The following is a 57,671-nucleotide window of genomic DNA, read 5'->3' as shown; positions in this document are numbered from 1 at the left end:
GCTGGTCCGCCAGCCAGGTGGGGATGCCCCCCAGGAGGTGGAACAGGCGGCGGGCCTCGGCGCGTAGGCGGGCCGCCTCCGGTTCGGGTTCCGCCTCGGCCAGGGCCGCCAGGGCGGGGGCCGTGCCGATGAGGAAGCCCAGCTCCTCCCTGATGCGCAGGGACTCCGCGAAGCCCTTGCGGGCCTCCGCCACCTCACCGTCGCGCAGGGCCAGCGCCGCGAGGTGGCGCCAGGTGAAGGAGAGCAGCAGGGTGTCCCCGTGGGCCAACGCCCCCTCGTGCGCGCGCCGGTAGGCCGGACGGGCCGCCTGCGGGGCGTCCGCCAGGTGTTCGGCGACCAGCCCCCGGCGGAAGTCCAGGAGCGGGCGGGCCCGGGAGCCCGGGGACAGCAGGGCCGCGGCCCGGCCCAGGGCCGAGCGGGCCTCGTCGGCGCGGTCGCGGACTCCGAGCACGGTCGCCGCGTACGCCAGTTGGCCCCGCTCGCACGCGGCCGCGCCCCGTTCGTCGTCGTCGTGGGCCACCGCCTCCGCGACCCGCAGGGCGTCCTCGGCGTCGGCCCAGCCCTGCCCGGTGAACAGGCAGCGTTCGACCAGTAGCGCGGTCCGCTGAACTGCGGCTCCCGCGTCGTGTGCGTGCGGCGTCAGCAGGGCCGCCGCGTCGGTCCAACAGCCGCGCGAGCGCAGCCGCCATATCGCCCGCTGGAGGGGGTCGTCTCCCCCCGTAGATCCGGCACCGGACATGGCGGTATCCGCCACATTGCCCTCCCCAAAGCAACCAAGCAGCACGTCTTTGAGCCCTGGGGCGAAATGAGAGCACGGATCGGCGGCTCCGGCCAAGGGGTCGGGTGAACTCTTTCACAAAGTCCGGACGGCGCGTCAGCCGCCCCCGGCCGGCCCCTTGGCGTGATTCCTCAGCTCATGCGCAGTGCCAGGAAGAAATCGAGCTTGTCCTCCAGCCGGGACAGGTCCCGCGCCGTCAACTGCTCGATTCGCCCGACCCGGTACCGCAGGGTGTTGACGTGCAGGTGCAGCCGTGTCGCGCACCGGGTCCAGGAGCCGTCGCAGTCCAGGAACGCCTCCAGGGTGGGGATCAGCTCGGCGCGGTGGCGGCGGTCGTAGTCCCGCAGCGGGTCCAGCAGCCGGGCGGTGAAGGCGCGGCGCACGTCGTCGGGGACGAAGGGCAGCAGCAGGACGTGCGAGGCGAGCTCGTGGTGGCCCGCGGCGCAGACCCGGCCCGGGCGGGCCGCGGCGACCCGGCGGGCGTGCCGGGCCTCCTCCAGCGCCCCGCGCAGCCCCTCCGCGGAGTGCACGGCCGCGCTGACGCCGAGGGTGAGCCGGCCGTCGTCGGCCAGACCGGCCGCCAGGGGGTCCCGTACGGCCGTCAGCAGCGCGTCGGCGTGCAGGGCCGAGTCGGGGCCCTTGTCCTCCCCGCCCTCGCCGGAGAGGGCGGGCAGCGGTACGAGGGCGATCGCCTCGTCACCCGCATGGGCTACCGCGATCCGGTCGGAGGGCTCCGGGCCCGATACGGACGGGTCGACCAGGATCTCCTCCAGCAGGGACTGGGCCACCGGGCCGCCGGGGATGTCCCCGCCGTCCCAGTCCACCCGGGCCACCACGACCTGCCAGTGCGGGGCGGCGCCCAGCCCGGGCAGCAGCACCGGGGCGGCCACCCGCAGGCGGGCGGCGATCTCGGCGGGCGGGGCGCCGGTCTGGACCAGCTCCAGCACCTCCTGGGCCAGGCGGCGTCGCACCGTACGGGCCGCGTCGCGCCGGTCCCGCTCGACGGCGATCAGCTGGGTGACGCCCTGGAGCAGGTCGAGCCGCTCCGCCGGCCAGTCGCCCGCGTCGGCCTCGACGGCCAGCAGCCAGTCGGACAGCACGCTCTCGCGCACGTCCCGGGAGGCGGGGCCGGGGCCGCCGCGGCCGTGTCCCCTGATCGGGAAGAGGGAGTAGGTAATACCCTGGATGGAGATCCGGTGCGGTCCCCTGCGGCCCGTCCGGACCGCCGCGAGGTGCTCGCTCGCCAGTGCCGCGCAGATGCCCGGCGCCAGCGGCTCGCCCGCGCCGGCGATCTGCCGGCCCGTGGGCGAGAGCACCCAGGCCCGGAGATCGAGGTCGGTGGTGAGCAGATCCAGCACCACATCGGGACCCCCACCGGCCGGACCCGAGGTCATGAGGCGGCGGTGGCGGTCCACGACGGCCGCGAGATCACCCGCCCGCTCGCCGGAGACCTGCCGCACCACGTACTCCGTAATCGTGGCGAATGCAACGTCTTCGTTCACAGCGAACAGAGGCAGCCGATTGCGCAGACAGGCCGATACCAGATCGTCGGGGATGTCCCCCAACTCCGCCTCGCCCGCCGCCAGGCCCGCGACGCCCGCGCTCGCGAGGATTCGTACGAACGGCTCGGAGTCGGCTGAATTTCTTCGCCATGCCAGGCCGGTGAGGACGAGTTCGCCCCCGGAGAGGTATCGGCTGGGATCCCTCAGGTCGGTCGTCATGACCCCGCGGACCGTCCGGTCGAGTTCTTCCTCGCCGCCCAGCAGCCGCAGCCCCAGCGCCTCGGTTTCCAGCAGTGCGCGCAGCCGCATGATGTCGCCGCCGATCTGTCTCGATGTTGCCGTTGGAAATCGGGCAGGTCGTCGCATCCTGCCTTTCATACGAATCTACAAGACGAGGGAGGCCGTCAGCCAACTCCTTCATGGTTTCGGTGACTGCACCCGGGGGACGCGCGGCTTGTGTACTGGCTCCACACCGCGTTAACAGCACGTGAACGACCAGTCGAGGGTCCTTAGGCCTCCTGGCTTGAAGTGAACGACACGATGAAGAAGAAGAGAGCCGCACATGGACTTCCTTCGCCCCGCCAGCTGGGAGGAGGCGCTCGCCGCTAAGGCCGAGTTCCCCTCAGCTGTGCCGATTGCGGGTGGCACCGACGTGATGGTCGAGATCAACTTCGACCACCGTCGGCCCGAGTACCTCCTGGACCTGAACCGCATCGGTCTGCTGCGGGAGTGGGAGGTCGGCGAGGATGTTGTCCGGCTCGGCGCTTCCGTCCCGTACACGCAGATCATGGAAAACCTCCGCACGGAGCTCCCGGGTCTCGCGCTCGCCTCGCACACGGTCGCGTCCCCGCAGATCCGCAACCGCGGCGGTGTCGGCGGCAACCTCGGTTGCGCCTCGCCGGCCGGCGACTCGCACCCCGCGCTGCTCGCGGCGGGCGCCGAGGTCGAGGTGGAGTCCGTACGCGGCTCGCGCCTGATCCCGATCGACGAGTTCTACACCGGCGTCAAGCGCAACGCGCTGGCCGCCGACGAGCTCATCAAGACCGTCCACGTCAAGAAGGCGGACGGCCCCCAGCAGTACTCCAAGGTCGGCTCCCGCAACGCGATGGTCATCGCGGTCTGCGCCTTCGGCCTGGCACTGCACCCGCAGACCCGTACGGTCCGCACCGGAATCGGATCGGCCGCGCCGACCCCGATCCGTGCCAAGGCCGCGGAGGAGTTCCTGAACGCCGCGCTCGAAGAGGGCGGCTTCTGGGAGTCCGGCAAGGTCATCACCCCGTCGATCGCCAAGCAGTTCGGTGACCTCGCCTCCGGCGCGGCCAACCCGATCGACGACGTCCGCGGCACGGCGAAGTACCGCCGTCACGCGGTCGGCATCATGGCTCGCCGCCAGCTCGTCTGGACCTGGGAGCAGTACCGCGGCAACACCGGCCGCTCGCTTGAAGGGGCTGCGTAATCATGCGCGTCAATTTCACTGTCAACGGACGTCAGCAGGAAGCCGACGACGTCTGGGAGGGCGAGTCCCTCCTCTACGTCCTGCGCGAGCGCCTGGGCCTGCCCGGTTCGAAGAACGCCTGTGAGCAGGGCGAGTGCGGTTCCTGCACCGTCCGTCTCGACGGCGTGCCGGTCTGCTCCTGTCTGGTCGCGGCCGGTCAGGTCGAGGGCCGCGACGTCGTGACCGTCGAGGGCCTGGCGGACTTCGCCAAGCAGCGCGAGGAGCACGGCCACGGCGGTGCCTGCGGCACCGGCGGCGGCTGCGGCGGCAAGGGCGGCGTCTCCCTGGACGCGGCGAAGCAGTGGCAGGCCAAGCCCGCCGACTCGCAGACCGGTGAGGGCGCCCCGCTCTCCAACATCCAGCAGGCGTTCATCGACGCCGGCGCCGTGCAGTGCGGTTTCTGCACCCCGGGCCTCCTGGTCCAGGCCGACGCGCTGCTGGAGGAGAACTCCTCCCCGTCCGACCAGGACATCCGTGAGGCCCTGTCCGGCAACCTCTGCCGCTGCACGGGCTACGAGAAGATCCTCGACGCGGTCCGCCTCGCGGCCGCCCGTCAGTCTGAGGCGGTCTGACCATGGCCCAGAACACCCGCACCGTGCCCGCAGGCGCTCCGACGAACGTCAGCCAGAAGCACACCAAGGGCGGCATCGGCGAGTCCACGCTGCGCCCTGACGGCACCCTCAAGGTGACCGGCGAGTTCGCGTACTCCTCGGACATGTGGCACGAGGACATGCTGTGGGGCCAGACCCTGCGCAGCACCGTCGCCCACGCCGAGATCGTCTCGATCGACATCTCCGAGGCGCTCGCGCTGCCCGGCGTGTACTCGATCCTGACGTACGACGACCTGCCGGCCGAGATGAAGAACTACGGCCTGGAGATCCAGGACACCCCGGTTCTCGCCAACGGCCGGGTACGCCACCACGGTGAGCCGGTCGCCCTCGTGGCCGCCGACCACCCGGAGACCGCCCGCCGCGCGGCCGCCAAGATCAAGATCGACTACCGTGAGCTGCCGCTCGTCACGGACGAGGCCTCCGCCCTGGCCCCCGACGCGCCGCTGATCCACGAGAACCGCGACGACCACCACATCGGTCACGTCCCGCACCCGAACATCGTGCACCGCCAGCCGATCATCCGCGGCAACGTGGAAGAGGCCCGCAAGCGCGCCGACGTCATCGTCGAGGGCGAGTACACCTTCGGCATGCAGGACCAGGCCTTCCTGGGTCCGGAGTCCGGCCTGGCCGTGCCGTCCGAGGACGGCGGTGTCGAGCTGTACGTGGCCACCCAGTGGCTGCACTCGGACCTCCAGCAGATCGCCCCGGTCCTGGGCCTCCCGCCGGAGAAGGTCCGCATGACGCTCTCGGGCGTCGGCGGTGCCTTCGGTGGCCGCGAGGACATCTCGATGCAGATCCACGCCTGCCTGCTGGCCCTGGCCACGAACAAGCCGGTCAAGATCGTCTACAACCGGTTCGAGTCCTTCTTCGGCCACGTGCACCGCCACCCGGCGAAGCTCTACTACGAGCACGGCGCCACCAAGGACGGCAAGCTCACGCACATGAAGTGCAAGATCGTCCTGGACGGCGGCGCGTACGCGTCGGCTTCCCCGGCGGTCGTGGGCAACGCCTCCTCCCTCTCGGTGGGTCCCTACGTCCTGGAGGACGTGGACATCGAGGCGATCGCGCTCTACACGAACAACCCGCCCTGCGGCGCGATGCGCGGCTTCGGCGCCGTCCAGGCCTGCTTCGCGTACGAGGCCCAGATGGACAAGCTCGCGGCGAAGCTGGGCATGGACCCGGTCGAGTTCCGCCAGCTGAACGCCATGGAGATGGGCACGGTCATGCCCACCGGCCAGGTCGTGGACGCCCCGGCGCCCGTCGCCGAGCTGCTGCGCCGGGTCAAGGCCCGCCCGCTGCCGCCGGAGCGCCAGTGGGAGTCGGCCGGCGAGGGCGCGGACGTCCGCGCGCTGCCCGGCGGCCTCTCCAACACCACCCACGGTGAAGGCGTCGTCCGCGGCGTCGGCTACGCGGTCGGCATCAAGAACGTCGGCTTCTCCGAGGGCTTCGACGACTACTCGACCGCCCGCGTGCGCCTGGAGGTCATCAACGGCGAGGCCGTCGCGATGGTCCACACGGCCATGGCGGAGGTCGGCCAGGGCGGCATCACCGTCCACGCGCAGATCGCCCGTACCGAGCTGGGCGTCACGCAGGTGACCATCCACCCGGCCGACACCCAGGTCGGCTCCGCCGGTTCCACGTCCGCCTCGCGGCAGACGTACATGACCGGTGGCGCGGTGAAGAACACCTGTGAGGCCGTCCGCGAGGCCCTGCTGGAGATCGGCCGTCGCAAGAACGGCTCGTACCACCCGGCCTGGGCCACCGCCGAGCTGCTGCTCGAAGGCGGAAAGGTCGTCACCGACGGCGGCGAGGTCCTCGGGGACATCGCCGAGATCCTCGAGGACGAGGCCATCGACCTCGAACTCGAGTACCGCCACCACCCGACCGTTCCCTTCGACCTGGTCACCGGTCAGGGCAACGGCCACGTCCAGTACACCTTCGCCGCGCACCGCGCGGTCGTCGAGGTGGACACCGAGCTCGGCCTGGTCAAGGTCGTCGAGCTGGCGACCGCCCAGGACGTCGGCAAGGCCCTGAACATGCTCTCCGTGGTCGGCCAGATCCAGGGTGGTACCACCCAGGGCCTGGGCGTCGCGATCATGGAAGAGATCATCGTGGACCCGAAGACCGCGAAGGTGCGCAACCCCTCCTTCACGGACTACCTGATCCCGACCATCCTCGACACCCCGACCATCCCGGTCGACGTCCTGGAGCTCGCCGACCCGAAGGCCCCGTACGGCCTGCGCGGCATGGGCGAGGCCCCGACCCTCTCGTCCACCCCGGCCGTCATCGCGGCGATCCGGGCGGCGACCGGTCTGGACATCAACAAGACGCCGATCCGTCCGGAAGCCCTCACCGGCACCCTCTAGGACGGCGTGGTCCGGGGGCCGCGAGGCCCCCGGACCCCCTCAGACTCTCCGGGCGGTGCGACATGGGAACGTCACACTTCACAGGCACCGCCCGGAGCACACGAAGCACCGCACCGCTCGCGGTCCTTCACGCAGCAGTACCCCTGCGAGAACCCCCCGTAGTACCAGCGGTCACCACCGCACTACCCGCAGTACACGCAGTGCACAATTCGCGTCGCCTCGGGCCGTCACCCCGGGTCGTGCAGCCAACGCAGTTTCCCAAATCCCGCGTCTCCAATCTCCATGCGGGTGCCCCTGTGAACCTTGGGAGTTAGGCACCATGACCCAATCGTCTGTGGAGCCCAAGACCACCGCGGAAGAGGCCGGCGACGGCTCTCGCACCCCCGCCGGGCGTTCTTGGCTCGATCGGTACTTTCACATAACGCACAGAGGATCCAACGTCGGCAATGAGGTTCGTGGCGGTGTCACGACGTTCATGGCCATGGCGTACATCCTCCTGCTCAACCCGCTGATCCTCTCCGGCAAGGACGTCGCCGGAGACACCATGAGCCAGAAGGCTCTGATCACGGCCACGGCCTTCGCCGCGGCCCTGACCACGCTCCTGATGGGCTTCGTCGGCAAGGTGCCGCTCGCACTCGCCGCCGGTCTGTCCGTCTCCGGTGTGCTGTCCTCGCAGGTCGCCCCCCAGATGACCTGGCCGCAGGCCATGGGCATGTGCGTGATGTACGGCGTCGTGATCTGTCTCCTGGTCGTCACCGGCCTCCGCGAGATGATCATGAACGCGATCCCGCTCGCGCTCAAGCACGCCATCACCATGGGCATCGGCATGTTCGTCGCCCTGATCGGCCTCGTGAAGGCCGGCTTCGTGGGCAAGGGCTCCGAGTTCGGTCCCCCGGTCCAGCTCGGATCGGTCGGCGAGCTCGCCGGCTGGCCCGTCCTGATCTTCTGCGTCACCCTGCTCGCCATCTTCATGCTCCAGGCCCGCAAGGTGCCCGGCGCCATCCTGATCGGCATCGTCGGCGGCACCATCCTCGCCGCCATCCTGAACGCCGTCATGGACATCGACCCGAAGGCCTGGAAGAACGGCGCCCCGGTCCTCGACGGCTCCGCGGTCTCGATGCCCGACTTCTCGCTCTTCGGCGAGGTCGAGTTCGGCGGCTGGGGCGATGTCGGCGTCATGACGATCGGCATGATCGTCTTCACGCTGGTGCTCGCCGGCTTCTTCGACGCGATGGCCACCATCATCGGCGTCGGCACCGAGGCCAAGCTGGCCGACGAGCAGGGCCGCATGCCGGGCCTGTCCAAGGCCCTGTTCATCGACGGCGCCGGTGGCGCCATCGGTGGCATCGCGGGCGGCTCCGGCCAGACCGTCTTCGTCGAGTCCGCCACCGGCGTCGGTGAGGGAGCCCGCACAGGCCTCGCCTCCGTCGTCACCGGCCTCTTCTTCGCCGCCTGCCTCTTCTTCACCCCGATCACGCAGATCGTCCCGGGTGAGGTCGCCTCCGCGGCCCTGGTCGTCATCGGCGCGATGATGATGCAGAACGCCCGCCACGTGGACTGGGCCGACAGCGCGACCGCCATCCCGGTCTTCCTGACCGTGGCGATCATGCCCTTCACGTACTCGATCACCCCGGGTGTCGCCGCCGGTGTCCTCTCCTACGTGGCGATCAAGGTCGCCCAGGGCAAGGCCCGCGAGATCGGTGCCTTCATGTGGGTGCTGACCGGCGTCTTCCTGGTCTTCTTCGCCCTGCACCCCATCGAGGCGTGGCTCGGCGTCAAGTAAGGCCGGGCGGTGATCACCACCTGACCCTCCACGCATCAGATACTGGAATCCGAACCTCTCCGAGGAGGCCCCCATGCTGGACATCGCCGAAGAACTGAACCGGTGGGTCGAGCAGGGACGAGACTTCGCCGTCGCCACGGTCGTGGCGGTCGGCGGGAGCGCGCCCCGGCAGCCCGGGGCAGCACTCGCCGTGGACGGCGAGGGCACGGCCATCGGCTCGGTTTCCGGCGGATGCGTGGAGGGTGCGGTGTACGAGCTGTGCCAGCAGGCGCTGGAGGACGGCGAGACCGTCCAGGAGAGCTTCGGATACAGCGACGACGACGCCTTCGCCGTGGGTCTGACCTGCGGCGGGATCATCGACATCCTGGTCACCCCGGTTCCCGTGGGCTCTCCCGTGCGGGAGGTGCTCGCGGCCGCGCTGGCCGCCGCCGCCCGCGGGGAGGCGGCGGCGGTCGCCCGTATCGCGGACGGCCCGGCGGAGCTGATGGGCCGCGCCGTGGTGGTCCGCGCCGACGGCTCCTACGAGGGCGGCTTCGGCGGACATCCCGAGCTGGACCGCACCATCGCCGAGGAGGCGCGCGCCATGCTCGACGCCGGCAGGACCGGCGTCCTGGAGATCGGCGCCGACGGCCGGCTCTGCGGTGAGCCGCTCAAGGTGCTGGTGGAGTCCAGCGTCCCGCCCCCGCGGATGATCGTCTTCGGCGCCATCGACTTCGCCTCCGCCCTGGTGCGGATCGGCAAGTTCCTCGGCTACCACGTGACCCTGTGCGACGCCCGGCCCGTGTTCGCCACGAAGAAGCGTTTCCCCGAGGCGGACGAGATCGTGGTCGACTGGCCGCACCGCTACCTGGAGACCACGGACGTGGACGGCCGGACCGTCCTGTGCGTGCTCACCCACGACGCCAAGTTCGATGTCCCGCTGCTCGAAATGGCCCTCAAGCTTCCCGTCGCGTACGTCGGCGCCATGGGCTCCCGCCGCACCCACGAGGACCGCAACAAGCGGCTCCGCGAGGTCGGCGTGACCGAGCTCGAACTGGCCCGGCTGCGCTCTCCGATCGGGCTGGACCTCGGCGCCCGCTCCCCGGAGGAGACCGCGCTGTCCATCGCCGCGGAGATCGTCGCGAACCGCCGCGGCGGTACCGGCGCCGCCCTCACCGGCGCGCACATCCCGATCCACCGCGACGGCTCGAACACCGTGGTCGGGCGGATCGGCTCCGTCGCTTGAAGCGAGGCCGACCAGCCGAACCGCTGAGGCACGGCGAAGGGCGCACCCCCGTGGGGGTTGCGCCCTTCTGTTGTTCCGCCTATTTTACCCGCCGGTAACAGCGCTTCCCCTTAACGGAGTTGAGCGAATGTCCCGGACCCGTACAGGTACGTTTCTCGCCGTCTGCGCGCTGGCCGCGGCCACGCTCGCGGCCGGGCCCGCCCCCGCTGCCGCTCCGGCGTCGGCTCAAGGGGCCACCTCCGCCGCGGGTGCCGCTCCCGCTGCCGGTCTGCGCGAGGTGCTGTTCGTCGGCAACAACTGGGAGGGCACCGCCGACGTCCTCGCCTCCACCGGCGGCCTCGGCAAGGTCGGCCGGGTCGACGTGATCCCCGACAAGGAGGAGCGGCTCCGGGAGATCTACCTCAACCCCGTGAAGCTCGGCTTCTTCCTGGGCATCCGGGCCACCGCCGGCGAGGGCCACGACCAGTTCGTGGACGACATGTACACCACCCCGGACGGCTCCGCCGTCGTCGCCTCCCGGCCCAGCTTCGCCGACGTCGTCTCCATCGACCTGCGGACCGGGCGGGTCAACTGGCGCTTCCCGGTGGCCGGGTACCGCGCCGACCACATGGCGGTCTCGCCGGACGGCACCAGGGTCGCCGTCTCGGCCTCCACCGCCAACACCGTGCACGTCCTCGACATCGCCACCGGCCGGCAGGTCGGCTCCTTCGCCACCGGCGACAAGCCGCACGAGAACACCTTCACCCGCGACGGCCGCTTCCTCTGGAACAGCGCGATCGGCGACGTCACCTCCGCCCTCGACGCCCCCTGGCTGGACTGGACGAAGGGGGACCGCAAGATCACCGTGGTCGACGCGCAGACCTTCCGCACGGTCCGGGTGATCGACATGCGCGAGCGGCTGGACGCCTTCGGCCGGCCGGACCTGTCCGACGCGGTGCGCCCCGTCTCCTTCAGCCCCGACGAGTCGAAGCTCTACTTCCAGGTGTCGTTCTTCAGTGGATTCCTGGAGTACGACGTGGCCACCGACCGCATCAGCCGTCTCAAGACCCTCCCCGAGAACCCGGCCACCACCACCGACCGCACCAAGTGGGTCAACGACTCCCGCCACCACGGCATGTCCATGAGCCCGGACGGGACCAAGCTCTGCATCGCGGGCACCATGGACGACTACGCCACCGTCGTGGACCGCGCCACCCTCACCGAGGGGCCGCTGGTACCCGCCGCCAAGCCGTACTGGGCCACCGTCGACGGCGACGGCACCGGCTGCGTGATCTCCGAGAGCGGCGCCGACCAGGTGACCGCCATCGACTTCGCCACCGGCGCCAAGCGCGTGTCCGTTCCCGTCGGAGACCACCCCCAGCGGGTCCGGCTCGGACACGTCCCGGCCGGCTGGACCGGCCCTGCCGCGCACTGATCCGCACGCCGGGCCGGTACTTCGCCCGACGGGCGGACCGGCACATCCAGCCAATATGAGGTGACCGGTCCGCGATGACCGATTAGTCTCCGGATCATGGTGGACATCCGTGAGGTACCCGAGGCCGAGATCGACCGCGCTCTGGAGCTCGCGTACCTGGTCTTCCACGACCGCCCCGAGAAGGAGGGCCGGGAGCGGCACCACGAGATCCTGGCCCGCTGCGGCCGGATCGGCGCCTACGACGGCGACGCGCTGGTCGGGTTCATGGCCGCGCACGACTTCCGGCTCTCCGTGCCCGGGGCGGACCTCCCGTGCCCCGGCCTCACCTTCGTCTCCGTCGCACCCACCCACCGCCGGCGCGGGGTCCTCACCGCGCTGATGGACGAGCAGCTGCGCAAGGCCGCCGCCGCGGGCAGCCCGCTCGCCGTGCTGTGGGCCTCCGAAGCGGCCATCTACGGGCGCTTCGGCTACGGCAGCGCCACCCAGGGCGTCACGATCGAGATCGACTCCACCCGGCCGCTGGCCCTGCGCATCGAGCCGGACCGGCGTCCGCTGCGGCTGGTCGACCCGGCCGGGGCGGCCGCCCTGATCGGCCCGTACCACGAGGACGCCCGCCGGACCCGGGCCGGCCGCCCGCGCCGCAGTCCCGAGCGCTGGGCGCACGAGTGGCTCTGCGAACAGGACGAGGAGGACGAGGAACTGAGCCCGCCCCGGATCATCGTCTCGGGGGAGCCGGGCGGACCGGTCGCGGGGTACGTGCTCTACCGCACCAAGCCCGAGCAGGACAGCGGCCCGGTCCGCACCCCGGGTCTGGTCCGGGTCGACGAACTGGAGGCCGGCACCCCGGAGGTGGCCGCCGCGCTGTGGCAGTGCGTGGCCTCCCTCGACCTGACCGGCAAGGTCTCCGCCTGGGGCCGCCCGGCCGACGACCCCCTGCTGCACTTCGCCGCCGACCGGGACCAGGTGCGGGTCACCGCCCAGTTCCCGGCGCTCTGGCTGCGCCTGGTCGACGTACGGGCGGCGCTGTCCGCGCGGTCATGGGCCGCGCCGGTGGAGCTGGTGCTGGAGGTGGCCGACGTACGGCTGCCGGCGAACGCCGGGCGCCACCGGCTCAAGGCCTGCCCGGACGGAGCCACGTACGAGCCCTCCCGGGCCGAGCCGGACCTGGTGCTCGACGTACGGGAGCTGGCCGCCTGCTACCTGGGCGGGACCAGGGTGTCCGAACTGGTCGCCGCCGGGCTGGTGGAGGAGCGGTCGCCGGGCGCGGCGGCGGCCCTGGACGGGGCCCTGCGCACCGGGCTGCTGCCGCACACCGCCGACGAGTTCTGAGGCGCCCGACGAGTTCTGTGAGGGCCGGCCAGTTCTGAGGTCCGGCCAGTTCTGAGGTCCGGCCAGTTCCGCGGGGCCGGCCAGGGCGGGGGCGGGCGAGCGGTCCGCCCCCGCCACGGGGTCACCCGGGCAGTGAGATCCGCGCCGCCGACATCCCGAAGCCGTGGCTCCAGACGCCGTCACGCAGTCCGCCGGGTGCCGGATGCAGGTCCTCGTCGCGGTAACGGCGCACGCTCTGGTGCCAGTTGAGGACCGCCACCATCCAGTCCTCCAGCTCCCGCACGTACGCGTCGAGTGACGCGCGCGCCGTCTCGTCGAGGCCGTAGTCCTCGTAGAGCACCGGCAGCTGGTGGTCCCGGATGTGCTCGAACTCCTCGGTGCGCTGCTTCATCAGATCCGCGACGATCTTGAACGCCTGAGGATAGTCGATGTCGAAGAAGTTCTGGGTGACGAGGATGTGGTTGTGCACCTCCCCCTCGATCTCGATCTCCTTCTGGTACGAGAAGAGGTCGTTGGTGATGCACCCGACGTCGGTGGCGGCGCTCTGCAGGGAGCGCATCACCCCGTCCTCGTAGATCTCCGGCGGGACGCCGTCGCCCTCGTGCCCCAGCCGGGCCAGGAACATCGTCATGTAGCTGCCGAAGGTGTAGCGCCGCATCTCCGCGTAGTCGACGGGGTCGGGGATGCGGTTCACGGTCGCGTTGCCGACCTCCCAGACCCAGCTGTCCACCATGCCGACGACGGTCTCGCGGAATTCCGCGCGCACCGGGTCGCTCATGCCGACGACGGTGCGCGCCCACAGGTCCTTCAGGCTCCGCTCCATCGCGGTGACGGGCTCGGGGGCCTGCGTCGGATCGACCGGGATCATGGCGATCAGCCGGTCCGTCGCCGCTCGCGCCGCGCCGGGGGACTTGGCGGTGGCGAAGACCTTCGGGTAGTAGTCGTCCGCGTAGGTGCCCCAGGCCAGCCACTGGGCGCTCAGGCGCAGTTGCTCGACGTTCCCGTCGGGGTCGATGCCGGCCGAGCACAGGGCGAAGTCCATGCCGATGAGCTTGGCCTCGTCCCAGATGTCGGACCCCGGGTCGCCCGGCTGCGGCTCCAGCAGGCCCATCTCCCGGCACCAGCGCACCACTTCGCGGCGGGCGTCGTCCAGGTGCGGGTTCAGGGTGAGCGGGAACGGCATGTAGAAGTCGGGCAGCAGCGAGGGGCCCACCTTCTGGAACGGCACGTGCGTGAAGGAGCGTCGGCGCAGGTCCATGGAGCGGGGGGTGAGCAGCGAGCGCAGGTCGACGGCGGTGGTGCCGAGCCCGGTGGGCATGAAGGGCAGGGTCAGCGGGGTGCCCGCGGCGCGGGCCTGCTCGTTCATGTAGCGGCTGGAGGACATGTGCCATTCGTGGCCGCCGGACTGCCAGTCCTGGAGCCCCTTGGCGTAGGCGAGTACGGCCGCGACCTCGGCGGGGTTCAGGCCGTGCTGGGCGGCGAGCGCGGGGACCTCGGCGAGGGCGGTGTACTCGAACTGCTGGAGCCGGGAGGTCAGCAGGTCGTTCGAGAGGTCGGCGGCCTCCTGGGTGGTGCAGTCCAGGAAGGTCTCCAGTACGAGGATGGCGTTGGAGAGCTCGCCCTCCTGCTCGACCTCGCGCTGGTACGAGAAGATGTCGTTGCGGATGTGGACCGCGTCGGAGAAGGCGTCCCGCAGCACCTCCAGCGGGCGCGCGTGGGCGACCCGGGGCGGGACCTCGGCGGACACGTACTCGATGAGTCCGGCGGACCAGGGCGCGCCGCCGACCTTGCGGCGCATCTCGATGTATTCGAGCGGGTTGGCCACCCGGCCGATGTTGATGTTGTGCAGCTCCCACATCGACTCGTTGAGGAGGTTCTTCGTGGACTCGGAGAACCGTTCCCTCCAGGCCGTCGACATCGCGGGCACGGTCCGCAGCCACAGGTCCTTGAGCCCCGCCTCGACCGGGTTGGCGGGCTCGGGGAAACCGTCGGCGAGGTCCATCGGCATGAAGGCGGCCAGGCCGTCGAGGTACTTCTTGGCGCCCTCGCGGTCCTGGGTGCGCTTGAAGACCTCCAGGAAGTGGTCGTCGAAGAAGAAGACCCACACGTACCAGTCGGTGACCAGGTTGAGCGCCTCGGCATCGCAGTCGGGGTGGGTGTACGAGCACAGCAGGGCGTAGTCGTGCGAGTCGAGGTCGCTCTCCTCCCACACGCCGGAGCCCTCCAGCATCTCGAAGTCGCGGGCCCACTGCTTGGTGTGGGTCCTCGCGGCCTCCAGATGGGGGTTCAGTCGCGCCGGATAGGGCACGTAGAAATCCGGCAGTTGGAACGGCTGTGTCACGGCGGGGTGGGCCTTTCGGTACGAGGGTGCGGGGGGCCCGTGGCTGCGGCCCCCCGCACGAGATCAGCACTGCCCTACCCCTGTTGCCCCTGGGATAAGGGGGAGTTCACTGCTTCAGGTGACGGACGGGTCGTTCCGCGGCGCGGGGACCTGGCGGGGGATAGAAGGGGTGGCCCCGGGGCTCTCCGCGTGCTCGCGGAACTGGTCCGCCTGCATCCGGAACATCGACGCGTACCTCCCCTCCAGGGCCAGCAGCTCCTCGTGGCCGCCCTGTTCGACGAGCCGCCCCTCGTGCAGCACGTAGATGACGTCCGCGAACCGCACCCCGGACATCCGGTGCGTGACCAGCACCACCGCCCGCTGCGGTCCGGCCAGCCCGCGGATGCTGTCGAAGGCGGCGATCTCCGCCTCCGGGTCGAGGGCCGAGGTCGGCTCGTCCACGACGATCACGCGGGCGTCGCGGTAGCGGGTGCGGGCCAGGCCGAATTTCTGCCACTGCCCGCCGGAGAGCTCCGAGGCGCCCCTGAACACCCGCGCGAGCAGGGTCTCGTAGCCGTGCGGCAGCTTGTCGACGATCCGGTCGGCCCCCGCGTACCGGGCGGCGGCGGCCACGGCGGCGGCCCCGTCCACGGCCCGGTCGGGGTCCTCCTCGCCGGGCCTGCCGATGGCGATGTTGGTACGGGCGGTCACCGGCCAGCGCTCGAAGTCCTGGGTGAGCAGCGCGACCCGGTCGAAGACCTGCTCCCGGTCGGCGTCGCGCACCTCCACCCCGTCCCAGGTCAGCGAGCCCGTGTCGGGCAGGTGCAGCCCGGCCAGCAGTTTGACCAGGGTGCTCTTGCCGGAGCCGTTCTCCCCGACCAGGGCGACGACCGTGCCCGCCTCGATGGTCAGCGAGACCCCGGTCAGGGCGGGCTCCGCGCGGTCCGGGTAGCCGAAGCCGACGTCGGTGAGCCGGATCGTGTTGAGCCGCTCGGGCAGCGCCAGCCCGCCGGCCGGGATGGCCCGGCGGGCCGCCGCGGCGACGAACCGCTCCAGGTCCCGTACGTACAGGGACTCCTCGTGCAGGGTGTTGGTGGTGGCGACGAGCGCGCCCAGGCTGGCCGAGCCGGTGCGCACCGCGATCACGGCGGTGCCTGCGACGGCGAGGTCCATCCGGCCGGAGACGATGAGGGCGCCCATCGCCGCGTAGGTGATCAGGGCGGCGGCGCCGGAGAGCGCCGCCGCCAGCAGTTCGGTGGCGGCCTTGTCCCGGGCGAGGCGGGTGGCCTCGACCTCGGCGTGCTCGGCCATGTTGCGGTAGTGGCCCAGCAGGTAGCGGCCGACGCCGTGCACCCGTACCTCGGGGGCCGAGGTGCGGGAGATCAGCAGCTGGCCGATGAGCCGGGCGGCCCGCACGTGCTCCACCCAGGTCATGACCGACAGGTAGCGGCGCTGGGCCACCCGCATCGCGCCCCAGCCCCGCGGCGCGGCGATCAGCAGCAGCATGGGCAGCAGCAGCGGGTGCAGCACAGTCAGCACCCCGGCGGTGGCGACCAGGGAGATCAGCCCGCCGAGGGTGGCCACGCAGGCGCCCACGGTCCGGCGGGCCGAGGGCGGCCCCCACTGGGCGCTGTCCAGGAGCCGCCGGAACTCCCCGTCCTCGATGGCTTCGAGCTCCACCTCGACGGCGGCGTTCAGGTACTGGACCTGCGCGGCCCGTTCGACCTTGGGCTCCAGCCGCCCGGCGGCCGCCGTGGACCGCGAGGCCAGGACGGCGCCCAGTACGGCCACCAGCGCACCGACGGCCAGGGCGGGCAGGGCGTCGTGCAGCCGGTCGGCGGGGCTGCCCGCGCCGAGCAGGGTACGGAGCACCTCGCTCAGCACGAGCAGTCCGACGGCGGAGGTGACCCCCTGCCCGGCCTCGGCGGCGGCGACGGTCAGGAGGGCGGGCCGGTCGGTGTCCCAGGCGAGCCGAAGGGTGCCGCCGACCATCCGGGGCATGGAGCGCAGGGTGGTGATCAGCCGGCTCTCCAGCTGGGCGTACTCGTGGTTCGCCCAGCCCGCGTCGTAGCGCAGGGGCCCGCCGAAGAGCCGCCGTTCGCTCTCGGAGACGGCGGCCTCGGAGGGCGAGGGACGTTTGAGGAGCCTCATGCCGGGCCACCTCCGCCCGGTCGCGGGTCGAACACCACATGAACGTGCACGGATCGCAAGATTCCTCCCGAGGTGCGGTGGCTGCGAGCTGACGCCGGAAGAACGTGGCTGCTCAGAGCGGCGTCACGGGAGGAGGGGAGCGAACGACCGCACACAGTTGCGGGCGGGCGGCCGAGCCCAAGGGGCGGACGGGACAGGGCCCGTGACGCGGCGTTCGAACCACCCGGAGGTGGGGACACCCCCCTTCGAGGGATTGCGCGTCGACCCGCGCGGCGGGAGCGCAGCGGCCGGCCGGCGAGCCGGCGCCGACACGGGTGCGGGCCCCGGCCAGGTCTCCCCGGTCCAGGGCCCGCACGGCGTGGCCCGCCGCAGCGGTGGCGCATCGGCCCGCTCTGCGGCAGCCGCCGCCGCTACTCGGCTTCGGCCTCCAGATTGCCCTCCGTGTCCAGGTACACCTGGCGCAGGGCTTCGAGGATCTGGGCGTCGGGCTTCTCCCACATGCCGCGCGACTCGGCTTCGAGCAGCCGCTCGGCGATGCCGTGCAGCGCCCAGGGGTTGGCCTCCTCCAGGAAGGCGCGGTTCTCCGGGTCCAGGACGTACGTCTCGGTCAGCTTGTCGTACATCCAGTCGGCGACCACGCCCGTCGTGGCGTCGTACCCGAAGAGGTAGTCCACCGTCGCCGCGAGCTCGAAGGCGCCCTTGTAGCCGTGGCGGCGCATCGCCTCGATCCACTTCGGGTTGACCACCCGGGCGCGGAAGACCCGGGAGGTCTCCTCGACCAGCGTGCGCGTCTTGACCGTCTCCGGGCGGGTGGAGTCACCGATGTACGCCTCGGGGGCGGTGCCCCGCAGCGCGCGGACGGTGGCGACCATGCCGCCGTGGTACTGGAAGTAGTCGTCCGAGTCCGCGATGTCGTGCTCGCGCGTGTCGGTGTTCTTCGCGGCGACCGTGATCCGCTTGTACGCCGTCTCCATCTCGGTGCGCGCTGGACGGCCCTCCAGACCGCGGCCGTACGCGTACCCGCCCCACACCGTGTAGACCTCCGCGAGGTCGGCGTCCGTCCGCCAGTCGCGCGAGTCGATCAGCTGGAGGATGCCGGCGCCGTAGGTGCCCGGGCGCGAGCCGAAGATACGGGTCGTCGCGCGCCGCTCGTCACCGTGCTCGGCCAGGTCCGCCTGGGCGTGGGCCCGGACGAAGTTCTGCTCCGCGGGCTCGTCCAGCGAGGCCGCGAGCCGTACCGCGTCGTCCAGCAGGCCGATCACGTGCGGGAACGCGTCCCGGAAGAAGCCCGAGATGCGCAGGGTGACGTCGATGCGCGGGCGGCCCAGCTCCTCCAGCGGGACCGGCTCCAGACCGGTGACGCGGCGCGAGGCCTCGTCCCAGACCGGGCGGACGCCCAGCAGCGCCATGGCCTCCGCCACGTCGTCGCCGGAGGTGCGCATCGCGCTCGTGCCCCACAGCGACAGGCCCACGGACGCGGGCCACTCGCCGTTGTCGGTGCGGTAGCGGCCCAGCAGCGAGTCCGCCAGGGCCTGGCCCGTCTCCCACGCGAGGCGGGAGGGGACGGCCTTCGGGTCGACCGAGTAGAAGTTCCGGCCGGTCGGCAGCACGTTGACCAGGCCGCGCAGCGGGGAGCCGGACGGGCCCGCCGGGACGAAGGAGCCGTCCAGGGCGCTGACCACGTGGGCGATCTCGTCGGTGGTGCCGGCCAGGCGCGGCACGACCTCGCGGGCCGCGAAGTCCAGCACGGCCGCCACGTCCGCCGAGTGCCCGGCGGCGACCTCGGCCACCGCCTCCGGGGCCCAGTCCGCGTCCTCCATCGCCTGCACCAGCGCGCGGGCCGTCTCCTCCGCCTGGTCGGCGGTGGTGCGGGTGGCCGCGGACTCGTCGAGGCCGAGGGCCTCGCGCAGGCCGGGCAGGGCCGTGGTGCCGCCCCAGATCTGGCGGGCGCGCAGGATCGCGAGGACCAGGTTGACCCGGGACGCACCGGTGGGGGCGCCGCCGAGCACGTGCAGACCGTCGCGGATCTGGGCGTCCTTGACCTCGCACAGCCAGCCGTCGACGTGCAGCAGGAAGTCGTCGAAGCCCTCGTCGTCCGGGCGCTCTTCGAGCCCCAGGTCGTGGTGGAGCTTCGCGGCCTGGATGAGCGTCCAGATCTGCGCGCGGATCGCGGGCAGCTTCGCCGGGTCCATCGCGGAGATCTGCGCGTACTCGTCCAGGTGCTGCTCCAGACGGGCGATGTCGCCGTACGACTCCGCGCGGGCCATCGGCGGCACCAGGTGGTCGACCAGGGTGGCGTGCACCCGGCGCTTGGCCTGGGTGCCCTCGCCCGGGTCGTTGACGAGGAACGGGTAGATGAGGGGGAGGTCGCCGAGCGCGGCGTCCGGGGCGCAGGACGCGGACAGGCCCGCGTTCTTGCCCGGCAGCCACTCCAGGTTGCCGTGCTTGCCCAGGTGGATCATCGCGTCGGCGCCGAAGCCGCCGTCCTCGGCGCGGGCCTGGATCCAGCGGTACGCGGCCAGGTAGTGGTGCGAGGGCGGCAGGTCCGGGTCGTGGTAGATCGCGATCGGGTTCTCGCCGAAGCCGCGCGGCGGCTGGATCAGGATGAGCAGGTTCCCGCGGCGCAGCGCCGCCAGGACGATGTCGCCCTCGGGGTTGGCCGAGCGGTCGACGAACATGTTGCCCGGCGCCTCGCCCCAGTGCTCCTCGACCTGCTCGCGCAGCTCCGCGGGAAGCTGCCCGTACCACCGCTTGTAGTCGGCGGCCGGGATGCGGACGGGGTTGCGGGCGAGCTGCTCCTCGGTGAGCCAGTCCTGGTCGTGGCCGCCGGCCTCGATCAGGGCGCGGATCAGCTCGTCGCCGTCACCGGAGACCAGGCCCGGGATCTCCTCGACGGGGCCGAAGTCGTAGCCGCCCGCGATGAGGGTGCGCAGCAGTTCCACGGCGCTTGCGGGGGTGTCGAGGCCGACCGCGTTGCCGATGCGGGAGTGCTTGGTCGGGTAGGCCGACAGGACCAGCGCGATCTTCTTGTCCCGGCGCTCGATGTGCCGCAGCCGGGCGTGGCGTACGGCGATCCCCGCGACCCGCGCGGCCCGCTCGGGGTCCGCCACGTAGGCGGGCAGGCCGTCCTCGTCGAGCTCCTTGAAGGAGAACGGGACGGTGATCAGCCGGCCGTCGAACTCCGGCACCGCGACCTGGGTGGCGGCGTCGAGCGGGGACAGGCCCTCGTCGTTCTCCTCCCAGGCGCTGCGGGAGCCGGTCAGGCACAGGGCCTGGAGGATCGGCACGCCGAGCGCGGCGAGCGCCCCCGCGTCCCAGGACTCGTCGTCGCCGCCGGCCGAGGCCGTCGCGGGGCGGGTGCCGCCCGCCGCGAGGACGGTGGTGACGATGGCGTCCGCGGACTCCAGCTCGGCGATCAGCTCCGGCTCCGGCGTGCGCAGGGAGGAGACGTACAGGGGGACCGCCTGGGCCTCCTGGGCCTCGACGGCCTCGCAGAGGGCGTGCACGAAGCCGGTGTTGCCGCTCATCTGGTGGGCGCGGTAGTAGAGCACCGCGATCCGCGGGCCCTCGGTCCGCTGCGGGGTGCGCTCCAGCGGGCCCCAGGTGGGGGCCGCGGCCGGGGGCTCGAAGCCGTGTCCGGTGAGCAGGACGGTGTCGGAGAGGAACCGCGCCAGCTGGTCCAGGTTGGCCGGGCCGCCGTGCGCGAGGTAGCCGTGTGCCTCGGCGGCGATGCCGATCGGGACGGTCGAGGCCTCCATCAGCTGGGCGTCCGGGGCCTGTTCGCCGGTCAGCACCACGACCGGGCGGTGCTGGCCGGGGGCCAGCAGCAGGTCGAGGCCGTCCTGCCAGGCGCGCAGGCCGCCCAGGAGGCGTACGACGACCAGGTCGGCCCCCTCCAGGAGGCCGGGCAGGTCGTCCAGGGGAAGGCGGGAGGGGTTCGCGAACCGGTATGGGACGGGGCCGTCCGCGGCGCGGGCGCTGAGCAGATCGGTGTCGGACGTCGACAGCAGCAGGATCATGCGGCGGCAGCCTTCCTCGGGGTTTCCGCGCCCCGGGCAGTGAGGACAGCGGGAGTTCCTGACTCACCCCGCCGATCGCTCCGCGGGGTTCACAGTGGCGGGACCGCGCCGGAATCTCACCGGGCTTCCTCCCATGTCGCCGTCCTCGGCGACGGCGGGCCGTTTGGCCTGCCGAAAGGTCATCCTAGGCGGCCGTGGCGCTGCGCTGGCTCGGCGGGGTGGGGTGGGCGGTTGGGCGCGGCGCCGTTGCCGGGGCTCTGCCGTGATGCTGCGCTGGCTCGGGGTGGTGGGTTGCCGGGTGCGGCGCCGTTGCCGGGGCTCTGCCCCGGACCCCGCGCCTCAAACGCCGGCGAGGCTGGAGGTGCCTGGCGGGGTTGGATGTGCCTGGCGGGGTTGGATGTGTCCGGCGGGGGTGGATGTGCCTGGTGGGGCTGGGCGGGGTGGTGACGGACACAGGTCGGGGCGTCGTAATGGTGGGTATGCTCGCGGCCATGCCCACGCCCCCCTCCGACGCATCGCGGGACGAACCCGTCATACGGGACCGTGGCGACGCCTGCCCCGGCGCGCTGCGGCTGCATGCGGCGGACGACGGGTTCCTGGCGCGGGTCCGGATTCCGGCGGGCCTGCTCACGGCCGGCCAGGCGGACGCGCTGGCGCTCGCCGCCGACCGGTTCGGGGACGGGCACCTGGAGCTGACCTCGCGCGGCAACGTCCAGCTCCGCGGGCTCGCGGACGGCTGCGGCGGTGCGCTGGCGGAGCTGCTGGACGCGGCGGGCCTGCTGCCCGCGCCGGGCCACGAGCGGGTACGGAACATCGTGGCGACCCCGCTGTCCGGACTGGAGGGCCCTGCCCGGCCCGACGTGCTGCCCTGGGCCGTGGAGTTCGACCGGCTGCTGTGCGCCGGCTCCCGGGCGACCGCCCTGTCCGGGCGGTTCCTGTTCGCCTTCGACGACGGGCGCGGCGACGTGGCCGCGCTGGGCCCCGACGTGACCGTGCTCGGCAGGCCGGACGGCCGGGCGCTGGTCCGCCTGGGCCGGGCCGCCGACGCCGTGGAGCTGGCGGCGGCGGACGCCCCCCGGGCGGCGCTGCTGGCCGCCGGATACTTCCTCGACACCGCCGAGGCGGCCGGCACCCGCGCCTGGCGGGTGTCCGAACTGCCCCCCGAACACCCCCTGGAGGCGGCGGAGTTCGCCCGGCGGCTCGAAGCCGCCGGGATCGCGGCCGAGCCCTGTGGCGAGGTGGCCTGGCCGTACGCGCCCCCGCCCCGGCCGGGGGGCGCCGGCGGCCGCGCGGCCCTGTGCGTACTGCCGCCGCTGGGACGGCTGAGCTCCGCCCAGTGGCGGGTCCTCGCGGAGGTGGCCGGCGAGGGGCGCGGCGAGCTGCGCGTCACCCCGTGGCGCAGCGTCGTGCTGCCCTCGGCCGATGCCCGGCGGCCGGCCCCCGGCGCGGACCGCATCGAGGGCGCCGGGCTGGTCACCGCCCCGGACAGCCCCTGGGAGACCGTCACCGCCTGTACGGGACGGCCCGGTTGCGCCAAGTCCCTCGCGGACGTGCGCGCCGACGCGCGGGCCGTCGCGGAGCGGGCGCGCGGGCCGCTGCCCGTGCACTGGTCAGGCTGCGAGCGGCGCTGCGGGCATCCGCGCGGCGCCGCCTGGGTGGACCTGGTCGCCACCCCGGCCGGGTACCGGGTCGCCGCACCGGGCCGCCCCGTACGGCAGGACGTACCGGCCACCGAACTTGCACAGGCCCTCGCGGCCGCCCGTCAGACCCCCGAAGCCCCCGAACCGCAGTGAAGAAATGAGCGAGTGCACCGTGTTTGAGTACGAGAAGGACGGCGCGGCCATCTACCGCCAGTCCTTTGCCACGATCCGCGCCGAGGCGGATCTCTCCGGGCTGCCCGCATCGGTCGCCCAGGTCGCGGTGCGCATGATCCACGCCTGCGGGATGACCGACCTGCCCCAGGACCTGGGCTACACCCCGGAGGTCGTACTGCGGGCGCGCGCCGCCCTGGAGGCCGGCGCGCCCGTCCTCTGCGACGTACAGATGGTCGCCAGCGGGGTCACCCGCAAGCGGCTGCCGGCCGGCAACGAGGTCGTCTGCACCCTCTCCGACCCGGCCGTGCCGGAGCTCGCCGCGAAGATGGGCACCACGCGCAGCGCCGCCGCGCTCGAAGTCTGGCGCGACCGGGGCCTGCTGGAGGGCTCGGTGATCGCCGTGGGCAACGCCCCGACCGCGCTGTTCCGGCTGCTGGAGATGATCGAGGAGGGTGCCCCGCGCCCCGCCGCCGTCATCGGCGTCCCCGTCGGCTTCATCGGCGCGGCCGAGTCCAAGGACGCGCTCGCCGCGCACTCCTCGGGGCTCGACCACCTGATCGTCCGGGGCCGGCGCGGCGGCAGCGCGATCGCCGCGGCGGCCGTCAACGCCATTGCGAGCGTGGCCGAATGAGCGCCGAAGCGAGGACTGCGGGCAAGCTCTACGGGGTCGGGCTCGGTCCCGGCGACCCGTCCCTGATGACCCTGCGCGCCGTCGAGGTGATCGCGGAGGCGGACGTCGTCGCGTACCACTCGGCCCGCCACGGCCGCTCCATCGCCCGCTCGATCGCCGCGAAGCACCTGCGCGCGGACCACGTCGAGGAGCCGCTGGTCTACCCGGTCACCACCGAGACCACCGACCACCCCGGCGGCTACCAGGGCGCGATGGAGGAGTTCTACGAGGCCTCCGCCGCCCGCCTGGCCGCACACCTGGACGCCGGCCGGACCGTGGCCGTGCTCGCGGAGGGCGACCCGCTCTTCTACGGCTCGTACATGCACATGCACAAGCGGCTCGCGGACCGCTACGAGGCCGAGGTGATCCCCGGCGTGACCTCGGTGAGCGCCGCCGCCGCCCGCCTCGGCACCCCGCTGGTGGAGGGCGAGGAGGTCCTGACCATCCTGCCCGGCACCCTGCCGGAGGAGGAGCTCACCGCCCGGCTCGCCGCCACCGACTCGGCGGTCGTGATGAAGCTCGGCCGCACCTTCCCCGCCGTGCGCCGGGCCATGGACAACAGCGGGCGGCTGGCCGAGGCCCGCTACGTCGAGCGCGCCACCATGGAGGGGGAGCGCACCGGGGACCTCGCCGACACCGACCCCGACAGCGTGCCGTACTTCGCGGTCGCCGTGGTGCCCAGCCGGATCGGCAACCCGGGCAGCGTGCCGTCCGGCCCCGGCGAGGTCGCGGTCGTCGGCACCGGACCGGCCGGGCCGCTGTGGCTCACCCCCCAGACCCGGCGGGCGCTGGCCGACGCGGAGGTGCTGGTCGGCTACACCACCTACCTGGACCGGGTTCCGGTGAAGCCGGGCCAGATCAGGCACGGCTCCGACAACAAGGTGGAGTCGGAGCGCGCCGAGTTCGCCCTGGACCTGGCCCGGCGCGGCAAGCGGGTCGTGGTGGTCTCCGGCGGTGACCCCGGGGTCTTCGCGATGGCCACGGCCGTGCTGGAGGTCGCGGGGCAGGACGAGTACAAGGACGTGCCCGTACGGGTCCTGCCGGGGGTGACCGCGGCCAATGCGGCGGCCGCCGCGGCCGGCGCCCCGCTGGGCCACGACTACGCCACCGTCTCCCTGTCCGACCGGCTCAAGCCCTGGGAGGTCATCGCGGAGCGGCTGCGCGCCGCCGCCGCGGCCGATCTGGTGCTCGCGCTGTACAACCCGGGCTCGCGCAGCCGGACCTGGCAGGTGGCGCAGGCCCGGGAGCTGCTGCTGGAACTGCGCTCCCCGCAGACCCCGGTGGTCGTCGCGCGGGACGTGGGCGGCCCGGAGCAGTCGGTGCGGATCGTCACGCTGGCCGAACTGGAGCCCGCCGAGGTCGACATGCGCACGATCCTGCTGATCGGTTCCTCGCAGACCCAGGTCACGGAGCGGGCCGACGGTTCGAGGGTGACGTGGACTCCGCGCCGCTACCCGTGAGCCGCTGAGCGGGCGCCGGACCCCGGGGGCGGTCACCGTCCCCGGGTCCGGCCGCAGCCGGCGGCGGTCACCGCCCCGGGGGCCGGCCGCAGCCGCTCAACCCGCGCAGCCCGCCAGGTCGTCCGCGCAGCCCTGGACGCCCTTGGGGTCGAGCGTGAGGAGCTGCCACGCGATCACCCCGGCCGGCGGCGAGTCGCCCTTGGGCGGGGCCTCTATGTGCGCCGACAGCGCGGGCCCCGCCGGGACGTTGAGCCGGGTCACGTCACCGGGCGCGCAGCTCAGCTCGAACGACCGGTCTCCGGCCGCCCCGTCGCGGGCCAGCACCAGCGTGATCCGCGGGCTCTCCTCGCTGTCGCAGGCGATGTCGAAGCGGTACGGCCGCTCCCCGCCCAGCTCGAAGGTCTTCTCCAGGCCCGCCGCGAGGAACCCGGTGCCGCGGCCGGTCACCCGTGCCTCGGCGTCGTCGCCGCTCTTCCCCACCGCCTCGTCCGCGCGCTGCAGGGCCGCGTCGGGGTCCCATCCTCTGGGTGTCGACTTCTCCCCGCATCCGGTGACGAGTGTCGCGGCGGTGAGGATCAGGGCGAGTGAGGAGTGGCGTATCCGCATGGCCTCAGCCTAAGGCTTGCGGGGGACCTCCAGCTCAGCCCCGGGAGGCGTCCAGCCAGCGGCGGACCGCTTCGACGGAGCCGGCCTCCGGCACCGACTCCGGAACCGGCGGCCGCCGTACGACGAGCACCGAAATGCCCGCTTCACGGGCCGCGGTGAGCTTGGGGGCGGTGGCGCTGCCGCCGCTGTCCTTGGTCACCAGTACCTCGATCCGGTGCCGGGACAGCAGCTCCCGCTCGTCGTCGAGGGTGAACGGGCCCCGGGCGAGCAGGACTTCGAGCCGCGGCGGCATCTCCCCGGCCGGGGGATCCACCGAACGCACCAGGAACCAGGGCTCGGTGAGGTGCGCGAAGCTGTGCAGGCCCATCCGGCCGGTCGTCAGGAAGACCCGGCCGCCCATGCCCGGCAGCAGCGCGGCCGCGTCGTCGAGGGAGTCCGCGAAGGTCCAGCGGTCACCGGGTCCGGGCGTCCAGCCGGGCCGGCGCAGTGCCAGCAGCGGGACGCCGGTGAGGGCCTCGGCTTCGGAGGCGTGGAAGCTCATCCGTTCGGCGAAGGGGTGGGTGGCGTCCACGACGTGCGTGACATTGTGGACGATGATCCAGGTCGCGAGCCCCACGATGCCACCGAAGCCGCCGATCCGGATCTCGCCCGGCGGCAGCACCGGTGCGGTGACCCGGCCGGCCAGGGAGGTCGTCACCCGGTACGGGGAGTGCTCCAGCGCCTCCGCGAGGCGGCGGGCCTCGGTGGTGCCGCCCAGGATCAGGACGTGCCCGGCGGCCCCGGCCGGGGCCGCCCGCGGGTCCCGGTCAGCAGGCATGCCGGTCGCGCTCGGCCGAGTACAGGTGGCTGTCGCGGAACTGCTCCGCGCCCAGCGTGCGCCCGACCAGGATCACCGCGGTGCGCACCAGCCCCGCCGCCTTCACCTGGCCGGCGATGTCGGCCAGGGTGCCGCGCAGGATCAGCTCGTCGGGACGGCTGGCCATCGCCACCACCGCCACCGGGCAGTCGGCCCCGTAGTGCGGCAGCAGTTCCCCGACGACCCGGTCCGCGTAGCGGGTGGCCAGGTGCAGCACCAGCAGCGCACCGCTGCGGCCGAGCGTGGTGAGGTCCTCGCCGGGCGGCATCGGCGTGGCCTGCTGGGCGATCCGGGTCAGGATGACGGTCTGGCCGACGGTGGGCACGGTCAGCTCCCGCTTCAGCGCGGCGGCCGCCGCGGCGAAGGCCGGGACGCCCGGGACCACTTCGTAGGGGATGCCGGCCGCGTCGAGGCGCCGCATCTGCTCGGCGACGGCGCTGAAGATGGAGGGGTCGCCGGAGTGCAGGCGGGCCACGTCCTGGCCCGCCTCGTGGGCCCGTACGAACTCCGCGACGATCTCGTCCAGGTTCAGCTGCGAGGTGTCGACCAGGCGGGCGTCCGCCGGGCACTCGGCCAGCAGCTCTTGGGGGACCAGGCTGCCCGCGTACAGGCAGACGGGGGCGGCGGCCAGCGTCCGGGCGCCGCGCACGGTGATCAGGTCGGCGGCGCCGGGGCCCGCCCCGATGAAGTACACGGTCATGTCTGGTCCTTCTCGTTCTCGTTCTCGTGCGTCTCGTGCGTCTCGTGCGTCTCGTGCGGGGTCGTCCGCGGCTCGTCCGCCGCCGGGCAGGGCTTGGTCACCGACCACTGGGTGACCGCCATCGCCTGCCGCCAGCCGGTGAAACCGCCGACCGGCACCGCGTGCGCGACGGCCAGTTTCACCAGTTCTCCGCCGTGCCGGCGGTAGCGGTCGGCGAGCACCGCCTCGGACTCCAGGGTGACCGTGTTGACCACCAGCCGGCCCCCAGGCGCAAGCGCGGCCCAGGCCGCGTCGAGCAGGCCCGGCGCGGTCAGGCCGCCGCCGATGAACACCGCGTCGGGGGCGGGCAGCCCGGCCAGCGCCTCGGGCGCCGCACCGGTGATCACGCGCAGGCCGGGGACGCCGAGCGCCGCCGCGTTGCGCGTGATGCGCGCCGCCCGCACGGGAACGCGCTCCACGGCCACGGCCCGGCAGGAGGGGTGCGTACGCATCCACTCGATGCCGATGGAGCCGGAGCCGCCGCCGATGTCCCACAGCAGTTCGCCGGGTGCGGGCGCCAGCGCGCACAGGGTCGCCGCGCGCACGTGCCGCTTGGTGAGCTGGCCGTCGTGCTCGTACGCGGTGTCGGGCAGGCCGGGGGTGGCGCCGAGCCGGGGCGCCGGGGCGGCCGGGTCCCGGCGGCACTCGACGGCCACCACGTTCAGGGGGTCGCCCGGCCCGTGCTCCCAGCCGTCCGCGTGGCCCTCGTACGAGTCCTCGTGCTCGGAGCCGAGCTGTTCCAGCACCCGCATCCGGCTCGGGCCGAAGCCCCGCTCCCGGAGCAGGGCCGCGATCTGGGCCGGCGAGCCGGCGCCCGCGCTGAGCACCAGGACCCGGCGCCCCTCGTACAGCGAGGCCGCGAGCCGGGCCACCGGGCGGCCGACGACGGTGACCACCTCGGTGTCCTCCACGGGCCAGCCCAGGCGGGCGCAGGCGTACGACACGGAGGAGGGGTGCGGGTGGACCAGCAGGGCGTCCGGGCCGAGCTCCTCGGTGAGGGCGCGGCCGATCCCGTAGAACATGGGGTCGCCGCTGGCCAGCACCGAGATCCTGCGGCCCGCGTGCTCGGCCATCAGCTTCGGTACGGCCGGGCGCAGCGGGCTCGGCCAGGCCACCCGTTCGCCGGGGCAGTCGGCCGCCGGCAGCAGGTCCAGCTGCCGGGGCCCGCCGATCAGCACCTCGGCCGAGGTGAGCGCGGACCGCGCGGCGGCGGTGAGCCCGGCCCAGCCGTCGGCGCCGAGGCCGACGACCGTCACGGGGACGGGGGGTGCTGCGGAGCTCACTGCGCGAAACCTCGGGGAAGGGAAGGGAAGGGGAAGGCAAGCGGATGGACCCGCAGCCTACTGGCCCGGGCCCGGCCCGGGCCCCCGGGGTGATCAGCCCCACGTCCGCCCGCGCCGGGCGCCCCGGTGTGAGCCCGTCCGCCCCCGGGACGCCTCCGGGCGCCCCGGACGGACCCTGACCCGGTCGCCCGGGCCGCCGGAGACTCGGCGGCATGGACGACGACGCTACGGACAACCACCCAGAAGCCGAGCACGCGGTGGTCCTCGGTGCCGGCCTGGCCGGGCTGCTGGCGGCGCGGGTGCTCGCGGACCGCTTCCCGCGCGTGACGCTGGTCGAGCGGGACGAACTGCCGACGGACGGGCCGGCGTTCCGGCCCGGGGTACCCCAGTCCCGGCACGTGCACGGGCTCTGGGCGCGCGGGCTGGAGCTGATCGAGGGGATGCTGCCCGGGATGACCGGGAAGCTGCTGGCCGCCGGGGCCGCGGTGCTGGAGCCGCCGCGCGACTTCCTCTGGCTGAGCCCCGCCGACTGGTTCGGGCCCCTGCCCGGCGCCAGCATGCTCATGGCCGGGCGGGAACTGTTCGAATGGACGGTCCGCACGGAGGTGCTGCGGGACGAGCGGATCCGGATCCAGGACGGCCGGCTCGCCACCGGGCTCGTCGCGGGACCGGACGGCCGCTCGGTGGCCGGGGTGCGGTTCCGCGAGGGCGAGCCGCTGGCCGCGCGCTTCGTGGTCGACGCCACCGGACGGACCTCCAAGGCCCCGGCCTGGCTCGCGGCCCTCGGCTACCCGGCCCCCGAGACCACCCGCTACGACTCCCACCTCGGCTACTCCAGCCGCTACTTCGCGGCCCCGCAGGACCCGGGCCGGGGCTGGCGGGCCCTGTACGTCCAGGGCCGCCCGGAGACCCCGCGCGGGGGAGTGCTGGTGCCGCTGGACGGGGGCCGCTGGCTGGTCACCCTGATCGGCAACGGCAAGGACGCCCCGCCCACCGGGGGCGGCGAGTTCCTGGAGTTCGCCCGGAGCCTGCGCAGCCCCGCCCTGTACGAGGCCATCCGCGACGCGACCCCGCTCTCGGACCCCACCGCCTTCCGGGGCACCGCCAACGAATGGCGCCACTACGAGCGGCTGGAGCGCAGGCCCGACGGCTTCGTGGTGGTCGGCGACGCGGCCTGCCGCTACAACCCGGTCTACGGGCACGGCATGACGGTCGCCGCGCACTGCGCGGACCTCCTGCGCGAGGCCCTGCGCGGGCTGGACCCCGCGCAGATCCCGGCCGCCGCCGGGCGGATCCAGCGCCGGACCGCCACCGCGTCCGGCGTGGCCTGGCAGATCGCCACGAGCGAGGACATGCGCTATCCGGGGACCGAGGGTCCGCCGCCCGACCGGGCGACCCGGATCCTCCAGCGCTACATGTCCCGGGTGATGGCCGGGGCCAACAGCGACCCGGTGCTCTCGCGGCAGCTGTTCGGGGTGCTCTCGCTGAGCACCCCGCCGAACGCGCTGCTCAGCCCCGGGACGGTGATCCGGGTGCTGGCCAAGTGGCGGCTGCCGGCGGTCCCGGTCACGGCCGACTACCCGGCGCACCACCGCGCGTCGGCCGCGGGGGCCGGGCGGCCCTGACCCGGCAGGACCCCGCTCAGGGCGAGCCGGTCGCACGCTCGTACAGGGCGCGCGTGCTGTCGTCGAACCAGCTGCTGTACGAGGTCTGCTCGTCGCCGCCGCCGTCGCGGCCGCCGATCACTCCGATCAGGGTGTGCCCGTCGGTCAGTACGGGACCGCCGCTGGTCCCGTTGGGTACGCCCGCGCAGTCCAGCCGCAGCTGCGCGGGCCCCTCGGCGCGGGCGGTGTTGTAGCAGTCCAGGGGCTGTTCGGCGTCGTTCGGGTAGCCCACCACCCGTGCGGGCGCGGGCAGTTCGGGCCGGAACCGGATCGTCTGCGCGCCGGTGACGTCCTCCAGCCGCTCGCCCGGATGGCCCGGCCGGCGCACCCGTACGAACGCCACGTCGTGGTCGGGGTCGGCGGACTCCGTCCAGCGGGGGTCCACGTCGATGCGGGTGGGCACCCAGACGCCGTACGGGGCCGCGCCGTCCCGGTAGCCGGGGACGAAGGCGAGGTTGGTGCGGAAGCCGCTCTGGTACACGCAGTGGGCGGCGGTGGCGATGAGGTCCCCGTCGGGGGAGTGCACGACGGCGGCCGAGCAGTGGTGGTCGGGGTCCCAGTCGGTACCGGGGGAGAACAGCGCCCCTATCGCGGGCTCCGGGGCGGCCGTCCGGGCCTCCAGGGGCGAGGAGGGCTGCCAGCCGCCGGCCCGCCACCGCACCGGATCCGGGGACCCGGCCGCGCCGGGGCCCGCCGAGGACCCCGTGAACGCCCGGGAGTCGGCCGGCGGGTCCTCGGTCTCGGCCACGATGCCGTCCAGCACGTCCGAGGCCGTCCGGTCCGCGCGCTCCGGGTCCTGGAGGTAGCTGCCCTGCGCGGGATCCCCGTCCGCGAGGTGCCCGGCGACCGCGCGCAGCTCGCCCACGAGCCAGGAACCGCCGCCCACCAGGGCGAGGCAGATTCCGAGCAGCACGGATATGCGTACCGCCCTGTCCCTCACCGTGCCGACCATATGGTGCTCCCACCCCCGAGGATCATCCGACGTTCCGTCCGATGGGTGTGAAGGCGACACAGGTTCCGGAATGGGAATGTGTCGGTCCTCACAGCCCGCCCGCGGCCTGCCGCGCGTCATCCGCCGTCCTTCCGTACGCCATTCAACTCCCCTACTCTCCAGGCGACTTGAGCGACAGTGGAGCGACGGGAGCCAAAAGCATGAGATTGCGGAATCGGATGGCGGGCGCGGTCCTGGCCGGTCTGGTCACGATGGGGCTCGCCGTGGGGACGGCCGCTCCGGCCGGCGCCGGGGAACCCTCCTACGCGGGATCCACCGGCGTCGGTGTCCACAACGCGTACGAGAAGGCGAAGTACCCGTACTTCGCGGACGCGCTGGACTCCGGCGCCGCGATGCTCGAACTCGACGTGTGGACGAACTTCTTCGGCAGTTCCTGGCGGGTGTCGCACGACAACCCCTTCGGCAACGCCAACAACTGCGAGAACGCCGCCACCCCCGCCCAGCTGCGCACCAAGCCCCGAGACCAGAACCTCGCGGGCTGCCTCTCCGACATCCGCGCCTGGCACGACGCGCACCCCGGCCACCGCCCGGTCGTCCTGAAGCTGGAGCTCAAGGACGGCTTCGCCGCCAACCTCGGGCGCGGGCCGGCGGAGCTCGACGCGCTGCTCACCTCGAAGCTCGGGGACGCCGTCTACCGGCCCGGCCAGCTGGCCGCCGGCCACCCCGACCTGGACGCCGCGGCCCGCGCCGGCGCCTGGCCGAGCCGGTCGGCCATGGCGGGCAGGTTCCTGGTGGAACTGATACCGGGCACCGTGGAGGAGGGCAACGGCGCGGACACCCTCTGGACGGACCGCGAGTACGCCACCCACCTGCGCACCCTCGCCGCCTCGGGCCGCCTCGGCCAGGCCGCCGCCTTCCCGGCCGTGCACCGGGCCGAGGCGGGCGATCCGCGGGGCCGGTACGCCGACGCCTCGCTCCGCCCCTGGTTCGTGGTCTTCGACGGGGACGCGAGCGCGTACGCCGGGGGCTCCATCGACACCGGCTGGTACGACCGCAACCACTACCTGCTGATCGCCACCGACGCCCACAACGTCGCCCCGGCCATCGACGCCGTCCGCCCGACCGAGGCCCAGGCCCGCGAACGCCTCGCGCTGATGGCCTCCCGCCACGCGTCGATCGCCTCCGCCGACTGGTATCCGCTGCCCCAGGTCCTCGGCACGGTCGTACCGCGCGGATGACCCGAGTACCCTTGTTGCGAACGATTCGCAACAAGGGTTGAGGGTGCTGTGGTGGGATCTCCGGTGGTGCTCGGCATCGAGTCGTCCTGCGACGAGACCGGCGCCGGGATCGTGCGCGACGGCGAACTCCTCGCGCACGTCGTCGCATCCAGCATGGACGAGCACGCCCGCTTCGGCGGGGTCGTCCCGGAGATCGCGGCCCGCGCGCACCTGCACGCCTTCAACCCGGTCGTACGCCAGGCCCTCGACCAGGCCGGACTGAGGATGTCGCAGCTCGACGCGATCGCCGTCACCACCGGCCCGGGACTGTCCGGCGCACTCCAGGTCGGACTGGCCGGGGCCAAGACCCTCGCCTACGCCCTGGGCCTGCCGCTGTACGGGGTGCACCACCTCGCCGGCCACGTCGCCGCCGACACCCTGGAGCACGGCCCGCTTCCCCAACCCTGCATGGTGCTGATCGTCTCGGGCGGGCACACCTCGCTCCTCCTCGTACGCGACCTCGTGCGCGAACCGATCCTGCACCTCGGGGACACCCTCGACGACGCGGCCGGGGAGTGCTTCGACAAGGTGGCCCGGGTCCTCGGCCTGCCCTACCCCGGCGGCCCGGCCATCGACCGGGCCGCGCGGGGCGGCGACCCGAAGGCCGTCGGCTTCCCCCGCCCGCTCACCGGCGGGCCGCGCGAGGGGGACCCGTACGCCTACTCCTTCTCCTTCTCGGGGCTCAAGACGGCCGCCGCCCGCTGGGCCGAGAGCCACCGGATGCGCGGCGAGGAGCCGCCGGTCGCCGACGGGGCGGCCTCCCTCCAGGAGGCGGTGGCCGACGTGCTGACCCGCAAGGCCGTCGCCGCCTGCAAGGCCCACGGCGTCGGGACCCTGGTGGTCGTCGGCGGAGTGGCCGCCAACTCCCGGGTGCGGGACCTCGCGGAGAAGCGCTGCGCCTCGGCCGGGATCGCCCTGCGGGTCCCGCCGATGACCCTGTGCACCGACAACGGTGCGATGATCGCCGCCATCGGGGACCTGCTGGTCCGCTCCGGCGCGGAACCGGCCCCGTACGAGCTGACGATCGACCCGTCCGCCCCGCTGGAGTACGCCTCCCTGAACCCGAGGGCCGCCGTCCGGGCCGCTTAGCCCGAATCTGCCGGCTCTCCCGGCTCTCCCGGCTCTTCCGTCGCGTCCGGAGCCGCAGGGCGTCAGCCGGTCAGGCACCGGCCGGGGGCCCCGAGCGCAGGGCCAGAGCCGCGCGGTGGCCCTCCGGGACCCGTACGTCCGTCAGCGACCAGCCCGGCAGCCGGGCCGGCTGCGGGCCCGAACCCACGTAGTCCGCGGCCGGGTTCTCCGACAGGCCCACCCCCAGCCCCTTCAGATAGGCCTCCTTGCGGGTCCACACCCGGGTGAAGGCCGGCGGCCGCTCACCGGCGGGCAGCGCCGCGAGCTCCGCGGCCTCCCTCGGGTGCAGCACGTCCGCCGTGTCGGCGATGACGTCCGGCCGCACCACCTCCTCCACGTCCACCCCGACGGGCGCGGACGCGAAGGCCAGCAGGCTGATGCCGGTGCAGTGCGAGAGCGAGAAGTGCAGGGCGCCGCCCGGCAGTACGGGCCGCCCGTGCGGCTCCTCGCAGTGCGAGCAGGGCGCCCGCTCGACGATCACCTCACGGGGGGCCGTCCCCAGGTACGCGCCGAGCAGCCGGCGCAGTGCGACGTGCGCGCAGACGTACGAGTCCCGGTCGGCCGCCCGCGCGAACTCGGCGGCGCGGGCCAGCTCCTGGGCGTCCAGCGTGCCCGGGGCGTGCCGGGCCGCGTGCACCCGGTAGGCGGTGGTGTCCACGAGCCACAGCTGCGGGCTCGCGGCCACCAGCACGGCCCGCTCCGGCCCGGGATCAGACAGCCGCCGCGGGATCAGCGCTCGCCCGGGGGCCCTGCTTCGGGGGGTGGTGGCGAGGGACATGGCGGGACCTCCTCAGACCGAGGCCGGGACCGGCAGTTCCACCGGCGCCGGCTCCTCGGCCCGCGCCGGGTGCCGCAGGGCCAGTACCGCCGCGAGCGGGGAGCCGAAGGCGATGGCCCCGCACACCAGCCACGTGGTCTGGACGCCGAGCACCAGGGACAGCGAGCTGAAGACGGCGATGGACACGGGCGCGGTGCCGATCCCGGCCAGGGACAGCGTGGACATCGCGGCGCCCATCCGGTCCTCGGGGGCGGACTGCTGGTACAGGGTGACGATGGCCGGGCCGTTGAGCCCGGACAGCAGTCCGACCCCGGCCGCGACGGCGGTGAGCGAGGCCACCGAGGGCATCAGGGCCATCACCAGGATCCCGGCGGCGAGCCCGGCGCCGGTCACCACGAGCCGTACGAACATCGGGATCCGGTGCGCGAGCGCCGCGCCCACCGCGCTGGAGCCCAGGGCCCCCACGCTGAAGGCCGCGAGCACCACGCCGACCGCGCCGACGCCCCAGCCGCGTTCGGACACCAGCAGCGGCAGCGCCACCTCGGCCGGCCAGCTGAACGCCATGTCCAGGCACAGGGCCGCGACGAACATCCAGCGCAGCCTCGGGTGCCGGGCCAGCAGCCGGAAGCCGTCCCCGGAGCGCTTCACCAGCGAGACCCCGGGCTCCGGCTCGGGCCGGACGAACCCGTGCGTGACGTGCAGCAGGCAGCCCAGCCAGACGGCGCCGGTGACCGCACCCACGAGCATGGCCACCCACAGCTCGCCGACGGTGATCAGGAAGGCTCCGGCTGGGGCGCCGAGGATGGGGGCGACCCGGAGCACCATGGCGTACAGGGAGTTGGCCCGGGCCAGCTGGTCACCCCGGGCGAACATGGGCAGCAGCACGCCCGAAGCCGGGCCGGCGAGCCCGAGCAGCACCCCCTCGACCAGGGCGATCACCACCAGGGGCCAGAGCTGCGCGGTGGTCGCCGTCACCACCGCTCCCGCGCCGAGCAGTACGACGCGTGCGGCCGTGGTGCGCAGCAGGACGAAGCGCGGCCCGAGGGTGTCGGCCACCGCCCCGCCGAAGATCAGCATGAGGGCGCGGGGCACCGTGGCGGAGAGCATCAGCAGGGTGACGGCGCGGGTGCCGCCGAGCTGGACGGCGGTCCAGTTCATGGCGATGAGCAGGGCGAAGCTGCCGAGCTGGACGGCGGCCTGACCGCCGACGAGGCTGCTGACGCGGCCCCACTGGACCTTCTCGGTACCGGACTGTGCGGGGGTGTCCATCGGGTGCACCTGTTCTGTGTGGAGTTCGGGGACGGGGGAGGGCAGGGGGCGGGGTTCAGTGGGTGCGCAGCGCGGCCCGTACGGCGTGTTCCGCCGCCCGTGCCTGCGCGGCCGGGCCGGGTGAGCCGAAACTCCGCAGCTCCAGGTGGCCCCCGAGGTGGCCGAGGCCTGCCCCGGTCAGCACCCGGGACGCGGCGGCCGAGGCGGCGCCGCTGCCGGGCAGGGGCGTCACCGTGACCCCGGGGAGCTCGGAGAGCCGGAACCGGGCCCGGGCGAAGCCGGGCCCGGGGCGCCGCCCCGGACAGCCGGGCGGACCGTACCGGGCCCGCGTCACGACAGCTCCCCGACCGGGGCCGCCACGGCGGCGGGCGCGGCGGGGTGCTCCGGGGACCACAGGTCGGCCGGGTCCAGATCGGCCGGGCGGTACTTGCCGACCGCGCTGACCAGCAGCCGGACCTCCAGCGCCAGCGCCTCGGCCAGCCGGACCAGTCCCTCGGCGGGGTCCTCGTCCACCGCGAGCAGGGCCGCCCGGCCCAGGCCCACCGCCGTCGCGCCGAGCGCGAGCGCCCGCACCGCGCGGCCGCCCTCCCAGATCCGGCCCGAGGCGAGCAGGTCCCCGGCCCCCGCGGTGCCCGGGCGGCCTATCCGGCGCAGGCATTCGCCGAGCGGCAGGCCCACGCCGTCCAGGAACGCCCGGGGCGCCCAGCCGGTGCCGCCCTCCGCCCCGTCGACGGTGACGGCGTCGGCGCCCGCCGCCCAGGCGGTGGCGGCGGCCCGGGCGATGTCCCGGCCCGGGTGGAACTTCACCCAGGTCCGGGCCAGCGGGAAGTTGTTCCGCATGAACCGCAGCTGCTGGCGGACGATCTCCTCGGTGAAGGTTCCCGGGGTCGCGCACCGCAGCCGCCGCCCGGGATCGTCCAGCAGGTCCCGTACCGCGAACCGCCCGGCCAGCCGCTCCGCTTCGGCGGAGCCGACCACCGTCATCCCGCCGAGCCCCGGCTTCGCGCCCTGGCCCACCTTCAGTTCGAAGCCGAGCCGGCCGGAATCCCGTAGCGGGCGCGTCCCGGGGTCGCTGTACAGCAGGTTCCACACCTCGGAGTCGGCGTCCTCGGTGGACTGCTGCACCACCACCCCGCCGACCCCGTCCGCGACGGCGTCCGCGTACGCCGCCACCCGCTCCAGCAGCGCCGAGTGCGTGCCGTAGCCGTGCACCGGCACCATGTTCTCCCCGACCACCATCGGGATGCCGAGCCGCGCCGCCTGCCGGCCCGCGGCCACGCCGAGGTCCCCGCTGCCCGCCCGGGTGGAGCCGAACGCCGAGAGGTAGAGCGGCAGCCGGGAGGCGAAGCCGCCGACCGGGGTGCGCAGGTCCACGTCCTCGTACGAGGGCTCCCGGCCGAGGTCGATCAGCTTCTCCAGCCGCCTCGGCATGAACACCGGCGGCACGACGCGCAGTTCGTCCAGCGGATCCCGCACCTGGCCCGCCGCCCCGAACAGCGTGCTCCCGTACGCCTTTGCCGCCGGGAACACCTCGGCCGTCCCGGCCCGCGCCCGGGCCCGTACCGCCTCCTCGGGGAAGCCGGGCGCGCCCAGCCCGCCGCTCACGGCGCGATCACCCCCGGCAGCTTCGGGTAGGCGCTGACCTGCCACAGCGCGTCCAGCCCGGTCAGGAAGCGGACCAGCCGCTGGAGCCCCATCCCGAATCCGGCGCTGGGCTCGATGCCCTCGCGGGCCAGCTCCAGGTACCAGGCGTACTTGGCCGGGTTCTCGCCGCTCTCCCGCATCCGGGTCACGATCGCCGCGTACCCGGATTCGCGCTCGCTGCCGCTGACCAGCTCCCCGAAGCCGCCGTGCGCGATCAGGTCGAAGTTGCGCAGCACGCCGGGGCGTTCGGGATCCTCGCGGTCGTAGAAGCCGCGCGAGCCCTTGGGGTAGTCGTTGATGAAGAACGGCCGGTCGGCCTCCAGCGAGAGCACCTTCTCGCCCGCCCAGTCGATTTCGGCGTCCGGGCTCTGCGGATGGCCGCTCCCGAGCAGCCGCGCCACCGCCTCCTCATGGGTGCAGGAGTCGAACTTGCCCTGCCGCAGCTCGGCGAAGTCCAGCTCGTGGCGGCCCAGTTCGCGCAGCACCTGCGGCACGGCCGTCCACACGTGCTCCACCACGTGGGTGAGCAGCCCGGCCGCGACCTCCTGGGCGTCGTCGCGCGTGCCGCCCGCCAGCTCCACGTCGATCTGGTGGAACTCCACCAGGTGCCGGCCGGTCGACGCCGTCTCCGGGGGCTCCACCCGGACGTTCGGCGCGATGTAGAACAGCCGTGGAAAGCCCTTCAGCGAGGCCTGCTTGTAGAGGATCGCGCTGGTCATCAGCTTGTACGGCTGCCCGTAGTAGTCCACGTCCAGCGCCTTGGCGCCGCGCCCGCCCGGGTCGGTGACCGGACCGACCAGCGGCGGGAGCAGTTCCACGAAGTCCTGCCCGCGCAGGAACTCCCGCGCGGCGAAGAGGACTTCCTGCTGCACCAGCATCGCGGACCGCAGCTGCGGGGACCGCAGGTGCTCCCCGAGCGGCGGAGGGGTGAGAGGCTCCATGTCGGCTCCTGTTCGTATCGGTGGGTGGTCGAGGTGATGCGTGTGGTGCGCCCGGCTCGTACGGCAGGTCTTGCTCATGCGGGGCCCGCCCTTCCCGTCGGGCAGGCCTGCGCCCCGGCGTCGTCGTGGCGCCGGGCCACCGCCCCCAGGGCCACCAGCAGCCCGTCCGAGGTCATCGGCCGCCGCCCGCCCGCAGCGGCGTACGGCGCGACCGGCATCGCGCCGACCTCCGACCAGCGCAGCCGCCCGTCCCCGTCGACGAAGCTGCGCGAGCGCCCCGCGTTGTCCGGGTGGAGGCAGTACGGGACGTCGAGCACGCCCCGCGCGAAAGCGGTGCGCAGCGCCCGCCCGAGGTCCTCGCCGAGTTCCAGCACGGCCTCCACGAAGGCCCGGGCCTCCCGGTACACCTCGCTGTCGGCGGGCGGCCCGGCCGGCTCCGCCTCGGCGAGCGCCGCACTGGCCGCCGCCGTCTCCAGGGCCCGTACGTTCTCCAGCACCGTCGGGATCCGGTGGGCCTCGGCGGCCGTCTTCACGATCAGCCGCTGCGCCCCGGCCCGTACGGCCAGCCGCGCCGAGGCCTCCAGCAGCCGGACCGCCCCCCGCTCGGTGTGGGGGAACACCCCCATGTAGGTGTAGAGGACGACGTGCCGGTCGACGGCGGCCGGCAGGAACTCCCCGGCGAGGCGGTGCAGGGCCCGTACCGCCTCGGCGTCCTGCGCGGGGTCGGTCTGCTGGGCGTAGCTGAGGGAGACGCTGCGGATGCCGTGCCGGGCGAAGAACAGCCCCTCCAGCAGGCTGATGGCGACCAGCAGGCCGGGCGGGCAGAGCTGGCCGAGCATGCAGCCGCCGAAGCTCTCCACGTGCGGGGCCCGCGGCGCCGGAACGAGGTCGGCCAGCAGCTCGCAGCAGCGGGCCCAGTTCGCCACGGACTCGGCCAGCGGGGTCCGCCCGTAGGGCAGGCAGTACGAGACCGGCCCGCCTTCGGTGGCGTCCAGTCCGGCGGCGGCCAGTGCCCGCACGATCGGCTCGGGGCGCGAGGAGCCGTGCCGTACCTGGACGGGGAAGGCCGGGCCCAGCACTCCGTCGAGCAGGGCTCGGGTCAGGCCGGCGGGGTGGGTGGCGATCGGGTAGCCGTTGAGCGGGACGCCCTCGGTGAGGGCGGCCCGCGCGGCGGCCTGGTCGCCGACCCGGGTGTAGCTGTCGATGGTGAGCGTGCCGACGGTGGTGGCGACGGCGGACTTGGTGCGCTCCAGGCCGGCCCGCATCCGGCGGGGGTCGCTGAAGCCCATGCGGGGCTGGACGACCAGCTGTCCGGCGGCGGCGGCCTCCGCGACGAAGGCCCCGAACGAGGGTGCGGTGGTGGTGGAGCGGGCCACGTCCGGTGCGGCGAGCGTGGCGGCGGTCATGCCACGGCCCGCGCGGCGGCCGTGGTCGGGGAGGTTGCGGTCAGCGAGGTCAGGTAGGCGCGGAAGGCGTCCAGGTCCCCGTCGTCGAAGACGGCGTCGCAGCCGGCGTCGAGGAGCAGGCCGCGCCGGCGCGGGTCGGCTCCGCCCGCGACGCCCAGTTTGCCGCCGATGACCAGGGGCAGGGTCAGGCCGGCATGCCGCACGGCCCGGACGGCGCTCAGCCCGTCCTGGTAGCCGTGCCCGTTCACACTGCTGATGACCACGAGGCCGGGCCCCTCGGCCGCGCAGGCGGCGGTCAGCAGCTCGTCCGTCACACAGGGCCCCAGATTGCGCACGCGGTGTCCCAGCTCCTCCAGGAAGAGCTGGAGATAGACCAGGTTCCACGTATGGGAATCCGATGCCGTACCCGCCAGCAGGATGTTCACATTCCGTCGTCGCATACGAAGAAATATAGGAAGGGGCAGGCCCGGCGAGAGGAAGTCGGGGCGGCAGTATCGCGGAATTCCGGGCCGGAGGGCGGGATGCGTGTGCGGCCCGTATCGGGGCACGGAAAAACCGCGACCCGCTCTGCGGGCCACGGTTTCCCCGGAATTCCGGACGGTGCTAGGCGTACTGGGCGATCAGGCTCTTGGGGCGGATGTCCGTCCAGTTCTCCTCCACGTACGCGAGGGCGTCCGCCCGGCTCCCCTCGCCCCACACCCGGTCCCAGCCTGCGGGGATATCGGCGAAGACGGGCCACAGGGCGTGCTGGCCCTCGGCGTTCACCACGACGTGGAAGGTGCCCTCGGCGTCGTCGAAAGGATTGGTCATGACAGACTCCTCAATTTCTCGGAAAGGATACGGCCGATCAGTGCGAGGGGGGCCGGCTCTCCCATTCTGGTGTGCGGGACCCCGATGACGTGGTTCTCGACCCGGCCCTCGATATAGGGAATCCAGTGCCGGGCGAGCGTGTTCTGCGTTTCGCCGTCCTCGATCGCCGCCAGGAACAACAGGTCGGTGGCGACCGGGCGCGGCGCGTACAGGTTCATGATTTCGGCGTGGTTGACGGACGCCCCGATCACCGAACGGATCTCCTCGTCGGAGAAGGCGCCGAGCACCGGGTCCTTCAGCCGGACCAGGCCGATGAGCGCGTCCACGTCGAAGGGTGCGTCCTGCGGCTCGTCCGTGGCGTCGCCGACGAGCATGTCCCGCTTCTGCGCGGGGGTCATCCGCCGCCGCTCCGGCTCGGTCGGCAGCAGGTGGACGTCCATCATGGCCAGCAGCTCGGTGCGCTCCCCGAGTTCGGCCAGCCGGACGGCGAGCGCATGCGCGACCGTCCCGCCGAAGGACCAGCCCAGGAAGCGGTACGGGCCGTGCGGCTGGACCTCCCGGATCAGCGGGAGGTAGTCCGCCACCATCTCCTCGACCGTCCCGGGGGAGTGCCCGAGCTCGCTCAGGGCTCGCGCCTGGATGGCGTACAGCGGCTGGTCGGGCCCCAGGTGCCGGACGAGCCCCGCGTACGGCCAGCCCACCCCCGTCCCCGGGTGGATGCAGAACAGCGGCCGCTGTGCGCCGCGGGTGCTCAGCGGCAGCACCACGCCCATCGGGTCGAAGCCGGTGGGCTCGTCGCCCAGCAGCCCCGCCACCGTCGGCGTGCGGAACAGGTCGCGCACCCCGCGCTCCAGCCCGAGCACGGTCCGCATCCGGCTGACCAGGCGCACCCCGAGCAGGGAATGCCCGCCCAGGCCGAAGAAGTTGTCGTCGATCCCGACCCCCTCCACACCCAGGATCTCGGCGAAGAGCCCGCACAGCACCTCCTCGCGCGGGGTGCGCGGGGCCCGGCCGGAGGCCCGTACGGCAGGTGCGGGCGCCGGCAGGGCCTTGCGGTCCGGTTTGCCGTTGACCGTGAGCGGGATCCCGTCGACCACCACGGCCGCCGACGGGACCATGTGCTCGGGGAGTTCACCCGCCGCCCAGCGCAGCAGCTCGGGGCCGGTGAGGCTGTGCCCGGCCCGCGGCACGGCGTACGCGACGAGCCGCTTGCCGCCCGGCCCGTCCTCGAAGACCACCACCGCGACCTGTCCGACGCCCGGGTGCCGGGCCAGGGTCTCCTCGATCTCGCCGGGCTCGATGCGGAAGCCGCGCAGCTTGATCTGGCCGTCGGCCCGCCCGATGAAGCGCAGTTCGCCCTCGGGCGTCCAGTGCACCAGGTCGCCGGTGCGGTACATCCGGCCGCCGTCCGCGGCGAAGGGGTCGGGGACGAACCGCTCGGCCGTCAGCCCCGGCCGGCCGACGTAGCCGCGCGCCACCTGGGTCCCGGCGATGTACATCTCGCCCGCCACGCCCACCGGGACCGGCCGCAGCCGCCCGTCCAGGACGTACACCCGGGTGTTGTCGAGGGCGGCCCCGAGGAAGACCCCGGGAAGGACGCGCCGGCCGGCCGGGATCCGCTGCCGGTGCGAGGCGAAGGTGGTCTCCGTCGGGCCGTAGGAGTGCACGAGCACGGTGTCGGGGCACTGGTCCAGGACCCGCTGGAGGGCGCTCGGGGAGGCCACGTCCCCGCCGGTCCACACCTCGTCCAGGAGCTTGAGGGTGTCGAGGCCCTCGTCCGCCATGATGTGGAAGAGGCCCATGGTGAAGTACGCGGCGGTGACGTCGTAGGTGCGGATCGTGTGGTCCAGCTCCGCGACATCGGTGCCGTCGCCGGGCGCGATGACCAGCTGCCCGCCGTTGAGCAGCGGTACCCACAGCTCGTAGGTCGAGGCGTCGAAGCCGATGGCCGAATGGACCAGCATCCGGCGGTGGCTGGCCAGGTCCCAGCAGCGGTCGGTGACCAGCTCGACGACATTGCGGTGGGTGACGCCGACGCCCTTGGGGCGGCCGGTGGACCCGGAGGTGAACATCACGTACATCAGCGCGTCCTCGCCCACCGCGACGCCGGGGTCGCGGGTGTCCGGACCGGGGGCGGGCTCGTCCACGGCCAGCACGGCCACCCCCGCCGCCCGCTCCTGCCCGACCGCCGCCCCGCCCAGGTGGGCGCGCCGGGTCAGCAGGACCGTCGCCGCCACGTCCTCCATGATCATGCGGATCCGGGCGTCGGGCAGCCGCGGGTCCAGCGGGACGTACGCCGCCCCGCACTTGAGCACGGCCAGCACGGCGACCAGCAGCTCCGGAGTGCGGTCCAGCAGGACGCCGACCGCCCCGTCCCGGGCCACGCCCGCCGCGATCAGCCGGTGGGCGAGGGCGTTGGCCCGGGCGTCCAGCTCGGCGTAGCCGATCGTCTCCTCCCCGTAGGACACGGCGATCCGGTCCGGGGTCCGGCGGGCCTGCGCCGCGAACCGCTCGTGCACCAGCCCGCACACGGCCCGCGGGACGGCCGTGTCGTTGTACTCGGTGACCAGCCGGAACCCCTCCTGCTCCGACAGCAGCCGGATGTCCCCGATCCGCTGGCCGGGATCCTCGGCCACCGCCCGCAGGGTGCGCGCCACGTGCCCGGCGAGCATGGCCGCGACCGGCTCGTCGAACAGGTCCGTCGCGTACTCCAGTACGCCGGCCAGGCCGCCCGGGAGCCCGTCGGCGTCGCGGATCTCGCGCAGCGACAGCGTGAGGTCGAACTTGGTGAACCCCGAGTCCGACCCCAGCGGGACCCCGGCCAGCGCGGCGCCCGGAGCCGTCTGCGGCTCGGCCGGATGCACCTGCACGACCGCCTGGACCAGCGGGTGGTGGGCGGTGGACCGTACCGGGTTCAGCTGCTCGACGACCAGGTCGAAGGGGAGGTCCTGGTGGGCGTACGCGGCCAGGCCGGTGTCCCGTACCCGCCGCAGCAGTTCGGAGAAGGACGGGTCGCCCGAGGTGTCGCAGCGCAGCACCAGCGTGTTGACGAAGAAGCCGACCAGATCGTTCAGGGCCTCGTCGTCACGGCCCGCGACCACCGTTGCGAGCGGCAGGTCGGTGCCCGCGCCGTGCCGGGTCAAGGTGGCCGCCACGGCCGCCTGGACCACCGTGAACAGCGTGGTCCCGTGTTCCAGGGCGAGGCGCTCCAGCCGGGCGTGGGTGCGCGCGTCCAGGGTGAGCGGGGTCGAGGAACCCCGGTGCGAGGCCTCGGCGGGCCGGGTGCGGGCGGGGGTCAGCTCCAGCACCGGAGGGGCGTCCGCCAGCTTCTGCTTCCAGTACGCGATCTGGGCGGCGGCGCCCTCGCCGTCCAGGGCCGCGCGTTCCCACAGGGTGTAGTCGGTGTACTGGACGGGCAGCGGCTCCCAGGCCGGTTCGCCGCCGGCCAGCCGGGCCTCGTACGCCCGCGCCAGATCGGCCAGCAGCGGCTCGGTGGACCAGCCGTCGGCCGCGATGTGGTGCACCAGCAGCACCAGTACCTGCCCCTCCGCGGAGTCGATCAGCGTGGCCCGCAGCGGCAGCTCCGCCGCCAGGTCGAAGACGTGCCCGGCCGCCGCGTCCACCGCCGCGGCCAGGCCCCGCGCCGAGGCGGTCACCAGCTCCAGTTCGGGCCGCGCCGCCTCCAGGACCCGCTGGTACGGCTCCCCGTCCACCGCCGGGTACACGGTCCGCAGCACCTCGTGCCGCCCCGCCACATCGGCGAGGGCCGAGGCCAGCACGGCCGGGTCCAGCGGCCGGTCCAGCCGCAGCGCGAACGGGATGGTGTACGAGCGGCTCGGCCCCTCCAGCTGGTCCACGAACCACAGCCGGCGCTGCGCGTACGACAGCGGGACCCGCTCGGGCCGCTCCGCGTCCGGTACGGGCACCAGCGCGGGCCGCCCGGCCGGCGCGGCCTCCCGCGCCAGCCGCACCGCCAGCTCGGCAGGGGTCGGCGCCAGGAACAGGTCCCGGATCCGCGCCTCCACCCCGAGCACGGCCCGGATCCGGTTGACCAGGCGCACCCCCATCATCGAATGGCCGCCCTCCGAGAAGAAGTTGGCGTCCGGGGCCACCGGCCCGTCGAGCCCGATCACCTCGCCGAACAGCGCGCACAGCACCTGCTCGGCGGGGGAGGGGCGCCCGGCGCGTGCTCGCGGCTGCCCGGCGGCGGGGCGGGCCGCCCTCTGCCGGGCCCGGCGCTCCGCCAGCTCCCGGGCCTCGTCCTCGCGGAGCAGCGGGTACCCGGACGGCCGGCCGCCGGGATCGGCCGCCGCGTGCACGAGGGCCCGTACGAACACGTCCAGCAGCAGCTGCGCCGTCCCGGGGTCGAAGAGGTCCGCCGCGTACTGCCACCAGACCTCCAGCCCGCCGCCCGGCAGCTCCACGCACGACGCGCTGAGGTCGAACTTGGCCACCTCCAGGCCGGGTTCCACGAACCGCCCGGTCAGTGCGCCGCCGCCGAGCGACAGCCGCTCCTCGCCCTGCTCCTGCGCGGTCAGCATCACCTGGAAGAACGGGTTGACGGCCAGTGCCCGCCGCGGGTTCAGGGCTTCCACCAGCAGGTCGAAGGGGAGGTCCTGGTGGGCGTACGCGGCCAGGTCCGCATCCCGGGCCCGGTCGACCAGCTCCGCGTACGCGACGTCGCCCGAGACGTCGGTGCGCAGCACCAGGGTGTTCACGAAGAACCCGACCAGCTCGTCCAGGGCCTCGTCGCCGCGCCCCGCGACGGGAGTGCCGATCGCGATGTCCGTCCCGGCGCCGACGGCGGCCAGGGCCAGGGCCAGGGCGGGCTGGAGCACCATCAGCAGGCTCGCCCCGCGCTCGGCGCCGAGCGCGGTGAGCCGCCGGTGCGTGTCCGCGTCGAGGCGGGCGACGAGGGTGGCCGCGGCCCCGGTGGGCTCGGCCGGGCGCGGGCGGTCCAGCGGCAGGTCAAGAAGGGTCGGCATCCCGTCCAGGGCGGCCCGCCAGTGCTCCAGCAACTCCCCGGGCTGCTCCAGCAGTTCGTGCTGCCAGAGCGTGTAGTCGGCGTACTGCACCGGCAGCGGCTCCCGGGCGGGCGCCCCACCGGCCAGCCGGGCGGCGTACGCCTCCCCGAGATCGCGCAGCAGCGGGCCCACCGACCAGCCGTCGGTGGCGATGTGGTGCGTGAGCAGCGCCAGGGTGGCGGAGCCGTCCCCGGGCAGGAACATCCGGGCGCGGACCGGGAGCTGGCGGCCCAGGTCGAAGGTCCCGGCCGCGAAGCGGGCCACGAGCGCCCCGACCTCCTCCGGCAGGCACCCGGTCACGGTGAGCGGCACCGGCGGGGCCGGGAGCACGTGCTGGTACGGCTCCGAGTCCACCGCCGGGAACACCGTGCGCAGCACCTCGTGCCGCTCCACGACGTCGGCCAGGGCAGCGGCCAGCGCCGCACGGTCGGGGACCGAGTCCAGCCGCAGCACCACGGGCAGGTTGTAAGTGGCCGAAGGGCCCTCCAGGCCCGCCAGGAACCACAGGCGGCGCTGCGCGAAGGACAGCGGCACCCGGTCCCCGGCGGGCAGCACCGCACCGTCGAAGACGCAGTCGGCGTCCGCGGCGCAGCGGGGGCCGCCGGCCGGGTCCCGCAGGGCCTTGCGGTCGATCTTCCCGGAGGAGGTCCGGGGCAGCGCGTCCACCAGCGTCACCGTGCCCGGCACGGCCGCGGCGGGGAGCTCCGCCCCGACGCGGGCCCGCAGTTCGGCGGCGCCCACCTCCCCGTCCGCGACCACGAAGGCGGCCAGCCTCCGGGCCCCGTCGGCCGTCTCCTGCGGGACCACGGCGGCCTCGCGGACCCCCGGGTGCGCGATCAGCACCGACTCCACGGACGCGGGATCCACCCGGTGCCCGTTGATCTTCACCTCGTCGTCGGCCCGCCCCCGGAACCCCAGCTGCCCGTCCGGCCGTAGGTGGACCAGGTCGCCGGTGCGGTACGCGCGGTCCGCGCCCAGCGCGGTGAACCGGGCCCGCGTCAGCTCGGGCCGGCCGAGATAGCCTTCCGCCAGCCCGCCGCCCAGCAGCCACAGCTCCCCGTCCACCACGGCCGCCCGCACACCCGGCAGCGGAGCCCCGATGGGCACCGGCCCGCCCGCGTACCGGGACAGGTCGGCGACGGTGGCCACGACGGTGGCCTCGGTCGGCCCGTAGGTGTTCAGCAGTCGCACCCGGTCCGGGTCCACCGCCCGGCACCACTGCGCGACCCGCTCGGGCAGCGCGGCCTCACCGCCGATGACCACCGTGCGCAGGGAGGGCGGAAGTTCGGCGACCCCGCAGGCCACGGCGTGGGCCAGCTCGTGCCAGTAGGCGGTGGGCAGGTCGAGCACGGTGATCCCGTGCCCGGCGCAGCCCGCCAGCAGCCCCGGCACGTCGAGCATCTCCTCCTCCCGCAGCACCAGGGCGGCTCCCGCGCCCAGGGTCAGGAAGACCTCCTCCACGCTGGCGTCGAAGTGCAGCGGCGCGAACTGCAGCACCCGGTCGTCGGCGGTGATCCCGTACCGGACGCTCGCGCCGGCCACGAAATGGGCCAGCGCTTCGTGCCCTACGACGACGCCGTTCGGCGTGCCGGTGGAACCGGAGGTGTAGATCACGTACGCCGAGCCCTCCGGCACCCCGGCCCCGGGCAGGACGAACTCCCCCTCGGCCAGAGCCGTTTCGCGGCCCGCGCAGTCGGCGAGGATGGCCGCGTTCCGGGCGGCGGGCGCCCCCGGGTCCAGCGGCAGGTACGCGGCCCCCGTCCGCAGCGCGGCCAGCAGGCCCACCACCGCGTCGATGCCCCGGGGCCGGTGGACGGCCACCAGCCGCCCCGGACCGGCTCCCCCGCCGGCCAGTTCGTCGGCGCGGAACGCCACCGCGAGGGCCATCTGCCCGTACGTCATCCGGCGCTCGCCGTGCACCAGCGCGACCCGTTCGGGGTCCTGGGCGGCGATCCGGTCGAGCACTCCGGGTGCCGGGATGATCGCCGGGCCGCCGTCCAGGACGGCGGAGGCGGTGGGGGCGGTCGAGCGCATCGCGGGGCCTCCAGGCGAGGGGTGGGATGCGGAGCGGACTCCGTGACCCCCACGCTAGGCACCGCCCCCGCCCCCGGCGGGCAGTCCCCGGGGCAGCTCCCGCCCGCCGCGCTGCCGCAGCCAACTGCCGCCGGACGCGGGGAGCGGGGCGCCGGAGCGGGCCGTGTCCCCGTCGGCCGAACGCCGCAGCCCGGAGAACCGGGCGTGGGCCCCTGGTTCTCCGGGCAGCGCGGGCGTGGTGCAGCGGTCAGGACTGCCGGACCCGGGTGCCGCCCTGGGTGCGGCGGCGCAGCGTCGGAGCCGGGGCGGCGGCGGGCGCGGCGGGCGCCGCGGACAGGAGGGCTGCCAGACGGGCCGGAGTCGGGTGCCGGAAGACCTCGCGGAGGGTGAGGTCGCGGCCCAGCTCGGCCCGGACCCGGTTGACCAGCCGTACCGCGAGCAGTGAATGCCCGCCGGACTTGAAGAAGTTGTCGTCCGGGCCGATCCCCTCGCGCTCCAGCACCTCCGCGAAGAGCCGCAGCAGCGTCCCCGCCAGGCCGTCACCGGCGGCCGGAGCCGGGCCGGCCTGCCCCGCCGTCCCGGACGGGCCGGCACCGCGGGTCCCCGCCGTCGCACGGGAAGCCGTACCTTCCGCCGGACCCGCCGCAGGCAGCCGCACCGCCGACGGGACCTCGTACTCCGGCAGCCGCTCCGCGGCCCATTCCTGGAGCTCCCCCTCCGTCACCGCCCCCGCCACGTACGCGACCAGCCGGCCCTGCTCCACCCGCGCCTCGGCCCGGGACACCGCCGGGTGTTCCGCCAGCACGGCCCCGACCTGCGCGAGGTCGATCCGGTAGCCGCCGGCCGTCGGCCGCTCGGGGCGCCGGTCGACGGGCGCCCGGAGCTCGCCGATCCGCCGCCCCGGACCGGCCGCGAACAGCTCCAGCGCGTCCACCAGCAGCGAAGCCAGCCGCGCAGCCCCCGAGGGCCCGTACAGGTCGGTCGCGTACTCCAGCACGCCCGACAGGCCGCCGCCCTGCTCCTCGGTCAGCGCGAAGGTGAGGTCCGACTTGGCCGACCGGGACCCGTACGCGAGCTCCGTGCCCGCCAGGGGACCTCCCCCGCCCGCGACCGGCCCGGCCGGGTTCACCTGGAGCATCACCTGCACCAGCGGATGGTGCGCCGAGGAACGGTGCGGGTTGAGGGCCTCCACCAGCCGGTCGAAGGGCAGGTCCTGGTGCTCGTACGCCGCCAGGTCCGCCTCCCTGACCCGGGCCAGCAGCTCCTCGAACGTGGGGTCCCCGGCCGTGTCGGTCCGCAGCACCAGGGTGTTCACGAAGAACCCGACCAGCCCCGACAGGGCCTCGTCGGCCCGCCCCGCGACCGAGGTGCCGAGCGCCAGGTCCGAACCGGCGCCGAGCCGGGTCAGGGCCGCGGCCAAGGCGGTCTGCACCACCATGAACAGCGTCGCCCCGTGGGCGTGCGCGATCCCGGCCAGCCGCCGGCGGGTCTGCGGGGTCACCGCGAAACCGGTGACCGCCCCGCGCCCCGAGGGCTCGGCCGGCCGCCGCCGGTCCGTCGGCAGGTCGATCAGCGGGGGCAGGCCCGCCAGCGCACCCCGCCAGTGCTCCACCTCGGCATCCGCGTTCGCCAGCAGTCTCCGCTGCCACAGCGTGTAGTCCGCGTACTGCACCGGCAGCGGCCGCAGCTGCGGTACGAGCCCCGCGCACCGGGCCTCGTACGCCGCCGCCAGGTCCGCGAGCAGCGGCCCCGTCGACCAGCCGTCGGCCGCGATGTGGTGCAGCAGCAGGACCAGGGTCTGCTGCCCGGCCGCCGAGTCGTCCGGCAGGAACAGCCAGGCGCGCAGGGGCAGGTCCCGCGTCAGGTCGAAGACGTGCCCGGCGGCCTCGTCCACGGCCGCCGCCACATCGGCCGGCCGCCCCAGCTCCAGCTGCGGCCGGGCCCCCTCCAGCACCCGCTGGTACGGCTGGCCGCCCTCGACCCCGTACACCGTGCGCAGCACCTCGTGCCGCTCCGCCACATCGGCCAGCGCCCCGGCGAGCGCCGCCGGGTCCAGCGGCCGCTCCAGCCGCCGCACCAGGGCGATGTTGTAGGTGGCGGACGGCCCCTCCAGCTGGTCGACGAACCACAGCCGGCGCTGCGCGTACGACAGCGGGACCCGCTCGGGCCGCTCCGCGTCCGGTACGGGGACCAGCGCGGGCCGTGCGGCGGAGGCGGCCGTGCCCAGCCGCCGGTGCAGGGCGCTCGCGGTCGGGGCCAGGAACAGGTCGCGGATGCCCGCCTCCACGCCCAGCACGGACCGGATCCGGTTGACCAGCTTGCTCGCGAGCAGCGAATGCCCGCCCGACTTGAAGAAGTTGGCGTCGGCGGCCAGGCTCTCGCGGCCGAGCACCTGCGCGAACAGCCCGCACAGGATCTCCTCGCGGGGGGAGAGCGGCCCCGGGCCGGCCGTCCCGGATCCGCCTTCGGCCGGCCGCCCGACGGCGTGCGCGGCGGCCTCTTCGGCGGCTCGTACGGCGGCTTCTTCGGCGGCCGACGCCAGCCGGTCGCGCCGTTCCGCCAGCCCCTGCCGCTCCGCCGCAGTCAGCAGCTCCAGCCCGTCCAGCCGCGTGTCGGGGGCCGCCGCGAACGCGCGCAGCGCCCGTACGTACACCTCCAGCAGCAGCCGCGCGGTCGGCTCGTCGAACAGGTCCCGCGCGTACTGCACCTGTACGTCCAGCCCGTCCGGAGCGCCGTGCGGGTCCCGCCGCTCGGCGCAGTGGAAGCTGAGGTCGAACTTGGCCGCGCCCAGGTCGGTACTGCCGGCGCGGCCCGGGATGCCGCCCAGCCGCACCCGGTCGTCGGCGGCCTCCTGCACGGTCAGCATCACCTGGAAGAAGGGGTGCTCGCCCAAGGCCCGCCCCGGCGCGGCCAGTTGCTCGACCAGCAGGGCGAACGGCAGGTCCTGGTGGTCGAAGGCGGCCAGGTCCGCGTCCCGGACCCGGTCGACCAGCTCCCCGACGGCCGGGTTTCCGGACAGATCGGTGCGCAGTACGAGGGAGTTGACGAAGCATCCGACGAGCTCGTGCAGATCCTGGTCGGGCCGCCCCGCCACGGGGGTGCCGACGGCCAGGTCCTCGCCCGCCCCGGCCGCGCACAGGGCCGCCGCCAGCGCCGAACGGGCCACCATGAACAGGCTCGCCCGGCGCTCGCGCGCCAGTGCCGCCAGCGCCCGGTGCGCCTGCGGGTCCAGGGCCGCGGTCAGGGTGGCACCCCGGCCCGAGGGCTCCGCCGGACGCGGCCGGTCGGCCGGCAGGGCGGTCCGGGCCGGCATTCCGTCGAGTGCCTTCCGCCAGAAGCCGAGCAGCCCGGCGGGGTCCGCCAGCAGTTCGCGCTGCCAGAGCGCGTAGTCGGCGTACTGCACGGGCAGCGGCGGCCACAGCGGCGCCCGGCCCCCGCACCGCGCCTCGTACGCCTCGCCCAGATCCCGCAGCAGCGGCGCGATCGACCAGCCGTCGGTGGCGATGTGGTGCACCAGCAGCACCAGCACGCTGCTGCCGTCGTCGGGCAGGAACAGCCGGGCCCGCAGCGGGATCCGGGCCGCCAGGTCGAAGGTCTCCCGGCCGAACCGCTCCACCAGCCCGTCCAGTTCCCCGGGCAGGCAGTCGACCACCTCCAGCAGCTCCCCGTACGCGCCGAGCACCCGCTGGTACGGCTCCCCGCCCTGCGCCCCGTACACCGTGCGCAGCACCTCGTGCCGCTCCAGCAGGTCGCCCAGCGCCCCCGCCAGCGCGGCCCGCTCCGGGACACCCTCCAGCCGGAGCACCAGCGGCGCGTTGTACGTGGCCGACGGGCCCTCGATCCGGCCCACCAGCCACAGGGCCCGCTGCGCCGCGGACAGCGGGATCCGCTCGGGCCGCTCGGGGGCGGGCGCCAGGGCGGGCCGCACCGACGCGGCGCCGCCGGGCCCGGACAGGCGCCGGTGCAGGGCGCTCGGGGTCGGCGCCAGGAACAGGTCCCGGATGCCGACCTCCAGGCCGAGCGCACCGCGGATCCGGTTCACGAGCTTGCTGGCCAGCAGCGAATGCCCGCCGCTGCGGAAGAAGTTCGCGTCCGCGGCGACCGCGTCGCGGCCGAGCACCTCCGCGAACAGCCCGCACAGGATCTCCTCCCGGGGCGACAGCACGTCCCGCCGCACCGGCGCGGCGGCCGCCGGAGCGGCCTCCGCGGGGGCGGCGCCGGTCCGCGCCGCCAGCGCCTTCGCCTCCGCGCCCGTCACCAGGCCCAGTTCGCCGAGGCGGGCGCCCGGACGGCCGGCGAAGGCCGCCAGGGCCCGTACGTACACCTCCAGCAGCAGCCGGGCGGTGTCCTCGTCGAAGAGGTCGGTCGCGTACTGCAGGGCGATCTCGATCCCGTCGGGCCGCCCGGCGGCGGTGTGCCGCTCCGCGCAGTACCAGGTGAGGTCGAACTTCGCCGAATCAAGACCCACCTGGGCGAGCCGGCCGGTGATCCCGCCGCCCAGCGGCACCGGCCCGGCGGCCTCGCCGCCCGGGTCCACGGTCAGCATCACCTGGAAGAACGGGTGGTGGCCCAGCGCCCGTTCCGGGGCGAGCCGCTCCACCAGCAGGTCGAAGGGGAGCTCCTGATGCTCGTACGCGGCGAGGTCCGCATCCCGGACCCGGTCCAGCAGCTCGCCGACGGCCGGATCCCCCGACAGATCGGTGCGCAGCGCGAGGGAGTTGACGAAGAACCCGACCAGCTCGTACAGGTCCTCGTCGGGACGGCCCGCGACCGGGGCGCCGATCACCACGTCCTGGCCCGCTCCCACGGCGGACAGGGCTGCCGCGAGCGCCGCTCTAGCAGCCGTCGTCAGGCTTGTACGGTGCGCACGGGTCAGGGCGAGCAGTCCCCCGTGTGCCGCCGCGTCCAGCCGGGCCGTCACCATGGCCCCCCGTCCAGACGGCTCGGCGGGACGCGGCCGGTCCGCGGGCAGCGCGATGACCGCGGGCGCGCCGTCCAGGACGGCCCGCCAGTGCTCCAGCTGCTCGGCCGCCAGACTGTCCGGGTCCGCGGGGTCCCCGAGCAGCTCGTGCTGCCAGGCGCTGTAGTCCGCGTACTGCACGGGCAGCGGCTCCCAGCCCGGCTCCCGCCCCGCCAGACGGGCCCCGTAGGCCGCCGACAGGTCGCGCAGCAGAGGGCGTACGGACCAGCCGTCGGTCGCCACGTGGTGGATCAGCAGAACCAGTACCGAGGTCCCGTCACCGGGCCGCAGCAGCCGGGCGCGCAGCGGCGGTTCGGCGGTGATGTCGATCGCCTGCCGGACGAACGCGCCGACCGCGGCGTCCAGGCCGCCCGGCGCGCACTCCTCGGTGGTGAGCCGGGGAGCGGCGGCCGGGTCCAGCACCAGCTGGTGCGGTTCCGCGTCGGCTCCGGCCGGCAGCACGGTGCGCAGCACCTCGTGCCGCTCCACCACGTCGGCCAGCGCGGCGCCGAGCGCCGCGGCGTCGGGCTCGGCGTCGAGGTGCAGGACCACCGGGGCGTTGTACGTGGCGGAAGGTCCGTGCAGCCGGCCCAGGAACCACAGCCGGCGCTGGGCGAACGACAACGGGATCACGGTCATGTCCTCAGCTGTCCTGGCGCGAAGCGGCCGGGCTTGCGGCGGCCGCGACGAGCGTGTCGATGTGGGAGGCCAGGTCCCGCAGGCGCGGGTTGGCGTACACGGCCTTCACCGGGAGGGCGACGCCCAGCTCGGTCCGGACCCGCGAGACCAGCTTGATCGCGAGCAGCGAATGCCCGCCCAGCTTGAAGAAGTTGTCGTCGGGGCCGACACTCGGGGCGCCCAGCACGGCCGCCCAGACCCCCGCGATCAGCTGCTGCGAGTGGGTCAGGCCCCCGGTGGCCGGCGTTGCCGCAGCGGCGGCGGGTGCGGGGTCGGGCAGCGCGGCGCGGTCGGTCTTCCCGTTGGTGGTGGTCGGGAAGCGGTCCACGGCCACGAAGGCCGCCGGAACCATGTACGCCGGCAGCGCGGCCGCCAGCGCCTCGCGCAGCGCGGCCTCGGTGACCGGCTCCACGGCCCGGTGGTAGGCCACCAGCCCGGGCGCCCCGTGCACCTCGTCCCGCAGCAGCACCACGGCTTCCGCGATGCCCGGGACCGCGGCCAGGGCGGCCTCGATCTCCGGGAGTTCTATCCGGTGCCCGCGCAGCTTGACCTGCCCGTCCGCCCGGCCGAGGTAGCCCAGCCGGCCGCCCGGCAGCAGCCGTACGAGGTCGCCCGTACGGTACATCCGCCCGCCGCGGCCGCCGGGCTCGGCCACGAACCGCTCCGCCGTCAGCCCCGGCCGGCGCCGGTAGCCGCGGCCCACCCGCGGGCCCGCCAGGTACAGTTCGCCGCCGCCGCCCTCCGCGACCGGGTTCAGCCGCTCGTCCAGCACCCGCATCCGCAGGCCCGGCAGCACGCTGCCGATGTGCGGTTCGTCGGCCGGGTCGATCCAGCCCGCCGTGGCGTCCACGGTGCACTCGGTGGGCCCGTACACGTTGACCGTACGCAGCACCCCCGCCGCGCCGCGCTCCCCGAGCCGCCGCCACAGCGCGGGGCCGACCGCCTCGCCGCCGACGAGCAGGGTCAGCGGGCGCGGGCCGCCGTCCGCGGTGATCAGGTCGAGCAGCGGATCGGCGTGCGAGGGCGTGATGTCCAGGTCGGTCAGGGCCTGTTCGTCGATCAGCCGGGCCAGCAGGGCCGGGTCCGCGCGGGTCTCCTCGTCGATCATCACCAGGGTGTCGCCCCGGCAGACGCGCACCCACTGCTGCACGGAGGCGTCGAAGGACGGCGAGGCGTTCCAGCCGACCCGCCCGGCCTCGGTGGCGGCGATGCCCGCGCCCTCCAGTTCGGCGAGCAGCGCGGACGCCGCTCCCCGGCCGATCTCGACGCCCTTGGGCCGGCCGGTGGAGCCGGAGGTGTAGATCACGTACGCGAGGGTGTCGCCGGACACGGCGACCGGGGCGAACGGCCGGTCCTGCGGGCCCGGCGCGGTCAGCCCGGTCACCGCCAGGTGCGGTACGCCGCCGGTCAGTGGCTCCGCGCCGGGCACGGTGACCACCAGGTCGGCGCCCGCGTCCTCGACGAGGTAGCGCCGCCGCTCGGCCGGCAGCTTCGGGTCCACGGGCAGGTACGCGGCCCCCGCGCACAGGGTGCCGAGCAGCGCGGCGACCAGCTCCGCACCGCGTGGCAGGCAGAGCGCGACCACGCTCTCCGGGCCGATGCCGCGCGCGGTGAGCCGGCCCGCGACCCGCATCGCCTGGGCGCGCAGCGCGCCGAAGCTCAGCTCGCGGTCGCCCGCGACGACGGCGGTCCGCCCGGCGGGCACCACGGCGAGCCGGTCGAGGAGGTCGGTGTGCGCCGGCAGGGTGCGCGGACGCTCGGGAAGTACGGCGGTCACGGCGGTCACTCCCCGGCGGATGCGGTGTGGACGGTGGTGGAGGGCTCGGTCGCGGGGGCGCAGTCGGCCAGTGCGACGGGCTCGCCCATGGCGACGAGGATCTTGCGGTCGCCCTTGAAGGCCTCGCGGCCGTGCGCGCACAGGATGTTGTCGACGAGCATCAGGTCGCCGGGCTGCCAGGTCTCCCGTACGGTGACCCGGTCGTAGACGGCGTTGATCGTGTCCACCTCGGCGTCGGTGAGCCGCGAACCGTCGCCCAGGTAGGTGTTGAAGGGCAGCCCGTCCTCCCCGTACGTCTCCACCAGCACCTCGCGGACGTCCGGGTCCAGGGTGCGGCTGTTCCAGAAGGCGAAGTGGTTGAACCACGTCCGCTCACCCGTCGCCGGGTGCGTGACGATCGCCGAGCGGCGCTGCCGGGTGATCATCGAGTCCCCGCCGTCGACCCACTCGTAGCCGACGGTGTTCTCCTCGCAGTACGCCTCTGCCACCGCCTTGTCCTCGGTCGCGAACGTCTTGTACCAGGGCAGGCCGGCCAGCTCCGAGTAGTTCCGTACGAGCAGCCAGCCGGCCCGCTCGAACCGCTCGACGAGCTCTCGCGGCAGCAGGCGCAGCGCCTCGCGCATGTCCCCGACGGTGGTGGCACCGCCCTCCTCGGGGGCGGTGACGCAGCCGAAGAGCAGCACGCCGGGGAAGTCGAGGGTGTAGCTGTTCTCGTTGTGCAGCCGGATCGGCTGGACGGCCGGCAGGTCGGTGGAGGAGAAGACGCCCTCACCGAAGTCGGTGCGCGGGGTGGCCTTCTCCTTGTAGCCGGCCCGCTGCCGGATCAGGGCGTCGCGGGCGGCGGCGAAGGAGGCCGCGTCGCTGACCGGCAGCCCGCGCAGCAGGACGGCGCCGGAGCGGTGCAACTCGGCCTGGATCGCCGAGCGGTGGGCGCTCAGCCAGGCCACGGAGTCCGCCAGGCCGGCCCCGGCAGGGGTGTGGACGACGACGGGCTTGCCGGGCTCGCGGACCGGGCTGATCCCGGCGGGGACGGATGCTTCTGCCAGCGTGGTCATGGAAGGTCCTTAGGAGGGTGCGGAGTCGAGGGCGCGGAGTGCGGAAGGCCGGCGGGCGGGATCAGGCGGCGGCCGGGGCCTGGGCGTGACCCCCGACGACCGAGGCCAGCACGGCGAAGAACTCGGGCAGCCGGCGCTGGAAGTAGAAGTGGCCGCCCGGCAGGACGTACGAGCTGAACTCCCGGTCGGTGATCTGCGCCCAGCGGCCCAGCGAGGCGGCGGGCGCGACCGGGTCGGCGTCACCGCCGATCACCGTCACCGGGCAGTCCACCCGGGCCGCGGACTCCTCGCAGCGGTACACGTCGTCGATGGCGAAGTCGGCGCGGATGGACGGCAGGATGATCTCACGCAGCTCCGGCTCGTCGAGGATGCCGTCGTCGGTGCCGCCGCGCTGCTTGATGGCGGCCACCAGCTCGTCGTCGTCCAGCAGCTCCGGGTACACGGCGGCCGGGTTGGCCAGGAACGGCGCCCGGCAGGCCGAGGCGACCAGGGCCCGCGGGGTCCGGCCGGCCGCCTGGAGGCTGCGTACCACCTCGAAGGCGACGAGCGAGCCCATGCTGTGCCCGAGCACCACCAGGTCGTCGGTGACCCCGGCGGGCAGCGCGGTCACGACCGGCCCCGCCAGGTCGGCGATGTCCCGCGGCAGGTCCTCGGCGAAGCGGGCGCCGCGGCCCGGGTACTGGCCGATCAGCAGCCGTACGTCGGCGGGCAGGTGCGCGCGCCACTCGGCGTACGCGTGCGCGTTGCCGCCGGCGTGCGGCAGGACCAGCAGCGTGGTGCGCTGCGGACCCTCGCCCGGCAGGTCCCAGACCACGTCGTCGGGCGCGGGGGTGAAGGCCGGGGGCTGGTCGTTGCTCATGAGGAACTCCGTTCCTGGTCGGGGGTGCGCCGGCGCAGCGAGGGCCGGGCTCGCCGGGGCGGGGAGGCGGGGCCGGAGGGGCCCCGCAGGGTCTCGATGTGCTGCGCGAGAGTGGCGGGCGTCGGGTGCTGGAAGACGTCGCGGAGGGTGAGGGTCACGCCGTGGGCGGCGCCGATCCGGTTGGTGAGGCGGGCCGCGAGGAGGGAGTGGCCGCCGTGGTCGAAGAAGTTGTCGTCGATGGACAGCGGCGAGGGCGTGCCGAGCGCCTCGCTGAAGTACGTGCGCACCGACTCCTCGAGCGGGTTCCTGGGTGCCCGTCCGCCGGGGGTGGTCACGGCCTGGGGCTTGGGCAGGGCGGTCTTGTCGATCTTCCCGTTCGGGGTCAGAGGCAGCCGGTCCAGCATCACGACGAAGGCCGGGACCATGTGGTCGGGCAGGAGCGTGCGCAGCCACAGGCGCACCTCCTGCGGGGTCAGCTCGGCGGTGGTCACCACGTAGGCCGTGAGCTGCGGGGTGTTGCGGTGGTCGGGGTGGGTGGCGAGCGTGGCCTGGGTGATGTGGGGGTGGGTGGTGAGGACGGTTTCGATTTCGGTGGGTTCGATGCGGAAGCCGCGGATTTTGATCTGGGTGTCGGTGCGGCCCATGTAGTGGAGGTTGCCTTGGGTGTCCCAGTGGGCCTGGTCGCCGGTGCGGTAGAGGCGGGAGCCGGGCGGGCCGTAGGGGTTGGGTACGAAGTGCGCGGCGGTGGTCGCGGGTTGGGCGAGGTAGCCGTGGGCCAGGCCGTCGCCGGTCAGGTACAGCTCCCCGGTGGTGCCGGGCGGGGCTGGCCTGAGGTGGGCATCGAGCACGTAGGCGTGTTTGTTGGTGAGGGGGCGGCCGATGGAGACGGTGGTGGTGGGCTGGGTGGTGGGTTGGATGGTGTGGGTGGTGGTGAAGCCCATGGATTCGGCGGGGCCGTAGCCGTTGGTGATGGTGAGGGTGGGGTGGAGTTGGT

Annotated in this window: 37 protein-coding genes and 1 riboswitch (1 of these 38 running past the window's edge); of the genes, 13 read left to right on the top strand and 24 right to left on the bottom strand. The window is 74.1% G+C overall.

Features of this window, described 5'->3' with window-relative positions:
• Together ACZ4TG_RS37270 and ACZ4TG_RS37265 are read right to left on the bottom strand one after the other, a co-directional pair.
• On the bottom strand, nucleotides 1-754 hold the 5' portion of the coding sequence (locus tag ACZ4TG_RS37270; RefSeq protein WP_468172585.1) for a hypothetical protein. 41 nt of this gene lie to the left of the window's left edge; the window shows 754 of its 795 coding nt (coding positions 1-754); the start codon lies at nucleotides 752-754; its stop codon lies off the left edge, out of view.
• A gap of 155 nt (nucleotides 755-909) precedes the next feature.
• Nucleotides 910-2,589, bottom strand: coding sequence for a PucR family transcriptional regulator (locus ACZ4TG_RS37265; RefSeq protein WP_468172582.1), 1,680 nt, complete (start codon nucleotides 2,587-2,589; stop codon nucleotides 910-912).
• A gap of 253 nt (nucleotides 2,590-2,842) precedes the next feature.
• Here ACZ4TG_RS37265 and ACZ4TG_RS37260 point away from each other — a divergent pair, with 253 nt between their 5' ends.
• From ACZ4TG_RS37260 to ACZ4TG_RS37230, 7 genes are all read left to right on the top strand, one after another.
• Nucleotides 2,843-3,736, top strand: coding sequence for an FAD binding domain-containing protein (locus tag ACZ4TG_RS37260; RefSeq protein WP_468172579.1), 894 nt, complete (start codon nucleotides 2,843-2,845; stop codon nucleotides 3,734-3,736).
• 2 nt (nucleotides 3,737-3,738) lie between these two features.
• Nucleotides 3,739-4,347, top strand: a complete 609-nt coding sequence (locus ACZ4TG_RS37255; RefSeq protein ID WP_468172576.1) for a (2Fe-2S)-binding protein — start codon at nucleotides 3,739-3,741, stop codon at nucleotides 4,345-4,347.
• A 2-nt stretch (nucleotides 4,348-4,349) separates the two neighbouring features.
• Complete coding sequence (gene pucD, locus ACZ4TG_RS37250; protein WP_468172573.1) at nucleotides 4,350-6,752, top strand: xanthine dehydrogenase subunit D; 2,403 nt, start codon at nucleotides 4,350-4,352, stop codon at nucleotides 6,750-6,752.
• Between the two features lie 319 nt (nucleotides 6,753-7,071).
• Nucleotides 7,072-8,535, top strand: a complete 1,464-nt coding sequence (locus ACZ4TG_RS37245; RefSeq protein ID WP_468172570.1) for an NCS2 family permease — start codon at nucleotides 7,072-7,074, stop codon at nucleotides 8,533-8,535.
• A gap of 73 nt (nucleotides 8,536-8,608) precedes the next feature.
• Complete coding sequence (locus tag ACZ4TG_RS37240; protein WP_468172567.1) at nucleotides 8,609-9,760, top strand: XdhC family protein; 1,152 nt, start codon at nucleotides 8,609-8,611, stop codon at nucleotides 9,758-9,760.
• Nucleotides 9,761-9,887: 127 nt separating this feature from the next.
• Nucleotides 9,888-11,174, top strand: a complete 1,287-nt coding sequence (locus ACZ4TG_RS37235; RefSeq protein WP_468172564.1) for a YncE family protein — start codon at nucleotides 9,888-9,890, stop codon at nucleotides 11,172-11,174.
• A gap of 96 nt (nucleotides 11,175-11,270) precedes the next feature.
• Nucleotides 11,271-12,503 (top strand): GNAT family N-acetyltransferase, encoded by a 1,233-nt coding sequence (locus ACZ4TG_RS37230; RefSeq protein WP_468172562.1) that lies wholly within the window; start codon nucleotides 11,271-11,273, stop codon nucleotides 12,501-12,503.
• A 121-nt stretch (nucleotides 12,504-12,624) separates the two neighbouring features.
• Here ACZ4TG_RS37230 and ACZ4TG_RS37225 read toward each other — a convergent pair whose 3' ends face one another.
• The 3 genes from ACZ4TG_RS37225 to cobN form a co-directional block, all read right to left on the bottom strand.
• Complete coding sequence (locus ACZ4TG_RS37225) at nucleotides 12,625-14,844, bottom strand: terpene synthase family protein (RefSeq protein ID WP_468172559.1); 2,220 nt, start codon at nucleotides 14,842-14,844, stop codon at nucleotides 12,625-12,627.
• A 114-nt stretch (nucleotides 14,845-14,958) separates the two neighbouring features.
• Nucleotides 14,959-16,974, bottom strand: coding sequence for an ATP-binding cassette domain-containing protein (locus ACZ4TG_RS37220; protein WP_468172556.1), 2,016 nt, complete (start codon nucleotides 16,972-16,974; stop codon nucleotides 14,959-14,961).
• Nucleotides 16,975-17,384: 410 nt separating this feature from the next.
• Nucleotides 17,385-20,993, bottom strand: a complete 3,609-nt coding sequence (cobN, locus tag ACZ4TG_RS37215) for a cobaltochelatase subunit CobN (protein WP_468172553.1) — start codon at nucleotides 20,991-20,993, stop codon at nucleotides 17,385-17,387.
• 39 nt (nucleotides 20,994-21,032) lie between these two features.
• A riboswitch (cobalamin riboswitch) is annotated at nucleotides 21,033-21,159 on the bottom strand.
• Nucleotides 21,160-21,484: 325 nt separating this feature from the next.
• On the opposite strand from cobN, the gene cobG reads away from it, so the two are divergent.
• The 3 genes from cobG to ACZ4TG_RS37200 are packed head-to-tail and all read left to right on the top strand — an operon-like array spanning nucleotide 21,485 to nucleotide 24,937.
• Entirely contained in the window at nucleotides 21,485-22,786 is a 1,302-nt protein-coding gene (gene cobG, locus ACZ4TG_RS37210) for a precorrin-3B synthase (protein WP_468172550.1), read from the top strand.
• A 19-nt stretch (nucleotides 22,787-22,805) separates the two neighbouring features.
• Complete coding sequence (locus ACZ4TG_RS37205) at nucleotides 22,806-23,438, top strand: precorrin-8X methylmutase (protein WP_468172547.1); 633 nt, start codon at nucleotides 22,806-22,808, stop codon at nucleotides 23,436-23,438.
• A complete protein-coding gene (locus ACZ4TG_RS37200; protein WP_468172544.1) occupies nucleotides 23,435-24,937 on the top strand; it encodes a precorrin-2 C(20)-methyltransferase in 1,503 nt (500 codons plus the stop codon). Before ACZ4TG_RS37205 ends, ACZ4TG_RS37200 begins: the two co-directional genes overlap by 4 nt.
• Nucleotides 24,938-25,033: 96 nt before the next feature.
• On the opposite strand, the gene ACZ4TG_RS37195 is transcribed toward ACZ4TG_RS37200, so the two are convergent.
• Genes ACZ4TG_RS37195 through cbiE form a run of 4 tightly spaced genes read right to left on the bottom strand, consistent with a single transcriptional unit; the run spans nucleotide 25,034 to nucleotide 28,421 of the window.
• Entirely contained in the window at nucleotides 25,034-25,543 is a 510-nt protein-coding gene (locus ACZ4TG_RS37195; RefSeq protein WP_468172541.1) for a hypothetical protein, read from the bottom strand.
• Nucleotides 25,544-25,577: 34 nt separating this feature from the next.
• Complete coding sequence (locus ACZ4TG_RS37190; RefSeq protein ID WP_468172538.1) at nucleotides 25,578-26,360, bottom strand: cobalt-precorrin-6A reductase; 783 nt, start codon at nucleotides 26,358-26,360, stop codon at nucleotides 25,578-25,580.
• Nucleotides 26,350-27,099: a precorrin-4 C(11)-methyltransferase gene (cobM, locus tag ACZ4TG_RS37185; protein ID WP_468172535.1), complete on the bottom strand. Its 750-nt coding sequence runs from the start codon at nucleotides 27,097-27,099 to the stop codon at nucleotides 26,350-26,352. The genes ACZ4TG_RS37190 and cobM overlap by 11 nt, the downstream gene beginning before the upstream one ends.
• A complete protein-coding gene (gene cbiE / locus ACZ4TG_RS37180) occupies nucleotides 27,096-28,421 on the bottom strand; it encodes a precorrin-6y C5,15-methyltransferase (decarboxylating) subunit CbiE (protein ID WP_468172532.1) in 1,326 nt (441 codons plus the stop codon). Before cbiE ends, cobM begins: the two co-directional genes overlap by 4 nt.
• A gap of 212 nt (nucleotides 28,422-28,633) precedes the next feature.
• Between cbiE and ACZ4TG_RS37175 the strand changes: the two genes are divergently transcribed.
• Nucleotides 28,634-30,046 carry an NAD(P)/FAD-dependent oxidoreductase gene (locus ACZ4TG_RS37175; RefSeq protein WP_468172529.1) on the top strand — a complete coding sequence of 471 codons (1,413 nt, stop codon included), beginning with the start codon at nucleotides 28,634-28,636 and terminating at the stop codon, nucleotides 30,044-30,046.
• A gap of 16 nt (nucleotides 30,047-30,062) precedes the next feature.
• Here the strand turns inward: ACZ4TG_RS37175 and ACZ4TG_RS37170 are convergent, their stop codons facing one another.
• Complete coding sequence (locus tag ACZ4TG_RS37170) at nucleotides 30,063-31,025, bottom strand: trypsin-like serine peptidase (protein WP_468172526.1); 963 nt, start codon at nucleotides 31,023-31,025, stop codon at nucleotides 30,063-30,065.
• A gap of 230 nt (nucleotides 31,026-31,255) precedes the next feature.
• Between ACZ4TG_RS37170 and ACZ4TG_RS37165 the strand changes: the two genes are divergently transcribed.
• Complete coding sequence (locus tag ACZ4TG_RS37165) at nucleotides 31,256-32,275, top strand: phosphatidylinositol-specific phospholipase C domain-containing protein (RefSeq protein ID WP_468172611.1); 1,020 nt, start codon at nucleotides 31,256-31,258, stop codon at nucleotides 32,273-32,275.
• Between the two features lie 51 nt (nucleotides 32,276-32,326).
• On the top strand, nucleotides 32,327-33,403 hold the full coding sequence (gene tsaD / locus ACZ4TG_RS37160; protein WP_468172524.1) for a tRNA (adenosine(37)-N6)-threonylcarbamoyltransferase complex transferase subunit TsaD: 1,077 nt from the start codon (nucleotides 32,327-32,329) through the stop codon (nucleotides 33,401-33,403).
• A 70-nt stretch (nucleotides 33,404-33,473) separates the two neighbouring features.
• Here tsaD and ACZ4TG_RS37155 read toward each other — a convergent pair whose 3' ends face one another.
• From ACZ4TG_RS37155 to ACZ4TG_RS37090, 14 genes are all read right to left on the bottom strand, one after another.
• Complete coding sequence (locus ACZ4TG_RS37155; protein WP_468172521.1) at nucleotides 33,474-34,220, bottom strand: 4'-phosphopantetheinyl transferase family protein; 747 nt, start codon at nucleotides 34,218-34,220, stop codon at nucleotides 33,474-33,476.
• Nucleotides 34,221-34,232: 12 nt separating this feature from the next.
• A complete protein-coding gene (locus ACZ4TG_RS37150) occupies nucleotides 34,233-35,489 on the bottom strand; it encodes an MFS transporter (protein ID WP_468172518.1) in 1,257 nt (418 codons plus the stop codon).
• A 55-nt stretch (nucleotides 35,490-35,544) separates the two neighbouring features.
• Nucleotides 35,545-35,823 (bottom strand): hypothetical protein, encoded by a 279-nt coding sequence (locus ACZ4TG_RS37145; protein WP_468172515.1) that lies wholly within the window; start codon nucleotides 35,821-35,823, stop codon nucleotides 35,545-35,547.
• Nucleotides 35,820-37,094 (bottom strand): glutamate synthase-related protein, encoded by a 1,275-nt coding sequence (locus ACZ4TG_RS37140; protein ID WP_468172512.1) that lies wholly within the window; start codon nucleotides 37,092-37,094, stop codon nucleotides 35,820-35,822. The genes ACZ4TG_RS37145 and ACZ4TG_RS37140 overlap by 4 nt, the downstream gene beginning before the upstream one ends.
• Nucleotides 37,091-38,074: an asparagine synthetase A gene (locus tag ACZ4TG_RS37135; protein ID WP_468172509.1), complete on the bottom strand. Its 984-nt coding sequence runs from the start codon at nucleotides 38,072-38,074 to the stop codon at nucleotides 37,091-37,093. Before ACZ4TG_RS37135 ends, ACZ4TG_RS37140 begins: the two co-directional genes overlap by 4 nt.
• 74 nt (nucleotides 38,075-38,148) lie before the next feature.
• Nucleotides 38,149-39,480 (bottom strand): methylaspartate mutase, encoded by a 1,332-nt coding sequence (locus ACZ4TG_RS37130; protein ID WP_468172507.1) that lies wholly within the window; start codon nucleotides 39,478-39,480, stop codon nucleotides 38,149-38,151.
• A complete protein-coding gene (locus ACZ4TG_RS37125) occupies nucleotides 39,477-39,920 on the bottom strand; it encodes a cobalamin B12-binding domain-containing protein (RefSeq protein ID WP_468172505.1) in 444 nt (147 codons plus the stop codon). The genes ACZ4TG_RS37130 and ACZ4TG_RS37125 overlap by 4 nt, the downstream gene beginning before the upstream one ends.
• Before the next feature lie 163 nt (nucleotides 39,921-40,083).
• The gene (locus ACZ4TG_RS37120) at nucleotides 40,084-40,290 is read right to left on the bottom strand and encodes an MbtH family protein (protein WP_468172503.1); all 207 of its coding nucleotides are present in this window, start codon (nucleotides 40,288-40,290) and stop codon (nucleotides 40,084-40,086) included.
• Nucleotides 40,287-47,348 (bottom strand): amino acid adenylation domain-containing protein, encoded by a 7,062-nt coding sequence (locus tag ACZ4TG_RS37115; protein WP_468172501.1) that lies wholly within the window; start codon nucleotides 47,346-47,348, stop codon nucleotides 40,287-40,289. The genes ACZ4TG_RS37120 and ACZ4TG_RS37115 overlap by 4 nt, the downstream gene beginning before the upstream one ends.
• A 247-nt stretch (nucleotides 47,349-47,595) precedes the next feature.
• Nucleotides 47,596-52,947, bottom strand: a complete 5,352-nt coding sequence (locus ACZ4TG_RS37110; RefSeq protein WP_468172499.1) for a condensation domain-containing protein — start codon at nucleotides 52,945-52,947, stop codon at nucleotides 47,596-47,598.
• Nucleotides 52,948-52,951: 4 nt separating this feature from the next.
• Nucleotides 52,952-54,763 (bottom strand): non-ribosomal peptide synthetase, encoded by a 1,812-nt coding sequence (locus ACZ4TG_RS37105; RefSeq protein WP_468172497.1) that lies wholly within the window; start codon nucleotides 54,761-54,763, stop codon nucleotides 52,952-52,954.
• Between the two features lie 5 nt (nucleotides 54,764-54,768).
• Nucleotides 54,769-55,818 (bottom strand): TauD/TfdA family dioxygenase, encoded by a 1,050-nt coding sequence (locus ACZ4TG_RS37100; protein ID WP_468172495.1) that lies wholly within the window; start codon nucleotides 55,816-55,818, stop codon nucleotides 54,769-54,771.
• Nucleotides 55,819-55,879: 61 nt separating this feature from the next.
• Complete coding sequence (locus tag ACZ4TG_RS37095; protein WP_468172493.1) at nucleotides 55,880-56,677, bottom strand: thioesterase II family protein; 798 nt, start codon at nucleotides 56,675-56,677, stop codon at nucleotides 55,880-55,882.
• Nucleotides 56,674-57,671: non-ribosomal peptide synthetase (locus ACZ4TG_RS37090; protein ID WP_468172490.1), on the bottom strand; the 998-nt coding region annotated here is incomplete at its 5' end. The genes ACZ4TG_RS37090 and ACZ4TG_RS37095, both read right to left, overlap by 4 nt.

This window comes from Streptomyces sp. NPDC028314, from assembly GCF_055565795.1.
The sequence above is the reverse complement of the archived record's forward strand: the minus strand, read 5'-3'. Positions and strand labels throughout refer to the sequence as shown.

Bases quoted from the DNA above. Each gene is read 5' to 3' on its own strand.
- ACZ4TG_RS37265 (WP_468172582.1), bottom strand. From the start codon at position 2,589: ATGCGGCTGCGCGCACTGCTGGAAACCGAGGCGCTGGGGCTGCGGCTG.
- ACZ4TG_RS37260 (WP_468172579.1), top strand. From the start codon at position 2,843: ATGGACTTCCTTCGCCCCGCCAGCTGGGAGGAGGCGCTCGCCGCTAAG.
- ACZ4TG_RS37255 (WP_468172576.1), top strand. From the start codon at position 3,739: ATGCGCGTCAATTTCACTGTCAACGGACGTCAGCAGGAAGCCGACGAC.
- pucD (WP_468172573.1), top strand. From the start codon at position 4,350: ATGGCCCAGAACACCCGCACCGTGCCCGCAGGCGCTCCGACGAACGTC.
- ACZ4TG_RS37245 (WP_468172570.1), top strand. From the start codon at position 7,072: ATGACCCAATCGTCTGTGGAGCCCAAGACCACCGCGGAAGAGGCCGGC.
- ACZ4TG_RS37240 (WP_468172567.1), top strand. From the start codon at position 8,609: ATGCTGGACATCGCCGAAGAACTGAACCGGTGGGTCGAGCAGGGACGA.
- ACZ4TG_RS37235 (WP_468172564.1), top strand. From the start codon at position 9,888: ATGTCCCGGACCCGTACAGGTACGTTTCTCGCCGTCTGCGCGCTGGCC.
- ACZ4TG_RS37230 (WP_468172562.1), top strand. From the start codon at position 11,271: ATGGTGGACATCCGTGAGGTACCCGAGGCCGAGATCGACCGCGCTCTG.
- ACZ4TG_RS37220 (WP_468172556.1), bottom strand. From the start codon at position 16,974: ATGAGGCTCCTCAAACGTCCCTCGCCCTCCGAGGCCGCCGTCTCCGAG.
- cobN (WP_468172553.1), bottom strand. From the start codon at position 20,993: ATGATCCTGCTGCTGTCGACGTCCGACACCGATCTGCTCAGCGCCCGC.
- cobG (WP_468172550.1), top strand. From the start codon at position 21,485: ATGCCCACGCCCCCCTCCGACGCATCGCGGGACGAACCCGTCATACGG.
- ACZ4TG_RS37200 (WP_468172544.1), top strand. From the start codon at position 23,435: ATGAGCGCCGAAGCGAGGACTGCGGGCAAGCTCTACGGGGTCGGGCTC.
- ACZ4TG_RS37195 (WP_468172541.1), bottom strand. From the start codon at position 25,543: ATGCGGATACGCCACTCCTCACTCGCCCTGATCCTCACCGCCGCGACA.
- ACZ4TG_RS37190 (WP_468172538.1), bottom strand. From the start codon at position 26,360: ATGCCTGCTGACCGGGACCCGCGGGCGGCCCCGGCCGGGGCCGCCGGG.
- cobM (WP_468172535.1), bottom strand. From the start codon at position 27,099: ATGACCGTGTACTTCATCGGGGCGGGCCCCGGCGCCGCCGACCTGATC.
- ACZ4TG_RS37175 (WP_468172529.1), top strand. From the start codon at position 28,634: ATGGACGACGACGCTACGGACAACCACCCAGAAGCCGAGCACGCGGTG.
- ACZ4TG_RS37165 (WP_468172611.1), top strand. From the start codon at position 31,256: ATGGCGGGCGCGGTCCTGGCCGGTCTGGTCACGATGGGGCTCGCCGTG.
- ACZ4TG_RS37155 (WP_468172521.1), bottom strand. From the start codon at position 34,220: ATGTCCCTCGCCACCACCCCCCGAAGCAGGGCCCCCGGGCGAGCGCTG.
- ACZ4TG_RS37150 (WP_468172518.1), bottom strand. From the start codon at position 35,489: ATGGACACCCCCGCACAGTCCGGTACCGAGAAGGTCCAGTGGGGCCGC.
- ACZ4TG_RS37135 (WP_468172509.1), bottom strand. From the start codon at position 38,074: ATGGAGCCTCTCACCCCTCCGCCGCTCGGGGAGCACCTGCGGTCCCCG.
- ACZ4TG_RS37130 (WP_468172507.1), bottom strand. From the start codon at position 39,480: ATGACCGCCGCCACGCTCGCCGCACCGGACGTGGCCCGCTCCACCACC.
- ACZ4TG_RS37125 (WP_468172505.1), bottom strand. From the start codon at position 39,920: ATGCGACGACGGAATGTGAACATCCTGCTGGCGGGTACGGCATCGGAT.
- ACZ4TG_RS37120 (WP_468172503.1), bottom strand. From the start codon at position 40,290: ATGACCAATCCTTTCGACGACGCCGAGGGCACCTTCCACGTCGTGGTG.
- ACZ4TG_RS37115 (WP_468172501.1), bottom strand. From the start codon at position 47,348: ATGCGCTCGACCGCCCCCACCGCCTCCGCCGTCCTGGACGGCGGCCCG.
- ACZ4TG_RS37110 (WP_468172499.1), bottom strand. From the start codon at position 52,947: ATGACCGTGATCCCGTTGTCGTTCGCCCAGCGCCGGCTGTGGTTCCTG.
- ACZ4TG_RS37100 (WP_468172495.1), bottom strand. From the start codon at position 55,818: ATGACCACGCTGGCAGAAGCATCCGTCCCCGCCGGGATCAGCCCGGTC.
- ACZ4TG_RS37095 (WP_468172493.1), bottom strand. From the start codon at position 56,677: ATGAGCAACGACCAGCCCCCGGCCTTCACCCCCGCGCCCGACGACGTG.